Here is a 55919-nt window from a genome sequence, read left to right as displayed (position 1 = left end):
ACGACGGCCGCTTCGAGATCCCCACCTTCGAAGAGGTGCTGCGCTGGCAGGAGGAGCAGACCCGCAGGCGCGGCAAGCAGGTCTGGATCTACCCCGAGCTGAAGCACCCCACCTACTTCCGCAAGCTGGGCCTCGGCCTGGAGGAGCGGATCGCCAAGGTGCTGCGCAAGCACGGCAGGAACAAGCGGAACTCGCCGGTCATCGTCCAGTCGTTCGAGCCCACCAGCATCGAGCGCCTGAACAAGCTCGTCGACAACCCCCTCGTCGTGCTGCTCTCCGGCGCGGCCACCCGGCCGTACGACTTCGTCGAGGCCGGTGACCCGCGGACCGTCGCCGACCTGATCAAGCCGGCCGGGCTGCGCGAGATCGCCTCCTACGCCCAGGGCATCGGCCCGACCCTCGACCTGATCATCCCGAGGGACGCGGGCGGCAACCTCACCCGGCCGACCACCCTGGTCGCCGACGCGCACAAGGTGGGCCTGCTCCTGCACCCCTACACCCTGCGCAACGAGAACCCCTTCCTGCCCGCGGACTTCCGCAAGGGCACCGACGCCGACGCCTACGGCGACGTCTTCGGCGCCTACCGGACGTACTTCGCGACCGGCATCGACGGCGTCTTCACCGACCAGCCCGACACCGGTCTGCTGGCCCGCGAGGACTACGTCAACCGCTGAGGCATATGCCCCGGTTGGGGTGAGGAACGGCCGCCCGGGCAACCCGTCGCCCGGGCGGCCGCGTCGTGCCGGACATGAGCCACGACCTCCTCCGTACCCTGCGCCCCCTGCTCGCCGCGGAGGCGTCGGCCGAGGCGCACGCCTCCGGAGCCGACTCCGCCGACCTGGAACAGGCGGTCTGGCTGCGCCTGCTGGAACTCCTCGACGTCCAGGGCCCGCCGGCCGACCCCGAGCGCTGGCTCCGCTCGGCCGTCCGCAGTGAGGTCCGCCGCAGCCGCCGTACCACCCGCCTCGAACACCCCTACGGCGCCGAGCCCGCCGACGAGGCCGCCCCCGGGCCCGAGGGCCTCGCGCTCCGGGCCGCCCGGCACCGCGCCCTGCGCGACGCCGTCCGCCGGCTGCCCGGCCGCTGCCCCCGGCTGGTCGAGGCGCTGCTCTCGCCGAGAGATCTGACATACCGGGAGATCGCGGGGGAGTTGGGTATCTCACAGGGAAGTCTTGGCCCGGAACGCTCCAGATGTCTGGGTTGTCTCAGGCGATTGCTTGCGCCGGAGGTTGCGGCTTACGGAGCACGGGGATAGGAGTGAGGGACAACAGGTGATCAGGTGAGCGGGAGGCGTGCGCACATGGGCATGAGCGTGACCATCTCTGCGGCGACCGTGCAGGACGCGGAGCAGATCTTCAAGTTGCAGTACCTCTGCTTCCAGAGCGAGGCGGCCCTGTACGGCAACTACCGCATCGACCCGCTCGTCCAGACCATGGACTCAGTGCGCGAGGAGGTCGCCGGGGACTGCGTCTTCGTGGCCCGGCTCGGCGACGAGGTGGTCGGCTCGGTCCGCGGTTCGCTCACCGAGGACGGCGCCGCCGCCATCGGCAAGCTCTGCGTCCACCCCCGCCTCCAGGGCCACGGCATCGGCGCCCGACTGCTCCGGGCGGCCGAATCCGCGCTCGCCGAGGAGCGCGGCGCCACCCGGTTCCGGCTGCACACCGGCCACCGCAGCGAAGGCCCCCTGCGCCTCTACCGCAAGGTCGGCTACACCGCGGTGGGCACTTCCGAGGGCACGGACGGCGTACCGATGATCGTGCTGGAGAAGGCGGCCGGGGCGTACGCGGCTACCGCGTGACGCCACCCGCCCTGCGCAGCCAGTGGATCGCCGACAGCGGCAGCAGTACGGGGATGAACAGGTACCCCATGCCGTAGTCGGACCACACCGTCGAGTCGGGGAACGCCGAGGGCTCCACCAGGGTCCAGGTGCCGACCACCAGGACGCCCGCGAGTTCGGCGGCGCAGCACACCAGCGCCGCCCTGCGGGCCGTCTCGCCGCCCCTGACCAGCGTGTACGTGATGAAGCCGTAGACCACGCCCGCCACCGCCGACAGCGAGTAGGCGAGCGGGGCGTGGTCGAACTCCGTGGAGATCTGCACCGCCGAGCGCGACACGGCGCCGACCACCATCACGCCGTACAGCCACACCAGCAGCATGCCGGGCCCGCCGATGAGCCGCTGCGCCGGCCGCTCCGTGCTCACGTCAGCCTCCCCAGATGTCATAGAGACGCACCTCCAGCACCGCCAGCACCACGGCGCCGGACGCGACCGTGAGCGAGCCCCACTTCGTCCGCTCGGCCAGCGACATGAACCCCGCCGCCGGCACACAGGCGAACGCGCCCAGCAGATAGGCGACGAAGATCGTCGTGCCCTGCTCCGGGTCCTCCCCGCGCGCGAGCTGCACGATCCCGACGACCAGCTGGACCAGGGCCAGCAGGGTCACCACGGCCATGCCGATGAAGTGCCAGTCCTTCGTCGCCTCGTCGCGGTACGCGGCGAAGCCGCACCACGCGGCGAGCAGCAGGGCGGCGACGCCGGTCACGAGCGTCAGGGCATCAAGCATGGAGCGACCCTATTACGGGCCATATGGCCAGGTGCGGCCACCCCCGGCGGGCACCGTAGGGTCGGTGCCATGTACATCCACGCCGAGGCCCTGCTGTTCGACAACGACGGCACCCTCGTCTCCTCCCTGGCCTCCGTCGACCGCTGCTGGACCCGGTGGGCGGGCGAGTACGGCATCACCGCCGAACAGTTCGCGCGCGTCGAACTGCACGGCCGGCCGGCCGCCGAGATAGCCGCCGACCTGCTGCCCGCCGACATCGTCGCCGAGGCCGTGGCCCGCATCGAGACGCTGGAGGTGGAGGACGTACCCAACGGCGGCGTGGAACTGCTGCCCGGCACCCGGTCCTTCCTCTACTCCCTGCCCGCCGAGCGGTGGGCCGTGGTGACCTCCGCCACCCGCCGGCTCGCCGAGGCCCGCCTCGACGCCGTCGGCATCCTGCCCAAGACGCTGATCGCGGCCGACGACATCACCCGCGGCAAGCCCGACCCCGAGCCCTACCTCCTCGCCGCCCGCCGACTCGGCGTCGACCCGGCCCGCTGCGTCGTCTTCGAGGACGCCCCCGCCGGTCTCCAGGCCGGCCGCGCCGCCGGTATGACCACCGTGGCCTTGGCCACAACCCACCGGGCCGACGAGCTCGACGCCGACCTGGTGGTGAAGGACCTCTCGGCCTTGTCCGCCCTGGTCACCGACCGGGGAGTGGAGATCTCCGTCCGGGCCTGAACCACCCCCGCCGGGTGTCCACCGCTGTCCGGCATCCGGACAGCGGTTCCCGGTCCACGTAATCCGTCTGCTTTACTGATCGCATGACCACGACGAGCAGCCGCAGCTTTGCGACCGAGGCGACCATGACGCCCGGTGCTCGTTGTATGTGTCGAATGTGCGCCTTCTAGAGGGCCCCCGCACCACCCCCCGAGCCTCGCGCCCCGAAGCGAGCCGCCACGGCGCGTCCGTACGCCTCCAGCCGTACGTGACCCCGTCGCCCCGCGCACATCTTTCCTCCCGTACCAGGGCACACCCACGCCCGCGTACTCGACAGTGACGGAAACCCCAGTGATCACGACATCGGGCCTGACCAAGGTCTACCGCACCGCCGGTCGTGAGGTCACCGCCCTCGACGGCGTCGACCTGCACGTCCGCGAGGGCGAGGTGTACGGCGTCATCGGCCAGTCCGGCGCCGGCAAGTCCTCCCTCATCCGCTGCGTCAACCTCCTGGAGCGCCCCACCGCCGGCACGGTCACCGTCGCCGGCCGGGACCTCACCGCGCTGGCCGGCCGCGGCCCCCGCGCCGGCCGGGAACTGCGGCGGGCGCGCAGCACGATCGGCATGGTCTTCCAGCACTTCAACCTGCTGTCCTCGCGCACCGTGCAGGACAACGTCGAACTGCCGCTGGAGATCCTCGGCGTCTCCGGCAAGGAGCGCTCCCGCAAGGCGCTCGACCTGCTCGACCTGGTCGGACTCGCCGACAAGGCCAACGCGTACCCCGCCCAGCTCTCCGGCGGCCAGAAGCAGCGCGTCGGCATCGCCCGCGCCCTGGCCGGCGACCCCAAGGTGCTGCTCTCCGACGAGGCCACCAGCGCCCTGGACCCGGAGACCACCCGCTCCATCCTCCAGCTGCTGCGCGACCTCAACCGCCAGCTCGGCCTGACGGTGCTGCTCATCACGCACGAGATGGACGTCGTGAAGTCCATCTGCGACTCGGCCGCCCTCATGGAGCGGGGCCGCGTCGTGGAGTCCGGCACCGTCAGCGAACTGCTCGCCACCCCCGGCTCCCAGCTGGCCGCCGCACTGTTCCCGGTCGGCGGCGACGCCACCGGCGAGGACCGCACCGTCCTCGACGTCACCTTCCACGGCGAGGCCGCCACCCAGCCGGTCATCTCCCAGCTGTCGCGCACCTACAACGTCGACATCTCGATCCTCGGCGCCGCCATCGACACCGTCGGCGGCCTCCAGGTCGGCCGGATGCGCATCGAACTGCCCGGCCGCTACGAGGACAACGTCGTGCCGATCGGCTTCCTGCGCGAGCAGGGTCTCCAGATCGACGTCCTGGGCCAGGAGCCCGTTCTGCTGAAGGAAGGCGTGTCCAAGTGACCTGGTCCGAGATGCAGCCGCTGCTGGAGCAGGCGTGTTGGGACACCCTCTACATGGTCGGCTGGTCCACGCTCATCGCCGTCGTCGGCGGACTCCCGCTCGGCATCCTCCTCGTCCTCACCGACAAGGACGGACTGCTCCAGAACGTCGTCGCCAACAAGGTGATCGGGCAGGTCGTGAACGTCGCCCGCTCGATGCCGTTCATCATCCTGATGGTCGCGCTGATGGGGTTCACCCGCTCCATCACCGGCACCACCATCGGGCGCGAGGCCGCCATCGTGCCGCTCGCCATCGGAGCGATCCCGTTCTTCGCCCGCCTGGTCGAGACGGCCGTCCGCGAAGTGGACGGCGGACTCGTCGAGGCCGTGCAGTCGATGGGCGGCAACACCTGGACGATCGTGCGCAAGGTCCTCGTACCCGAGTCCCTGCCCTCGCTGATCTCCTCCACGACCACCACGATCGTCGCCCTCATCGGCTACTCCGCGATGGCCGGCACGGTCGGCGCGGGCGGCCTCGGCGACATCGCCATCCGCTACGGCTACCAGCGCTTCGAGACCGAGCTGATGTGGATCACCGTGGCGATCCTCGCCGTGGTCATCTCCCTCATCCAGTTCGCCGGCGACTACGCGGCCCGCTCCCTGCACCGCCGCGGCGGCCGCTCCGGCCCCGGGCCCCGGCTCCGGCTGCTGAAGGCATCCACGGCCACCGGCACCGCGACCTGACCCGCCCGCACCACCCCACGGACTCCCCGTCCACCCACGACGGGGCCGCACCACCCATAAGGAAAGGCACTTTTCGTGCGTAACACCGCCAAGATCACCACCGCCGTCCTCGCCGCCGGAGCCCTCACCTTCGGGCTGACCGCCTGCGGTTCCTCCGACAGCGACTCCTCCTCCACCGACACCAGCGGCCCCCTGGTCGTCGCCGCCAGCCCCGTCCCGCACGCCGAGATCCTCACCTACGTCAAGGACAACCTGGCGAAGGACGCCGGCCTGGACCTGGAGGTCAAGGAGTTCACCGACTACGTCACGCCGAACACGGCGACGGAGGACGGCTCGGTCGACGCCAACTACTTCCAGAACCAGCCGTACCTCGACGACTTCAACAAGAAGAACGGCACCCACATCGTGCCCTCCGTCACGGTCCACCTGGAGCCGCTCGGCCTGTACTCCAGCAAGGTCAAGAGCGCCGACGACCTCAAGAGCGGCGCCACCATCGCCGTCCCGAACGACAGCGTCAACGAGGCCCGCGCCCTCAAGCTCCTCGACGCCAACGGGATCATCACGCTGAAGGACGGCGTCGGCAACGAGGCGACCCCCGCGGACATCGTCGAGAACCCCAAGAAGCTGGAGTTCAAGGAGCTCGAGGCGGCCCAGACCCCGCGCTCCCTGAGCGACGTGGACGCCGCGGTGATCAACGGCAACTACGCCATCGAGGCCGACCTCAAGCCCGCCGAGGACGCCCTCGTCCTGGAGTCCGCCGACGACAACCCCTACGGCAACTTCCTCGCCGTCAAGGAGGGCAACGAGAACGACCCGCGCGTGAAGAAGCTCGAGAAGCTCCTCACCTCGCCCGAGGTGAAGAAGTTCATCGAGGACAAGTACGCCGGTTCCGTCATCGCCTCCTTCTGAACGGTCAGTTCGGCCCTCCCGGCCTTCTGAGCACCGGACCGCGCCCGCGGCCCGTCCTTCTCGAACAGGGCGGACCCCGTGGTGCGGTCCGGTGCTTTCATGCTGCATGCTGGGCAGTTCAGCAGGCTGACGTTTTCGAAGGTTACGGAGCGGCGCATGACGAGCACCTTCCCCAACATCTCCATCAGCACGGAGCGGTTGGTGCTGCGTCCCCTCGACGAGGACGACGTGCCCGCCCTGACCGAGATGATGAACGACGAGCAGGTCGCCGCCTGGACGGACGTCCCCCAACCCTTCACCGAGGCCGGCGCACGCGCCTGGATCGGCGAACACGCGCCCACCGAAAGGGAGTCGGGCCGCGGCCTCGACCTCGCCGTCACCGAGTTCCTCACCCAGCGCCTGGTCGGCGTCGTCCAGCTGACCAAGACCAACTGGCACGTCCGCGCCACCGAGTTGGCGTACATCATCGCCCCCTGGGCCCGCGGCGAGGGCTACGCCTGCGAAGCCGCCCTCGCCACCGCGCAGTGGCTCTTCGGCGACCAGAAGTTCGAGCGCATCGAACTGCGCACGGCCGCCGACAACACCGCCGGCCAGCAGGTCGCCCAGAAGATCGGCTGCATCAGCGAGGGCGTCCTGCGCAACGCCTGCATAGCGCACGTCCGCACCGACGACGGCACCTGGTCCGACCTGCGCACCGACTTCATCGTCTGGAGCCTGCTGCCGGAGGACCTGGAGGGCACCGGCGACCAGCTGGCCGACCACGGCGGTTTCTCCTCCTACTCCGACTGGAACTGACCCCGGCCGGTCGGGATACCCTCGGGCTACCCCGTCCGCCTGCGTAAACCCCTGGAGACTGACGACGATGGCCGACCGGGTCACGGTGATCGGCTGGGACGGCTCGCCCCTGACCGCCGCGGCGCTCGGCGCGCTCGGCGCCGCCACCCTGGTGGCCGGTGCCGCGCACCATCTGGAACTGCCCGAGGTGCCGTCCGGGGCGGAGCGCGTCCGACTCGGCAGCGTCGCCCTCGCCGCCCGCCGCATCGCCACCCACCGCGGCACAGCCGTGGTCCTCGCCGACGGCGACCCCGGCTTCTTCGGCGTGGTGCGCACCCTGCGCGCGCCCGAGTACGGACTGGAGGTCGAGGTCGTCCCCGGCGTCTCCTCGGTCGCCGCCGCCTTCGCCCGCGCCGGCATGCCCTGGGACGACGCCCAGGTGGTCGTCGCACACCGGCGCACCCTGCGGCGCGCGGTGAACGTGTGCCGGGCCCATCCCAAGGTCGCCGTCCTCACCTCACCCGGCGCCGGCCCCGCCGAACTCGGGCTGCTGCTGGAGGGCGTCCACCGCACCTTCGTCATCTGCGAGGAACTGGGCACCGAGCGCGAACAGGTCTCCGTCGTCACCTCCGACAAGGCCGCCGACCACACCTGGCGCGACCCCAACCTCGTCATCGTCATCGGCGGACCGTCCTCGGCCGTGGAGGGCGGCGGCTGGATCGCCGGCCGCGACCCCGCCGCCGGCCCCCGCGGCTGGACCCTGCCCGCCGAGTCCTACGGCGGACTCATGGGCGAGGGCGAGCTGGAACCGCTGCGCGCGGCCCAACTGGCCCGGCTCGGACCACGCGTCGGCGACCTCGTGTGGGACATCGGCTGCGGCAGCGGCGCCTTCGCCACCGAAGCCGCCCGCGCCGGGGCCGCCGTCATCGCCGTCGACCGCGACCCCCGCGCCTGCGAGCGCACCGAGGCCAACGGGCGCGCCCTCGGCGTCCAGCTCCAGATCGTGCGCGGCACCGCTCCGCACGTCCTGGAGAACCTCCCCGAACCCGATGTCGTCCGGGTCGCCGGCGGGGGAGCGGCGGTCGTCTCCGCGGTCGCCGACCGCCGTCCGCAGCGCATCGTCACCCACGCCTCCACCCGGGACGAGGCCGAACTCGTCGGCCGGGACCTGACCGAGCACGGCTACCGCGTCGAGTGCGCGCTGCTCCAGTCCGTCGAACTCGACACCCGGGCCTGGACGGAGACGGAGCGGAGCGTCGCGTTCCTGCTCAGCGGCGTCCTGCCGGACAGAACGCCCTGACTCCGAAGCCGTCCCCGTGATCCTGTTGTCGTACCGCGCGCGGTAGGCTGGCCGATCGTTGCACCGCACCCGGACGGCCGTCGCTTCGTAGGTCAATGTCCGGAAAACGCGACCGTTTTGGGGCGGGTGTGGTACGGCAGAACCGGAGGACGCGCAACGTGGCGCAGTCCACAGCGGGCTCGTCACCGATGAAGCTGTTGTGACGGGGGAACGGCCGCGACAATGCCAGTTAATGGCTTTGTCGTCTTTGTGGACGGGTCGTTCGTGCCGCTGGGCACACACGCTCGTTCTTCTCTACGGGGCGGTCGGTGCGCCGCTCCGGTGAGCTGGTCGTAGAAGCACTAAACCGATGGGCGAGGGGTACGCATGACCGACACCGGCCAGGTTCCGGGCGAGGGACTGCCGGAGGACACAGGCATGGTGGAGCAGCCGGGCGTCCCCGGCGCGTACACCTACCTCTCCGAGACCACCGCCGAGGACGAAGACCTGTTGCTGCTGCCCGGCGCCCAGAGCGCGTGGGGCAACGAGGTCGCCCCGCCCGCGCCGGAACCGGTCGTGGAGGCCCTGCACGAACCCGGTGCCCACGAGATCTCCGGCCGGGACAGCGGCTCGGTCGACCTCAGCGCGGTCCGCAACCCGGGTCCGTCCCCGGTGGCGCCGGCCGCGCCGCGGCGCCCGCTGCACCTCGGCCCGCCGACCCCCGACGCCTCCGCCAGCCCGGTCCGCTCCCTCGCCGACCGCGGTGCGGTGGGCGCGCCCGTACGGCAGCCGGCGCCGCCGTCCGCGGGCCCCGAGTACCTGGACGCGCTCCAGCCCCAGCCCGCCGCCCCCTGGGGCGGCCCGGTCCCGGCCCCCTCGCCGCTCGCGGCCCAGGTGGGCGCGGAGGCGCAGGCTGCCGAAACGGTTGTTCCGCATCCCGCACCGCAGTTCGCGCCGGTGGCGACGGCTCCCGGGCCGCTGGACCCGGCGCAGGCCGCCATGGCACGGCTCACGACCGAGGCGGTCGCCGTGGCGCAGCACGCGGAGGAGCACGGGCACGCGGCTCCGGAACCGCGGGAGGACGCGTCGGCCGTGGCGGAGGCTCCGGTGACCGAGGCGGCACCGGCCGAGGCGTCCGCGCCCGGCGACGCGGTCCTCGCCGAGGGCCCGGGGGACGGGCGGCCGGTGGAGGGCGTGGAGCCTGCGGAGGGTGCGGGGGGCCTGGAGCCCGCCGAGCCCGTGCAGTCCGCCGAGCCCGGCGAGCCCGGTCAGGTGCCGGCGCCCGAGGCGGAGGCCGGCCTGCCGGTGTTCCCGGTCGCCGAGTCGCCCGCCGAGCCGTCTGTCGACTCCGACGGCGTGCACCCTGCCCAGGACCTGGCCCCCGCCGCCCCGGAGGCCCCGGTGGTCCCAGAGGCCCCGGAGGCCGTGATGCCCGAGGCCGACGTGGCCCCGCAGCCGCCGGTCGCCGAGGACACGGCCGCCCCGCAGGCTCCCGAGGTCGAGGCCGTGACGTCGGCCGAAGCCGAGGCGCCGGTTGCCGCCGAGGCCGACGCGCCCCGGGCCGTCGAGGAGACCACCCCCGAGCAGGCCGCCCCGGAGGCCGTGGCCGCCGAGGCCGTGAACCCTGAGTCCGCCCCCGAGCCCGCCGCCCCCGAGCCCGTCGCGCCCGAGCCTGTCGCGCCCGAGCCCGCCGCCGAGCCGCTCACCACTCCCGAGCAGGCCGCTCCCGACCTCACCGCCGCCGACGTCCCGGTCCCCGACCCCGCCCTGGTAGTGGCCGAGGAGCCCGCCGCGGCCGAGGAGCCCGCCGCCGCAGCGGAGCCGACCGTGGCGCCGGAACCCGCCATGGCCGAGGCCACTCCGGCCCCCGAGGCCACTCCGGCCCTCGAGGCCGCCCAACCCGAGCCGCTCCTGCCGCCGCAGCCCCTCGCGCCCGCCGTACCCCCGGCTGCCGACGCGCCCACCGCGCCCCCGGTCGCCGCCGAAGCCCCCGCCACCCCCGAGGGCGCCCCCGCGACGGCGCCCGCCGAAGCCCCCGCGCCCCACGACGCCACCCCCGCCGTCCCCGCCCGACTCCCGGCCGACCCCGCCTTCGCCGCGGCCCCCGCCGACCCCGGCGCCCCCGAGCCCGCCCAGCAGCCGCACCTGGTCGAGGTGGTCGCCGCCGCCCCGGTCGCGGAGGAGCCGCAGACCGCGCCGCAGCCGTACGTCGCCGACCTCGCCGGGCCCCAGATGCAGCCCTCGCCCGCCGCCGTGGCCCCGGACCAGCCGCTGGGACAGTTCGTACCGGTGGACGGACAGGTGCCGACCACCCCGCACCTCGCGCCGACCCCGCCGCAGCCGATCGTGCTGCCCCCCGCCGAGGCGCCCGCGGTCCCCGCCCCCCGCGAGGGCGACCCCGGACTCGTCCAGCACGCCGAGGACCTGGACACCAGGGCCGCCGACCAGGAGGAGGGCCCGGCCCCGGCGGCCGAGCCGCGCCAGCCCACCGGCCCCGCCGCGCCCGCCTACGACGACGCCGAGCGCGAGGCCGTGCTCAAGGTCATGCGCGAGCGCCGGGACATCCGCAACGGCTTCCGCAGCGACCCCATCCCGCACGAGGTGCTGCTGCGCGTGCTGGAGGCCGCCCACACGGCCCCCTCCGTCGGCCACTCGCAGCCCTGGGACTTCGTCGTCATCCGCTCCGCCGAGACCCGCCGGACCATGCACGAACTGGCCGTGCGCCAGCGCGACGCCTACGCCAAGTCGCTGCCCAAGGGCCGGGCCAAGCAGTTCAAGGAACTGAAGATCGAGGCGATCCTCGACACCCCGGTGAACATCGTGGTCACCGCCGACCCCACGCGCGGCGGCCGGCACACGCTGGGCCGTCACACCCAGCCGCAGATGGCCCCGTACTCCTCCGCGCTGGCCGTGGAGAACCTCTGGCTCGCCGCCCGCGCCGAGGGCCTCGGCGTCGGCTGGGTCAGCTTCTTCGACGAGCGCGAGATGGTCCGCACGCTCGGGCTGCCCGAGCACCTGGAGGTCGTCGCCTACCTGTGCGTCGGGTACGTCGACGAGTTCCCGGACGAGCCCGAGCTGATGCAGGCCGGCTGGTCCAAGCGCCGCCCGCTGTCGTGGGTCGTGCACGAGGAGACGTACGGCCGTCGCGCCCTGCCCGGAGAGGACCCCCACGACCTGCTTGCCGAGACCGTCGCGCAGATCCGCCCGCTGGACGCCAAGGCGCTCGGCGAGGCGTGGGAGCGCCAGAAGCGGATGACCAAGCCGGCCGGTGCGCTCGGCATGCTGGAGATCATCTCCGCGCAGCTGTCCGGGCTCTCCCGCCAGTGCCCGCCGCCCATCCCGGAGCCCGCGGCCGTCGCGATCTTCGCTGGCGACCACGGAGTGCACGCCCAGGGCGTCACCCCCTGGCCGCAGGAGGTCACCGCCCAGATGGTGGCCAACTTCCTCGGCGGCGGTGCGGTCTGCAACGCCTTCGCCGGCCAGGTCGGCGCCGAGGTCTGCGTCGTCGACGTCGGTGTCGCCGCCGACCTCCCGGCCACCCCCGGACTGCTGCCCCGCAAGATCCGGGCCGGCACCTCCGACATGACCACCGGTCCCGCGATGACTCTCGACGAGGCCAAGCAGGCCATCGAGGTCGGCATCGAGACGGCCCGGGATCTGGTCGCGGCCGGCAACAAGGCCCTGCTCACCGGTGAGATGGGCATCGCCAACACCACCGCGTCCGCCGCCCTGATCTCGGTCTTCACCGGGGCCGACCCGGCCGAGGTGACCGGCCGCGGCACCGGCATCAACGACGAGACCCTCGCCCGCAAGACCGAGGTCGTCCGCCGGGCCCTGGAGGTCCACCAGCCGGACCCCGCCGACCCCATCGGCGTGCTGGCGGCGATCGGCGGCTTCGAACACGCCGCCATGGTCGGCCTGCTGCTGGGCGGCGCCTCCCTGCGCACCCCGGTCATCCTGGACGGCGTGAGCGCCGGCGCGGCGGCCCTGGTCGCCCGCGCCATCGCCCCCGAGGTCCTCGCGGCCTGCATCGCCGGCCACCGCAGCGCCGAACCGGGCCATGTCGCCGCCCTCAACAAGCTGGGCCTGCGCCCGCTGGTCGACCTCGACCTGCGGCTCGGCGAGGGCACGGGCGCCCTGCTCGCCCTGCCCCTGGTCCAGAGCACGGCACGGGCGATGCACGAGGTGGCCACGTTCGACTCGGCCGGAGTCACCGAGAAGTAGGCCCGCCCCAGGGACCCGGGAGCACCACCCCGGGTCCCCGGGAGCCTGCCGTCACCTTCCCGTCCGCCCGGCACGCCCGCTCGTACGCCCCCGGTCCGTGCCGCGTCGACCGGGAGGCGCTCCCCATGACGCCTCCGGGCCCGCCCTCGGGGCGGGCGACAGGAACGTGACGTCAGGCCCCGGGCACGCCCTGCCCAGCCACCGGACACCCCGTGCCCCCCGGCCTGCCCGCCCCGTAAAATCCGCACGTCAGGGCCTCGTACCGCCGCATCAGAGGAGCCATACCCTCATGGCCGAAAACCCCGTCTACCCCGTTGGCCTGCGCCTCACCGGCCGTCGGGTCGTCGTGCTCGGCGGCGGCCAGGTCGCCCAGCGCCGTCTGCCCGCGCTCATCGCGGCGGGCGCCGACATCACCCTCGTCTCGCCCGGGGTGACCCCGTCGGTCCAGGCCATGGCGGACGCGGGCGAGTTCACCTGGCTGCGGCGCCGCTACGAGGAGGGCGACCTCGCGGACGCCTGGTACGCCCTGATCGCCACCAGTGACGCGGAGGCGAACACCACGGCCTCCGCCGAGGGCGAGCGCAACCGCATCTTCTGCGTCCGCTCCGACGACGCCGAGGCGGCCACCGCATGGACCCCCGCCACCGGTCACAGCGAGGGCGTGACCGTCGCCGTCCTCACCACCGACAGCCGGTCCCGCGACCCCCGGCACACCGCCGCCGTCCGTGACGCGGTCGTCGAGGGCCTGCGCGACGGCAGCCTGGTCGCCCCCCACTTCCGCGCCCGCACCCCCGGCGTCGCCCTGGTCGGCGGCGGCCCCGGCGACCCGGACCTGATCACCGTCCGCGGCCGGCGCCTGCTCGCCGAGGCCGACGTCGTGATCACCGACCACCTCGGCCCACGCGACCTCCTCACCGAACTGCCCTCCAGCGTCGAGGTCATCGACGCGGCGAAGCTGCCCTACGGCCGCTTCATGGCTCAGGAGGCCATCAACAACGCCCTGATCGAACACGCCAAGCAGGGCAAGTCGGTGGTCCGTCTCAAGGGCGGCGACCCCTACGTCTACGGCCGCGGCATGGAGGAACTCCAGGCGCTCACCGAGGCCGGCATCCCCTGCACCGTCGTGCCCGGTATCTCCAGTTCCATCTCGGTCCCGGGTGCGGCCGGGATCCCGGTCACCCACCGCGGGGTGGCGCACGAGTTCACCGTCGTCAGCGGTCACGTCGCCCCCGACGACGAGCGCTCCCTGGTCGACTGGCCCTCGCTCGCCAAGCTCAGGGGCACCCTGGTGATCCTGATGGGCGTGGCCACGATCGGGAAGGTCGCCGCGACACTGATCGCGCACGGCAAGTCCCCGGACACCCCCCTCGCCCTGATCCAGGAGGGCACCACCAGCGCCCAGCGCCGGGTCGACGCCACCCTCGCCACCGTCGCCGAGGTCGTGGTCGCGCGGGAGGTCAGGCCGCCGGCCGTCGTCGTCATCGGCGAGGTCGTCCGGGTCGGTCCGGCGACCTTGCCGTAACCCGAGGTAACTCATCCCCGCCGGAGCCGTTGGCACCGCACGCACGACAAGGCAGTATCACCCTGTGGCCGATCTCATCACCGTCGAGGATCCCGACGACCCGCGCCTGCGCGACTACACGGGCCTGACCGACGTGGAACTGCGCCGCAGGCGCGAACCCGCCGAGGGCCTGTTCATCGCGGAGGGGGAGAAGGTCATCCGCCGGGCGAAGGAAGCCGGCTACGAGATGCGCTCGATGCTGCTCTCCGCCAAGTGGGTCGACGTCATGCGCGACGTCATCGACGAACTCCCGGCCCCCGTCTACGCGGTGAGCCCGGAGCTGGCCGAACGGGTCACCGGCTACCACGTGCACCGCGGCGCGCTCGCCTCCATGCAGCGCAAGCCCCTGCCCACGGCGGCCGACCTGCTGCGCACCGCCCGCCGCGTGGTGATCATGGAGTCGGTCAACGACCACACCAACATCGGCGCCATCTTCCGCTCGGCGGCGGCGCTCGGCATGGACGCGGTCCTGCTCTCGCCGGACTGCGCCGACCCGCTCTACCGGCGCAGCGTGAAGGTGTCGATGGGCGCCGTCTTCTCCGTGCCCTACGCCCGCCTGGACACCTGGCCCAAGGGCCTGGAGTCGGTCCGCGAGGCCGGCTTCAACCTGCTCGCGCTGACCCCGGACGAGAAGGCCAGCTCCCTCGACGAGGCCGCCCCGCACCGCATGGACCGGGTCGCTCTGATGCTCGGTGCCGAGGGCGACGGCCTGTCCCGTCAGGCCCTGGTCGCCGCCGACGAATGGGTCCGCATCCCGATGGCCCACGGCGTGGACTCCCTCAATGTGGGCGCGGCCGCGGCGGTCGCCTTCTACGCGGTGGCGACGGGCCGCCCCGAGGCGTAACCACCGCGAGGCGTCGACCCCTACCGCCGCGCCGTCACCGGCGGCGAGTGCTACGGCGACGGCGGGGCCGGGCGCTCCTCGCGCACGACGCTCCGCTGGTCGCCGAGGCCCCGGTCGGGGCCCTGGCAGCCCTGGGCGGCGGCGATGCCGAGCGCGACCAGCAGGGTCACCACGACGAACACGAACAGCCGCTGCCGCAGCAGCTGCGGATTGGCAGGCCGGCGCCCCGTGCCGGTGGTGCGCGGAGCGGGCCGGCCGGCGCCACTGCGCGGAGCGGGACGGCCCCCGGTCCGGCCGGTGTTCCGCGCGGCGGGCGTGGGCCGCGGCCCCGAGCGCCCCGACGAGGGGACACCGCCGCCGCGCGAGGCGCTGCCACCGCGGGAGGGCACCGAGCCGCGCGAAGAGGAGCCGGTACCGCGCGGCGGAGGCGTTCCCTGCGCCCCGGAGGACCCCTGAGTACGGCGCTGGGTGCGCTCCGGGTAGCTCTCGCTGAGCCGGCCGGTGGGCCGGTCCGCGTCCGGCGCGCGCGGCGCGGGCGGCCGCAGCTCGGCGAGCCCCTGGGCCTCGCGGGCCGCGATCTCCTTCAGCCGCAGCGACAGCTGGAGCGTGGTCGGCCGCTCCTCGGGAGCCTTCGCCAGACAGGCCCGCACCAGCGGGGCCAGCGCGTCCGGTACACCGTGCAGCTGGGGCTCCTCGTGCACCACGCGGTACAGCATCACCTCCGAACTGCCGTGCCCGAAGGGCGAGTCGCCCATCGAGGCGTACGCCAGCGTCGCCCCGAGCGAGAACACGTCCGTCGCCGGGGTCACCGCGGCGCCGCGCACCTGCTCGGGCGCGAGGAAGCCCGGCGAGCCCACCGCCGTACCGACGTGGGTGAGGGTGGAGGCGCCGGTCGCCCAGGCGATGCCGAAGTCGATGATCCGCGGCCCCTTGGGGGAGAGCAGGATGTTGGACGGCTTCAGGTCCCGGTGGACGACCCCCGCCTCGTGCACCGCGAGCAGCCCCTCGGACAGGGCCGCCCCGATCGCCGCGACCTCCGCCGCGACCAGCGAGCCCTCGTCGACGACCTTGTCGTGCAGGGAGGGCCCGGGGACGTACTGGGTGGCGAACCACGGCCGGTCGGCGTCCAGGTCCGCGGCGACCAGCCGGGCCGTGCACCCGCCCCGGATCCGGCGGGCGGCGGAGACCTCGCGCGCGAACCGCGACCGGAACTCCTGGTCCTCCGCCAGATCGGGCCGGATCACCTTCAGCGCGACCCGCTGCCCCTTCTTGTCGGAGCCCAGGTAGACCACGCCCATCCCGCCCGCGCCCAGCCGCCTGTGAAGCCTGAACGAGCCGACGACGCGCGGGTCCTCGCGCCTCAGGCGCATCATCGCCATGTTCATCCCCGCTGCCCGGTCTTGTGACGAGCCACAGCTTACGTTTCCCCGGCCGCCCGTGCGCAGAGGCCGCGCCCTCTCGGCAGGACGGATTGTCAGTGCCCGGTGCGAGAATTGAGGAGTGGTCAGGGAGCCGGTGAGCAGGCCGACTTCGGCCTGCTCGGGATGCCAACCACCCGTCACAGAAGGGGGATTGAACCCGTGAAGGGCGATCGAGTGGAGATAGTCGTGGACGCGGGGGACACGACCCGCACCTACGAGATGGTGGCGAGCAGAGCGGGCCGCCGGGTGGAGACCGCGGTACGCCGAGGTGTGGTGGAAGTGAGCGAAGTCACCCGAAGCGGAACCGTCGTCCGTACGGCGCGATTCATGGCGAACCGGGTCCTGGCGCTGGTCGAACAGCCGGTGCCGCGCGAGGACGCCTCGGAGAAAGCGGGGCACACCGGGCGCCCCCTCCGGGAAGACCCCGAGACCTAGGACGCGGTCTCCACCCAGGGGAGTACTCCGCAGGTCATGGCTCATACTCCGGGAGGCCCGGCAATCGGTACGAGGGCATGACGTCCGCGCCGGGGCGCGCCCGTAGATTTGAGGTCAAGCGGCGGGTGCAGCACTCGTCCCCCGAGGTCAGACACCCGCCGCTCCACGACAACCGAACGGTCAGGAGAGGGACCATGGCCTACCCGGCACCGCGGACCCGCACGGCGGTCCGCCCCCGCCGCGACGGCCGTCGCCACCCGCTGGTGGCGACGCTGATGGCCCTTCCCCTGGCGGCCCTGCTCCTCCTCGTCTTCGACGGGTGGGAGACGGTGGCCAGACAGGCGTCGTCCGTGGGTGTGGTGCTGGGGCGCTGAGCGGCGACCCCAGGCCCGGAAGAGCGGTCCGGGCGGGGACATCCATCCATGAAACCCCGTGGGGACGGGGGTGCGGCGGACGGCAACAATGCCGGCGCAGCTGGGGAGCTGCGCCGGCATTATTTTTCGCCCCAGCCGGAACCGACACCTCCGCCCGCCCTTCATCGTCAGCCCGGCCGAGAAGCCGCCCACCGCCCCTGCGTACCCTCACCCCCAGACCCACCCCCGCAGGGAGCCCCGTGACACCGAACCCGCTCGTGCCGGAGCTGGCCCGCGCCGCAGCGGACGCCGCCCACGCCCAGGACGCCGGATGCTCCTGCGACGCACCCCGCACGCTCGCCGACCGCCCGGACGGCACCGTGGTCCGCCACGGCACCGCGGTCGCCAAGGCGCACGCCGCGGACGCCGACCCCGCCGCGCTCGCCGTGCGCCTGGCCACGGCCGCACACCTCCCCGGAATCCTGCTGCCCCCGCTCACCGGCCCCACCCCGCTCGGCGACCGCCTCCTGACCTGCTGGCCCTACGGCACACCCGTCGACCCCGGGGACCCGGACAGCGCACCCTGGGAGGCCGCGGGCACCCTCCTCGCCCTGCTCCACAGTCGGCCCCCCCTGCCGGGCACACCCCCGATGCGCGGCCCCGAGAAGGCGGCCCGCGCCGTGGAACGTCTCAGGTCCGCCATCGCCGAGCACCCCGGCCCCGCGGCCGCCCCGGTCCTGAACGCCTGGCGCGCCCTCCCCGCCTGGGCCCGCGCCGAGACCCCGCCCCCGGACAGTGCGACGCCCGCCCTGTGCCACGGCGACTTCCACCTCGGCCAGCTGGTGCGCCACCCCGCCCCGCACGGCCCCTGGCGCCTGATAGACGTCGACGACCTCGGCACCGGCGTCCCGGCCTGGGACCTCGCCCGTCCCGCCGCCTGGTACGCCTGCGGACTCCTCCCGCCCGGGGAATGGACCCGCTTCCTGGCCGCGTACCGCGCGGCGGGCGGCCCGGCCGTGCCCGCGCACGGCGATCCGTGGGCCGCCCTCGACGTCCCGGCCCGCGCCCTGACCGTGCAGACCGCCGCCACCGCCGTCGCCAAGGCCGTACGCGCTGCCCGTCCCCTCGACGAGGTCGAGCGGTCCGTGGTCGACGCCTGCGGACGAATGGCATCACCCCCAACCGAGTTGACGTGCGAATCCGCCAAGTAGGGTGCAACCGACCGGAGCCGGACAGAGTCTGTCCTGGCGACACCCGAAGCAGGACCGACCGGCGAGGAGTTGAGCCGACGATGCAGTGTCCAAAGTGCCGTGCCGCGATGCACACCTACAACCGCAACGGCGTTCAGATCGAGCAGTGCAGCGGCTGCCGGGGGATATTCCTCGACTACGGTGAGCTGGAGGCGCTGACCCGCCTGGAGTCCCAGTGGTCCCAGCCGGCACCTCCCGCGCCGCCCGCCCCGCAGGCGTACCCGGCCGCCCCGGTCCCGCCGGCACCCGCGGCCCCCGCCTGGGGAGCCCCGCACCACGGGGGGCACTACGGCCACAAGCGTCACAAGAGCTTCGGCCACATGCTCTTCTCCAGCTGAGCCGGCCGGACGGGCCGCGCTCCGCACGACGAAGCCCCCGGCCGCTGTGGGCGGCCGGGGGCTTCGTCGAGGTGTGGACGATACTGGGATTGAACCAGTGACCTCTTCCGTGTCAGGGAAGCGCTCTCCCGCTGAGCTAATCGTCCTCGGGACAGTGATCCGAAGATCACCCGTACTGCGTGCGCGATACTGGGATTGAACCAGTGACCTCTTCCGTGTCAGGGAAGCGCTCTCCCGCTGAGCTAATCGCGCGGGACGGACCTTCGAAGATCTGCTGAAGATCCAGTGGACGATACTGGGATTGAACCAGTGACCTCTTCCGTGTCAGGGAAGCGCTCTCCCGCTGAGCTAATCGTCCTTGGAGGTGGAGACGGGATTTGAACCCGTGTAGACGGCTTTGCAGGCCGTTGCCTCGCCTCTCGGCCACTCCACCAGGAGTGCAGGGGGTCGGGTGGATCCCCTGTTCCATCGAGCGGACGACGAGGCTCGAACTCGCGACCTCAACCTTGGCAAGGTTGCGCTCTACCAACTGAGCTACGTCCGCCTGTCGTTTCGGTGCGCTTGCGCGTCCCGGCGACGTGTTGAACTCTAGCGGATTCCGGGGCCAGCACAAAAACGCGTTTGCGCAGCGTGCTGCACCGGCCCCCCTCCCCACCTGCTCGGGGACCCGCTCGGGGCCCCGCGACGACATGCCCGGGCCACCCCGGGGACACCCGCCATAGACTCGACCACGTGCACGACCTCCCACCTCTGGCCCGTTTCGGCGACCTGCTCGCCACCGGCCTCCTCGACGTCACCGATGATCCCGATGCCCTGGACTCCAGCGGCTTCTGGGCCGTCACCGCGGACTTCGAGGGCCGGCTGACCTGCGCCCGCTTCCGGGACGTACGGACCTCGCCGGTGCCCGCCCCGGTGCCCGGCGCGTGGCGCGGACCGGCGGTCGGCGACTGGACGTCCTCCCTCGACCGGGCCGCCTACACCGCGGGGGTGCGCCGAATCCGCGAGCACATCGCGGCCGGCGAGGTCTACCAGGCCAACCTCTGCCGGGTGCTCTCCGCGCCGGTCGGCCCCGACGCCGACGTGGACGCGCTCGCCGCGCTGCTCGCCCGCGGCAACCCGGCGCCGTATGCGGGAACGATTCGGCTGCCGGGGCACGGGGTGGAGATCGCCACCGCCTCCCCGGAGCTGTTCCTGCGCCGGGACGGCCGGATCGTGGAGTCCGGGCCGATCAAGGGCACCGGCCGCACCGAGGCCGACCTGCTGGAGAAGGACTACGCCGAGAACGTGATGATCGTGGACCTGGTCCGCAACGACATCGGCCGCGTCTGCAGGGCCGGCTCGGTCTCGGTGCCCGACCTGTGCGCGGTGGAGAAGCACCCGGGCCTGGTCCACCTCGTCTCCACGGTCCGCGGCGAGCTGCGCCCGGACACCGGCTGGGCCGGGCTGCTCGCCGCCGCCTTCCCGCCCGGTTCGGTGACCGGAGCGCCCAAGTCGAGCGCGCTGCGGATCATCGACGCGCTGGAGACGGCGCCCCGCGGCCCCTACTGCGGCGGCATCGGCTGGGTCGACGCGGACCGCTCCACCGCCGGTCTCGCGGTCGGCATCCGCACCTTCTGGATCGACCGCGCCGAGGGCCTGCTGCGGTTCGGCACCGGAGCCGGCATCACCTGGGGTTCGGACCCCGAGGGGGAGTGGCGGGAGACCGAGCTGAAGGCGGCCCGGCTGCTCGCGGTAGCGTCAGGAACGGCAGAGCTGAGCGGAGAGGGAACAGGCACGTGAAGATCTGGCTCGACGGCGGGCTCCAGGACATCGAGTCCGCCCGCGTATCCGTCTTCGACCACGGGCTGACCGTGGGCGACGGCATCTTCGAGACGGTGAAGGCGACCGACGGCGAGCTGTTCGCGCTCACCCGGCACCTGGACCGGCTGACCCGCTCGGCGCGCGGACTCGGTCTGCCCGACCCCGACCACGACGAGGTCCGCGCCGCCTGCGCGGCCGTCCTGCGCGCCAACCCGATGCCGCTCGGCCGGCTGCGGATCACCTACACCGGCGGCCACGGCCCGCTCGGCTCCGACCGGGGCGAGCACGGCCCGACCCTCGTCGTCGCCCTCGGCGAGACCTCCCGCCGCCCGGACTCCACGGCCGTCATCACCGTCCCCTGGACCCGCAACGAACGCGGCGCGCTCACCGGCCTGAAGACCACCTCGTACGCCGAGAACGTGGTCGCGCTCGCCCGCGCCCACCAACACGGCGGTTCCGAGGCGCTGTTCGCCAACACCGTCGGACAACTCTGCGAGGGCACCGGGTCGAACGTCTTCGTCGTCCTGGACGGCGAGATCCACACCCCGCCGGTCGCCTCCGGCTGTCTGGCCGGGATCACCCGCGAGCTGGTCGTGGAGTGGACGGGCGCCAAGGAGACCGATCTTCCGCTGGACGTGCTCCAGCGGGCCGACGAGGTGTTCCTGACCTCCACCCTGCGCGACGTACAGGCCGTGCACCGCGTCGACGGACGCGAACTGCCCGCCGCCCCCGGCCCGGTCACCGCCAAGGCCATGCGGATCTTCGACGAGCGGTCCGGCGACGACCAAGATCCGTGAACCGCGGGAAAAGGGGCTGACGCGAGCCTCCTGCGCGGGTAGAACACCCGTGATGACCACGACCCTGCGGCCGACCGAGCCGCTCCAGCGAGATGCCGACGGGGCACTGTCCCGCCATTACCAGGTGTGCGTGAACAGCAGGCCCGTCGGCGCGGTGCACCTGGCCACGGACCCCCAGTTCGGGCCGGCCGTGGCCCGCATCGAGGGCCTGCGGATCGAGGAGCCGGACCGCGGGCGCGGCCGCGGCACCGTGGCCGCGCTGGCCGCCGAGGAGGTGGCCCGCTCCTGGGGCTGCGCCCGCGTCGAGATCAGGGTGCCGGGCGACGCCGGGCCCGCCCTGCGGCTCGCCACCGCGCTCGGCTACGTCCACCGCAACCGCGGTATGGAGAAGCGACTGCCCGCGACCGCCCCCGCACTGCCCGAGGGCAGCCGGGGCCGGCCCATGACCGAGGCCGAGTACGGGCCCTGGGTGGAGCGGGGCAACGCGCAGTACGCGCGGAGCTGGATCGACCGCGGGGTCCCCGCCGAGCAGGCGTGGGCCAAGGCCCTGGGCGACACGGCCACCCTGCTGCCCGAGGGGCCGGCCACCCGGGACGTCCTGATCAGCGTCCTGGAGCACGAGGGGGACGCGGTCGGCACCCTGTGGCTCTCGCTGGCCGGGGAGAAGGCGTTCGTCTTCGACGTCGAGACGGGGGACGCCTTCCGCGGACGGGGCCACGGCCGCTCGCTGATGCTGCTGGCCGAGGCCGGGGCGGTGGCCGCCGGGAAGCGGGTCATCGGCCTCAACGTCTTCGCGGACAACACCCCGGCCGAGCGGCTGTACGCCTCCCTGGGCTATGTGCCGGTGGGCTACTCCATGTACAAGAACCTGCTCTGAACTCAGCCCTGCCCGGACCCGGCGAGCAGCCGGTCCACGATCTCCTCGATCCGCCCGCGCAGCCCCTCCTGGCTCTTGCCGCCGTCCAGCCGCTCGCCGTCGATCACGTACGTCGGCGTGCCGCTCACCCCGATCGCCTTCCCCTCGGCCTGGTCGGCGTCCACGATCAGGATGTGCCGGCCGTCGATCAGCGCGGTGTCGAACTCCTCCGCGTCCAGGCCGAGTTCCGCGGCCACCTCGACCAGCACGGGCTCCCCCTGCCGCGCCAGGTCCTCGACCCGGCCCAGCAGCGCCTCCACGTACGCCCAGCCCTGCCCCTGTTCGAGGGCCTCCTCGGCGGCCTGCGCGGCGGCGAAGGCGTGCTTGTTCTTCTCCAGCGGGAAGTGCCGCAGCCTCAGCTCCAGCCGGTCTCCGTAGCGGGCGCGCAGGGCACGCACGTCCTCGAGGGCGGTCCGGCAGTCCGGGCACTGGAGATCGCACCACACGTCGAGGACGGGGGCGGCGGGACGGATGGGGGAGGAGTCGCTCATGCGCCCAGTCTCCCAGCCCCGGCGGCCCCGGCCCGCCGGGGGAGGCCCGGCGGTGAGGAGAGCGCCCGCCCGCACCGGCACCTGCGGAGGAGCCGACCCGGAGATGTCCCTGATGTCCGCCGGGACCATGGCCCCCCGGGGCCCGGCAGGTGCAGGATGGAGGGGACGAAGGGCCCCGCGCCCGACCGAAGCCCGTCTGGAGGACCGGATGATTGCCGAGACCGTCTGTTCCGCCGTCGCCGCGGCCGGCCTGGGCATCGCGGCGGTCACGGCGTACCGCAAGCGATATCTGTCCGCCGCACGCATCGCCGCGTACGCGCTCGTCCCGCTCGGACTGGTGATGACCGGCGTGGTGGAGTGGCTGGCGGACACCGCCTTCAGTCCCACGGCGTGGGCGGGCTTCGGCGTGCTCGGCGCCGCCTGGCTCCTGCTGGCGAGCACCCGTGCCGTGGAGCGCCGCCGCGGGGTCGGCACCCGCAAGGAGCGCAAGGAGGCGGCCCGGGCCGGCCGGACGGGTCCGGTGGCCCCGGCGGCCTCGGCGCCCTCCCTGGGCTCCGGCTCCCGCCCCGCGGCCAGGCCCGCGGCCCCGCAGGACGACTTCAGCGACATCGAGGCGATCCTCAAGAAGCACGGCATCTGACCTGTCCGGCGGGTGAAACGACACAGTGGGTCGACGCCCGCCGGTAATCGATCACGACTCGTACCGGACATCGCGGATTAAGGCGAACTCCCGCTTCTTCCGGGCGTGTTGATCGCGCCGGAACGGTTCCCTGCGTCATCATCGCCCGCGAGATGCTGGACACGACACAGAGCGAGACCGCGCCGCCGCAGGACGAGCCGCGTGGATGCCTCTTCGCCCTTTCCCAGCCACCGCTGATGATCTTCCTTGCGGTGATCGGGTGTCTGCTGCTCATGGCTGCGCTGCACGACCTGCTGCTGCTCTGAGCCGTACCCGCGGCCCCCGGCGCCACCCGCCGGGGCCCGCGTCGACGCACCGGACCGGTCCGCTCAGCCCGCCGCTTCCTTGCGGCGCGCCCGGTAGGCGGCCACATGCAGCCGGTTGCCGCAGGTCCGGCTGTCGCAGTAGCGCCGCGAGCGATTGCGGGAGAGGTCGACGAAGGCGCGACGGCAGTCCGGGGCCTCGCAGCGCCGCAGCCGCTCCTGCTCGCCGGCGACCACGAAGAACGCCAGCGCCATCCCGCAGTCGGCCGCCAGGTGGTCCGCGACGGAGGCGCCCGGCGCGAAGTAGTGCACATGCCAGTCGTAGCCGTCGTGGTCGGTGAGGCGCGGGGTGGTGCCCGCGGCGGCGACCAGTTCGTTGATGAGGCCGGCGGCGCCGAGGGCGTCCGGCGCGGCGAAGATCCGGGCGAACTTGCCCCGGACCTCGCGCACCGCGGCGAGGTCCGCTTCCCCGAGCACGCCGACATCGCTGATGTCGTGGCCGCGCACGAACTCGGCGAGCGCCGCGACATCCGGCAGCGCGTCCTGGGCCGTGTCCGTCTCCGGTGCGGTGTTCACCAGATCCACGACCGCTTCGAGGGCGCACCGGGTGTCGTGGGTGATCAGCACATTTCGCTCCCTGGCCTGAGGGTCGGGCGCGGGCGCCCGCCGATGCTGGCCGATGGTAGTGGCTCCGCCCGCAAGGGTCGGCGCCACCGGACTGGTGGTAGCCGGGGGCAACCGAGTCACGGGAATAGAGGAGAGCGGGGGCGGGCGCACGGTGGCCGCACGCACACCGACGCCGCCCCCGTGAGTGACTCACGGTGACGGCGTCGGCGCATACCGTATGCAATTGTTTGACCTGGGCCCGAGCCGTCACCCCGAGTCGACGGCGCCGGGCGGCTTCATGGCGCCCCGGCTCAGCTTTCCGCCAGGATGTGTGACAGTTCCTGATCGAGATCGAAGTGCCGGTGTTCCGTGCCGGGGGGCACGGCGGCGTCCGTTCGCTTCAGGAACGACTCCAGAGCCCGCGCGGGGGCCTCCAGCAGGGCCTCGCCCTCCGGAGAGCTCAGCGCGATGCAGACGACGCCCTGACCGTGGCTGCGCGACGGCCAGACGCGGACGTCTCCGGTACCGGTGGGCCGATGCAGGCCCTCGGCGAGGAGGTCGCGGGCGAACACCCACTCGACGGTCTCCTCGGCTCCGGTGTGGAAGGTGGCGTGCACGGCATAGGGATCGGCCGTGTCGTACCGCAGGCCTGCGGGGACAGGCAGGGATGACTCGCTCGACACAACGAGGCGCAGGTGCAGCTCGCAGCTGACCGTGGTGTTCATAAGCGCCAGGGCCTTTCGCTCAGTGTGCGCTCGGGGATTCGCACGTCGGCGAAATCGACATGCCACCTACGGTGCCGTTGTAAACCCCTCTGAGTGTTTTGCGTGCCTTTACGTAACTCTTCCGGCCGACTGCCCGTTCGCGAGGTACGACCATTTCAGTGACTGGTTTCTCTCCGGTAGGGTTTGGCCGTATGAACACGGGGAGTAGTGAGCCTGGCGAGGTGGCCGTGGCGACGAACGGGACCGACGTGGACAGGGAGCGGAGCGAGCAGGGACTCGGCTCCAGAGCGCCCGAATTCGTCAAGGCGCGGCGTCTGCTGCACCTGAGCTGGCAGGTCGGTGTCTTCATCATCGGCCTGGCGGTCGTGGTCGCCGGCATCATCATGCTGCCGCTGCCGGGACCCGGCTGGGTGGTGATCTTCGGCGGTATGGCGATCTGGGCGACCGAGTTCGTCTGGGCCCAGCTGGTGCTGCGCTGGACCAAGCGCAAGGTCACCGAGGCCGCCCAGCGGGCCCTCGATCCCAAGGTGCGCCGCCGCAACATCATCCTGACGTCGATCGGGCTCGTGATCGTGGGCGTGCTGGTCGGCGTCTACCTGTGGAAGTTCGGCATCCAGATGCCCTGGAAGATCAAGGACCAGTGACTCGCGCGGAGGGCGCGGGCGGGCGTCGGTGCTGGTCACAGGCATCCCCCGGCATGGGGTAGTGTTCTTCCTGCGTCCGGGCGATTAGCTCAGTGGGAGAGCGCTTCGTTCACACCGAAGAGGTCACTGGTTCGAACCCAGTATCGCCCACCCGGGACGGCGGCCCGTCTGCTTCACTGCAGACGGGCCGCCGTCGTATCCGCAGGGACGGATGAGCGGATCGACGGGCAGGCGGGCGGTGACCCGTGGCGCATGCGGCGACGACGGGCGGGAGGGGTGGGGAATGGGACGGCGAGCGTGGCCGGGGGAGTGCCGGCCGGGCCGGGTGGTGTTGCCGTGCGCCTCGCTCCGGGTGCCGGGGTGCCGTCCCGAGGTGTCGCACGCTGTCGCGGGGGTGGATTTCGTCAGACGATTTTCGGCCCGGGCGCTGCTGTGTCCGTCGCTCCGAATGGCGTTCGGTCAGTCGAATCGCGCGGCCCCACCTGCGAAAACAGCGGTTGGAGTGACCCCTGGGGCGCCGATGCCGACAGGGCCCGTCGGGCCGGTCCGCAAGAAAATCCTGTCCGAATCATTGACGCACCCCGAGCCCCTCCGTAACTTGTGCCAGCAAGCGCTTACTTGAAACGATTCATGCAACCGGCGATGAAGCCGCGGGGAGGGCCCGATGATGGGAACCAGCAGGAATGTTGAGAGGCGAACCATCCTGAAGGTGGCCGGGGCTTCGGCGGCCACGCTCGGACTGGCCGCGACGACCGCGTGCGGGGGAGACGGCGGCTCCGGCGACGGGACCGTGACACTCCGTTACGCCTGGTGGGGTGGTGAGCCGCGGACCATCGCCATCAAGAAGTCGATCGCGCTCTTCGAGAAGAAGTACCCGAAGATCAAGATCAAGCCGGAATTCACCGACTACGCCGCGTTCTGGGAGAAGTTCCAGACGCAGGCCTCCGGCGGAAATCCCCCGGACGTTTTCCAGAATGCCGTCGGGTTCCTGCGCAAGTACGACAAGCGCGGGGTTCTGATGGACCTCAAGGCGCAGGCGGACGCGGGCAATCTGAGCCTGGAGAACTTCCGCAACGGGGTTCTGGCGAACGGTCAGGTCGAGGGCAAGCAGCTCGGCATACCCGTCGGCGCCAACACCATGGCGCTCGTCATCGACCTCAAGGCCTTCGAAAAGGCGGGCGTCGAGGCGAAGTTCGGCTGGACCTGGGGCGAGTACTTCGACGCCCTGCAGACGATCCAGGACAAGCTGAAGATCTCCGGTGACACCGGTTACTTCGGCATCATGTACCTCTACGACCTGTACCTGCGCCAGAACGGCAAGGCGTTCTTCACCGACTCCGATCTCGGCTTCACCGAGGACGATCTGACGCAGTGGTGGGAGGACGGCTACAAGCGCGTCCGGTCCGGACTCGTCGCCGACCCCAAGAAGATCGAGCAGGTCGCCCCCAAGTCCGGTCTCTCCGCGGGGCTCGCCGCCTCCGAGTTCACCTGGGACAACTTCTCCATCCGCTACGAGGGCGAGGGCGAGTCGGACTACGGGCTCGCGCCGATCCCCACCACGGACGGCAAGAACACCGGCCAGTACCTCGGTTCGCTGATGCTCAGCGCCTTCTCCGGGACCAAGCACCCCAAGGAGGTCGCCCAGTTCATCGACTTCATGGTGCACGACCCCGAGGTCGGCAAGATCATGGGCTACGACCGCGGCATCCTCGCGACCAGCGAGCAGTACGACGCGTTCACGCCCACCGACGAGAACAACAAGGGCGTCAAGGCGTACGAGGAGCAGGTCTCCGAAGCCGGGGTGCTCGGCAAGATCACCCCGCACCCGTCCGGCGCCGATGTCATCGAGGCGGCGTTCCTGCGGCTGGGCGGTGAGGTCTCGCAGGGCAAGACCAAGCCGGCCGACGCCGCCAAGGCGCTGTTCAGCGAGGCCAAGGCCGCGTTCGCGGGCTGAGGGGACGTACCACCATGACGCTCGTCAAGGAAGCGCCCGCGCGCCCGGCCGGGAAGCGGCCCGCCGCCCCCGCCGCCGGGCGGCGCGGGCGGCGCCGCGAGAACCTCGCCGGCTACCTCTTCATGTCGCCGTGGATCGCGGGGTTCCTGCTGCTCACGGCGGGGCCGATGATCGCGTCGCTCTACTACGCGTTCACCAGCTACAACCTGTTCACCCCGCCCCAGTGGGTGGGTCTGGACAACTTCACGACGATGTTCCAGGACCCGCGCTGGCAGAAGTCGGTCGAGGTCACGCTCAAGTACGTCGTCGTGGCCACCCCGCTGAAGCTGCTGCTCGCCCTCGGCGTGGCGCTGCTGCTCGCGCAGAGCCGGCGCGGCCAGGGTCTGTACCGGGCCGCGTTCTACATGCCCTCGCTCATCGGGGCCAGCGTCTCCGTGGGCTTCGTGTGGCGGGCGCTGTTCTCGGACGACGCGGTCGTGGACCGGACGCAGAAGATCTTCGGTATGGACGTGGGCGGCTGGATCGGCAACCCCGACTACGTCATCTACGCGTTGGTCGCGCTGAGCATCTGGCAGTTCGGCGCCCCGATGGTCATCTTCCTGGCCGGACTCAAGCAGGTCCCGCGTGAGCTGTACGAGGCCGCCGAGGTGGACGGGGCAGGTCCGCTTCGCCGGTTCTGGAACATCACGCTTCCGATGATTTCCCCGGTCCTGTTCTTCAACGTGCTCCTGGAGTCCATCCACGCGTTCCAGGTGTTCGGCTCCGCCTACGTCGTCTCCGACACCCGGTGCGGGCCGGCCGACGCCACGCTCGTCTACACCTGCTACCTCTACCAGAAGGGCTTCAAGGAGGCCCAGATGGGCTTCGCCTCCGCGATGGCCTGGACGCTGGTGGTGGCGGTGGGCCTGGTCACGGCGGTCCTGTTCTGGTCGCAGAAGAAGTGGGTGCACTACGAGGAGGCCGCCAAGTGAGCAGCGCCACCAACCAAGTCCTGCGCGGTGCGAGTCCGCGCAGGCGCACCGGCTCGATCGCCTGGCACGTCGGCGCGCTCGCCGTCCTCGCGGTCGTCCTGTACCCCGTGATCTGGGTGGTCGGTGCCTCGTTCAAGCCGAGCAAGGACATCATCGCCAGCCTGGACCTGCTGCCGACGAAGCCGGTGTGGGAGAACTTCTCCGGGCTCGCCGACGGCATCTCCGGGATCTCCATCAGCACCTTCTTCATGAACTCGCTGATGTACGCGGTCCTCGCGGTGGTCGGTGTCGTGGTCTCCAGCTCGCTGACCGCGTACGCCTTCGCCAAGATCGGGTTCGCCGGGCGGAACCTGCTCTTCACGCTGATGATCGGCACCCTGCTGCTGCCGTACCACGTCCTGCTCATCCCGCAGTACGTGCTCTTCCGCAACCTGGAGCTGGTCGACACGCTGGTGCCGCTGGTCGCGGGCAAGTTCCTGGCCACGGAGGCGTTCTTCGTCTTCCTGATGGTGCAGTTCATGCGCGGGCTGCCGCGCGAACTGGACGAGGCCGCCAAGCTCGACGGCTGCGGGCACCTGCGGACCTACTGGTCCATCGTGCTGCCGCTGTGCCGTCCCGCGCTCATCACCAGCGCCATCTTCACCTTCATCAACGCGTGGAACGACTTCATGGGGCCGTTGATCTACCTCAACACCCCCGACAAGTACACGGTCTCGCTGGGCCTGATGATGTTCCGCGACCAGGAGGGCATCTCCAACTACGGCAGCATGATCGCCATGTCGCTGGTGGCGCTGGTGCCGGTCATCGCCTTCTTCATGGCCTTCCAGCGCTATCTGATCGACGGTATGGCGACCTCCGGACTGAAGGGGTGAGCATGGCCGGGGCGCGTACGAAACAGCGCAGGGAGTCCGTGTTCGGCGAGCGCTTCGCGGTCTTCGCCGAGTGCCTGCTGACCGGGGTCTGGATCGCCGTGGCGTGCCTCGGCCTGGTCACCTACCCCGCGGCCTTCGCCGCCGGCGCCCGCCATCTGCGGCGGCGCGTCGGCCACGAGGCGGGCGGCTGGCGGGAGTTCGTCTCGGACTTCCGGGCGGCCGCGCGCCGCGGGTGGGCCGTCGGGCTCGCCGGCTGGGCGGCGGCCGCCGCGGTCTGGATCGACGTCCAGGCCGCGCGGGCCGGGCTGCCCGGCGGACCGCTCGTCGGGGCCGTCGGGCTGTTCGCGCTGATCGGCCTGGTCGTGGCCCTGCTGCGGGCGGCGGCCGTCTGGGCGCCCGGCCTCTCCTGGCGGGCCCTGCTCGCCGACGCCGGCCGGCGGACCGTGCTCGATCCCGCCGGATCGTTTCTCATCACCGCCGGACTGGCCGTCGTGGCCCTGTCCGGCGCGTTCCTGGCACCGCTGGCGGTTCCCGTCCTGGGAGCCGTCGCGGCGGCGGCCGTCGCCGTGGAGGCACGGTACCGGCGCCGCTGACCCGCGGTGACCCGCACACCGGGTGGGCGCCCCCGTGGCGCCTCACCCCGATCTGTCATGCCCCTGTCCATGCCCCCGCACGGAAGGAACGGTCATGTCCCCCCTCCCTCGCAGGTCCCTCCTGAAAGCCGCAGCCCTCGCCGGGGCCGCCGCGCAGTTCAGCTGGGCCCTGGGCGCCAACACGGCACAGGCGGCGCCCGCGGCCGCCGCAGGCGACGACGACCCCGTGACCCTGGACTGGCTGGAGGACGGCGCCCTCGGCGCGGCCCCCGGCTCGACCGTCGGCGTCCCCTGGCCGAAGGGCGCCTTCCAGGAGGACCAGACGTTCGCCCTGACGGACGCCGACGGCAAGGCCGTCCCCGTACAGACCTGGCCGCTCGCCTACTGGCCGGACGGCTCCCTCAAGTGGACCGCGCACGCGGTCGGTTCGGGCACCGGCAAGCTCACCCTCGCCGCCGGCACGCCCGCCGCCCCCGAGAAGAGGGTCACCGTCGACAGAAGCGGCGGCACCATCGACGTGTCGACCGGTGTGATCACCGCGAGAATCGGCAAGTCCGGCGCCACGCTGATCAAATCGGTCACCCGCGGCTCCACCGAGATCGCGAAGAACGGCCGGCTCGTCCTGATCCGCCAGCCCGAGGTCGAGGACGAGGACCAGGGCACGGTCAAGACCGAACGGTTCGACGGCGCGATCCTTGAGGTCACCGTCGAACAGGACGGCCCGGTCCGCGCGGTCGTCCGCATCGACGGCAAGCACCGCAAGGGCAGCCGCAGTTGGCTCCCCTTCTCGATCCGCCTCTACTTCTACGCGGGCGCCGACTCCTTCCGCATGGTGCACACCGTCACCTTCGACGGCACCCAGGAACCCGGCAAGGCCAGCGGCGACTTCATCCGCGGCCTCGGCGTCCGCTTCACCGTCCCGATGCGCGACCAGTCCTACGACCGCCACATCCGCATCGGCGGCGAGGGCACCGGCCTGCTCCGCGAGGCCGTCAAGGGCATCACCGGACTGCGCCGCGACCCCGGCGCGGCCGTCCAGGCCGCCCAGTTCGAGGGCACCAAGCTGCCCGACCCGGCCACCTGGGACCAGCGCGTCACCACCCGCCTGCAGTACATCCCCGAGTGGGGCGACTACACCCTCTCCCAGCTCTCCGCCGACGGCTTCACCCTGCGCAAGCGCACCAAGAAGGGCCACGGCTGGATCGGCGCCGGCGGCGGACGGCGCGCCAACGGCTTCGGCTACGTCGGCGGCGTCAGCGGCGGATTCTCCTTCGGCCTGCGCGACTTCTGGGAGAAGTTCCCCGCCCAGCTCGACATCCGCGACGCCCACACCGACGAGGCCGAGGTCACCCTCTGGCTCTGGTCGCCCGAAGCGCAGCCCATGGACCTGCGCTTCTACCACGACGGCATGGGCCAGGACACCTTCCCCGAGCAGCTCGAAGGCCTCAACATCACCTACGAGGACTACGAGCCCGGCTTCGGCACCCCCTACGGCATCGCCCGCACCTCCGAGTTCCTCTTCTGGGCCAACGAGGCCACGCCCTCCCCGGCCGCCCTGGCCGAACAGATCGACGCCGTACGGGTGCTGCCCCAGCTCGCCGCGCCGCCCAAGCAGCTCATCAAGGCCGGCGTCTTCGGCCCCGGCCTGTACTCGGAGCCCGACCGCTCCACGCCCGCCAAGGCCAAGATCGAGGACCACCTCGACTTCCTCTTCACCTATTACAAGGACCAGGTGGAGATGCGCCGTTGGTACGGCTTCTGGGACTACGGCGACATCATGCACACCTACGACACCGTCCGGCACCAGTGGCGGTACGACATCGGCGGCTACGCCTGGGACAACTCCGAACTCTCGCCCGACCTCTGGCTCTGGTTCGCCTACCTGCGCTCCGGCCGCGCCGACATCTTCCGCTTCGCCGAGGCGATGACCCGGCACACCGGCGAGGTCGACGTCTACCACCTCGGCACATGGGCGGGCCTGGGCACCCGGCACGGGGTGCAGCACTACGCCGACAGCGCCAAGCAGCAGCGCATCGCCAACACCACCTACCGGCGCTACTACTACTTCCTCACCGGCGACGAGCGGGTCGGCGACCTCATGCACGCCAACGTCGACTCCGACGAGACCTTCCTCGTCCTCGACCCCATCCGCAAGATCCGCACCGAGCCCTACACCCCCGACCGGCACGCCCTGTCGATCGGCTTCGGCACGGACTGGAGCGGCCTGGTCTCCGCCTGGCTCACCGAGTGGGAGCGCAAGGGGCCCAAGTGGGAGAAGGCCAAGGCGCGCGTCCTGTCCACGATGGAGACCATCGCCGCCCAGCCCAACGGCTTCGTGCAGGGCACCGGCCTCTACGACCTGGACACGGGTAAGTTCGCCGTCGCCGACAAGCCGGTGGTCGGGGTCTCGCACCTGTCCGCCGTGTTCGGCCTGAACGAACTGTGCGCCGAGCTCATCGACCTCGTCGACATGCCCGCCTTCAACGAGGCCTACTTCGACTACTGCCGCTACTTCAACGCCACCAAGGCCGAACAGGCGGCGCGCTACGGCTCCAACTTCGGCACGCTGCTGCTCTTCCAGGGCCACTCACGGCTCGACGCCTACACGGCCGTCAAGACCGGCGACGAGAAGCTCGCCAAGCGGGCCTGGGAGAAGTTCTACAACTCCGACGGCTACAAGGAGTCCGCGCCCTGGAAGACGGAGGAACTGAGCGGGCCGACCACCCTGGTGCCGGGCAGCGAGGCCACCTGGGTGTCCACCAACGACACCGCGCTGTACGGCCTCGCCGCCATCGAGAACCTGGCCCTGCTCGGGAACAAGATGCCCTAGCTGACGGCTAGTTCATCCGCCCCAGGGCATCCCGCACCCGTCGGACATCCCTGATCCGCTGCTCGTACGTCGCGCCCAGGAGGAGCAGCAGGAGTCCGGCGAGTGCGGGAAGCGACCAGCGGGGCAGGGCGTCGGTGACCTGGACGATGTACGGCGACAGTTCGTGCAGGGCGTCCAGGGCGAGCACCGCGCCGCCCAGCAGCAGCGGCGCCTGGAGCTGATGGCCGCCGCCCAGCAGGGTGAGCGACAGGGCCGCCAGGCCCAGCAGCAGGGGGCGCGTCCAGTGCGGGTCGGCCCAGGCCGCGACCAGGCTCGGCAGCAGGGTCGCGGCCAGGCCCGGCCCGTACGCCGTCCAGGACGAGGTCCGCGGGTCGCGGCGCCTGCGCAGGGCGCCGACGACCAGGGCCGGGACCGTCACCGGGAGCGTGTACAGCTCCGGTGCCGTGACCTCCCAGGCGGCCAGGCGGACCCACGCGGCCAGCACCAGGAGGGCCGCGGAGACGTACCCCAGCCGGCGGCGGTCCGGCCGCAGCGCCATGGCACCGGCCAGCACACCGCACAGGGCGAGCACGAGGGCGAGCATCGACGGGTCGGTGCCGGAGAGGCCCACGGCCAGCAGTGCCGCCGCCGCGCCGGTCACCTCGACCGGCACCCTCGCCGGGGCCTCGACGCGCCCGGCGAGCAGCACGGCGGCCGCCGGGACCACGAGCAGCAGCGGGGCGGTGTGCTCCGGCGCCCAGCCGGCGGCGGCGCCGATCGCGCAGGCCAGCCCGGCGGCATGGGCGAGCGCCGCCGGGGCGGCCACCAGGGCCCGGCGCCGGGCGGCCACCGCGAACAGCAGCGTCAGGGCCGTGAGCACCGCGAGTGTCGCGGAGCGCGAGGCCAGGGCGAGCAGCACCGCGTGCCCGGCCGCCACCAGAGCCAGCGGCGCCGCCGCCACACGGCCCGACACCAGCGCGAGCGCGGCAACCGCACAGGCCACCAACAGGCCCGCCGCATAAGGCAGTTCGAGGACGAGCGGGAAGACGAGCGCCGTCGCCGCCGCCGGCACCGCGGCCGCCGTGCGCGCCTCGGGGCGAGGGGTGAGGGCCAGCACCGCGGCCACCACCGCCAGCACCAGCGGCACCGTCTCCGCGTACGGCGGCCACGGCGTCCCGGCCGTCACCGCGGCCCGGGCGTCCGACGGCGCGCCCTCCCAGGCGCGGCCGATCCAGGCGAGCGGACCCACCAGCGTGGCCACGACCACCCGCGCCGCCCACAGCACCGCCAGCGCCTGCACCCCGGCCGACGCCAGGACCAGGCCCCGCCGGACCGGCTCGGGGACCCGGGGCATCCGCACCACCGCGAGCAGGGCGACAGCGCACAGCAGGTACACCGGAACCGTCCACACCGCGGGCAGCACCACCCGCGGCACCGCGGCCGCGGCGGCGACCAGCAGCACCCCGGCGGCCGGCGCCGGCACCGTCGCGGTGCGCCGGGCGGCCGCCAGGGCGACCAGCGCCGCCAGGAGGAGGAGCGCCGCCGCACGGGCGGCGGCGCTCGGACCGGTGGCCGTCCAGGACAGACCCCCGGCCGTCAACGCGCCCCCGGCGCCCATGCCGTACGCGCCGACCGCCGCGACGACACGCACGGAGCGGGCCGGCGCCCGCAGCGCCACGCCCGTGTCGAGCGCGGCCGTCGCCAGCGCGGCCGCGGCGTGCCAGTACGGGCCCGCTCCGGCGGCGAACGCCCACAGCGTCAGCGGCAGTTGGGCCACGACCAGAGCGGCGGGCAGCGGCAGCCGCAGCGCCGCCGTGCGCGGCAGCAGGCCGTACCCCGTCCACAGCCCGGCGAGCACCGCCGTCGCGGCCGCCGCGTAACCGACGCCGTCCACCTCGTCCAGCGCGACCCGGTGCAGCGCGTACGCGTCCAGCACCGTCAGCGCGAGACCGAGGCCCGCCACCGCCTCCGCCGTGGAGCGCAGTCCCCGCCCCAGCAGCGGCAGCGGCGCGGCCAGCGCCGCCACCGTCACCGCGGCCAGCACCGCGGACCGGCCCACGATGCCCAGCTGGCCCCAGCCCACCAGCGTGAACGCCATCGCGGCGACGGTGAGCAGCACGCCACCGAGCACCAGCAGCACGTTCTGCACCCGCGGCGGGGACGCCTCGGGGCGCGGAGCGGCGGCCGGGACCGGCCGGGGCACCTGAAGGGCGGCGATCAGCCAGCCGCGGCGGGCCAGCAACTGCGAGCGGCGGGCGTCCAGTTGCCGAAGCTCCGCATCGAGGAGCCGCAACTCCTCGGCCGGGGACGGGATGTGCGTCATACCGAGGAGTGTGGCCCGCGTCACCCGGCACGGCATGAGTGCGCGTACTCAGAGAACGTACTCAGATGCGCCGTCCGCCGCCGACGAGCGGGCAGACTCCCGCCATGGACTGGTCCCACTACCGATTCCACAGCCGCTGGACCCTGCCCGCACCGCCCGCCGCCGTCTTCGGCGCCCTGGAGCGGGCCGAGGACTACCCCCGCTGGTGGCCCCAGGTGCGCGAGGTGCGCCGCCTCGACGACACCTCCGGCGAGATCCACGTCCGTTCCGCCCTGCCGTACGGCCTGACCTTCACCGCGCGCGAGGTGCGCCGCGACCCGGCCGCAGGGGTCCTGGAGATCGCCCTCTTCGGCGACCTCGAAGGCTGGGCGCGCTGGACCGTCACCCCGCACGGCACCGGCAGCCTGGCCCGCTACGAGCAGGTCGTCGACGTGCGCAAGCCGCTGCTGCGCAGACTCGCCGTACCCGGGCGGCCCGCCTTCCGCGCCAACCACTGGCTGATGATGCGGGCCGGACGGCGCGGACTGCGCGCCCACCTGGAAGCGGTTTGAAGGAAGGCCTCCCGGACCTGTATGGTTCAGTCCGTTCCCGGGCGATTAGCTCAGTGGGAGAGCGCTTCGTTCACACCGAAGAGGTCACTGGTTCGAACCCAGTATCGCCCACCGGGAAAGGCCGGTCCGTACTCGTACGGACCGGCCTTCTTCATGCCGCCGCCGGCAGATCCGGGCGCAGCGGCCACGCCGGGTCCACCGCCTCCGGCGAACCGCTGCGCGCGAACCACGCCTGCAGCCCGCGCGCCTGCGCCGCGTGCCACACCGCCTGGAGCGTGTGCAGTTCGGCGGGCGACAGCCGTTCGAGCCGCGCCGCAAAACGGCGCCCCACCGCCCGGACCACCTCCAGCGAGGCCAGCGCGTCCGCGCCCGCGTCGTGCGCGCCCTCCAGCGTGACCCCGTAGTGCGCGCACAGATCGGTCAGGGTGCGCCGCCCCTTGCGGTACCGGTCGAGATGTTTGTCCAGCACCCGCGGATCGAGCACCAGCAGCGGTGCCGACTCGAACCAGTGGTCCAGGGACGACGCCCGATGGCGGCGCAGCTCCCGGTCCAGCATCGTCAGGTCGAACGGCGCGTTCATCACCACCAACGGCCGCCCCGCGGCGGCCTGTTCGCCCAGCTCCTCGGCTATCTCGTGCATCACCGGCGCCGGCCAGCGGCCGTTGCGCTGGAGATGCTCCTCCGTCAGTCCGTGCACCGCCGTCGCCGCCTCCGGCACCGGCACGCCCGGATTCACCAGCCACCGCGTCACCCGAGGCCGGCAACCCGGGGCGTCCTGGACCACGATCGCCGCCGAAACGATTCGGTCGGTCTCGACGTCCACACCCGTGGTCTCCGTGTCGAATGCCGCCAGCGGGCCCTCATACCAGCTCGCCATACCTACACAACCCCTCGCTCAGCCACGGCAGCTGACGCACCGTCTTCTGCCCGTTTGGTGATACCCGGGCTGTTTGCGCCGTACGCCGGAAGGAGACAACACAGGTACGGGTCTTTGCAGTTCAGCGGCCCGAAGCGGGAATCACCGACGCCCCGGAGCGGGCAATTCATCTGGCTGGGAAGGCTGTTCGTCATGGCGATAGCGCAGCCCGAGCGGGGCGGGCTGCTGCCCGAACGTACGGGCCCCCGTCGCGGCACACTCGCCACCACCGCCTGCATGGAGACACTGCAGGTGGGCTACCTCCACGCCGTCGCGGCCGCGGCCGGCTGCTCACTGGCGCAGCCCTTCCCCGACAACGGCATCGACTGGCACGTCAGCCACAGCGCCCCCGGCCACACGGTCGACGACGAGGTCACCATCAAGGTGCAGCTCAAAGCCACCTACCAGATCCCGCCCAACCCCCCGGGCCGCACCTTCTCCTTCACCCTCGACAACGACCACCTGCGCAAGCTCGCCCGCACCCCCGTCTCGGTGCACAAGATCCTCGTCGTGATGCTCGTCCCGCGCTCCCAGGACGACTGGCTGCGCGCCAGCCACGACCGGCTCGACCTCAGACACTGCTGCTACTGGGTCAACCTCGCCGGCCACCCCGTCACCGGACGCACCCGCACCACCGTCCGCATTCCGACCGCACGCGTCTTCGACGACCGCGCGCTCTGCGAGATCATGACCCGGGTCGGGACGGGAGGCAGACCATGACCCACCGCCCGCTCGAAGGACCCCTCCGGCCCGTCCGCCCCCACCCCGTCGACCCCGCCTGGCACCGGACCCCCGAGCCCGGCCAGGTCGACCCCGCCGTACTCGCCGCCCTGCTGCGCCGGCACGGCTGGCAGCGCCGCGGCGGCGCCGCCGGACGCTACGGCCGCTGGACCCCGCCCGGACCCGGCGCGGGCACCACCAGCCTGCTCGTCCCCGAGAACCACGCCTTCCCCGACAGCGAGGACCTCCTCGGCGAGGCCCTCCTCGCCCTCTCCCGCAGCGGCACGCCCTCCGCCCGCGAGGTCCTGGTCTCCCTCGCCGTGCCCAGCGACGAGATCCGCTGGTGGCGCGAGGTGCCCACCTCCACCACCGGCACCGCGTCCTGGCCGGTGGAGGAACACCTGCGCGCCGCCGCCCGCCAGACCCTGCTCGCCGCCGCCCTCGCCACCCGCGCCCTGGCCGGCTACCACGGCGCCCGGCACCGCCGCCCCGCCGCCGCCCTGCTGGAGAAGATCCTGGTGGGCTCCCCGGCCGACGGCCGCGGCCTCACCGCCTTCGTGCCCGCCGCCACCGGCCGCCCCCTCGCCGTACGCCTGCACCAGGCGCTGTACGCCGTCCGCGAGGCCATCGACTACCGCCGCGCCACCGGCGGCATGGACGCCTTCGACGGCGCCGTCGGGGCCGGCGTCAGCCGGGAGCTCACCGAGGCCCTGGTCGCCCTGGTCCGCGGCACCGAGGGAGCCCGCGTCGCCGTCGCCTGGGCGCCCGCGGCCGGGGTCCCGGACGGATGCTCGGCCGGCACCGAGGCCGTGGAGTTCTCCCCGGGCGACCTGCCCGCGCTGCGCGAGGCGGGCGCCCGCTACCTGCGCGCCGAGCCCTCCGTGCCGGCGCGCGTCACCGGCGCCGTCGTCCGCATGCGCAGGTCGGGGCCGCGCGGCGAGGGCACCGTACGGCTGCGGGTGCTGGCCGGCGCCGACATCCCCTACGTCCGGCTCACCCTGGACGAGGACGCCTACCGGGTCGCGGGCCACGCGCACCTCGTCGGGCTGCCGGTGGAGGTGCACGGGCAACTGGAGAGCCGCGGCGGGTTCCGCAAGCTCACCGGGGTGCACGGCGTCGTACCCGTGCAGGTCGACGAGGCGGAGCGGGACCGCCTGATGAAGTCGCTCCAGGAGACCGCCGAGCTCACGGCCTTCTTCGAGGAGAGCGCCGGAGGGGAATGATTTCGCCTCCGGCGGGTGGGGGTCGGTACGATCCCTTAATGCGCGCGCTCCCGGTAGGGCGCCGCACCCCACCTGCAGTCAGGAGAGACCGGTGTCAGACGTCCGTGTGATCATCCAACGCGATTCCGAGCGGGAAGAGCGCGTGGTGACGACGGGGACTACGGCCGCCGAGCTCTTCGCAGGCGAGCGTTCGATCATCGCCGCGCGCGTGGGCGGCGAGCTCAAGGACCTGTCGTACGTCCCCGCCGACGGTGAGGAGGTCGAGGGTGTCGAGATCTCCTCCGAGGACGGCCTCAACATCCTGCGCCACTCCACCGCGCACGTGATGGCGCAGGCCGTGCAGGAGCTCTTCCCCGAGGCCAAGCTGGGCATCGGCCCGCCGGTCAAGGACGGCTTCTACTACGACTTCGACGTCGAGAAGCCGTTCACGCCCGAGGATCTCAAGGCCGTCGAGAAGAAGATGCAGGAGATCCAGAAGCGCGGGCAGAAGTTCGCCCGCCGCGTCGTCACCGACGAGGCCGCCCGCGAGGAGCTCGCGGACGAGCCGTACAAGCTGGAGCTGATCGGCCTCAAGGGCTCCGCCTCCAGCGACGACGGCGCGGACGTCGAGGTCGGCGCCGGCGAGCTGACGATCTACGACAACCTGGACGCCAAGACCGGCGACCTGTGCTGGAAGGACCTCTGCCGCGGTCCGCACCTGCCCTCCACCCGCCTCATCCCGGCGTTCAAGCTGATGCGCAACGCGGCCGCCTACTGGCGCGGCAGCGAGAAGAACCCGATGCTCCAGCGCATCTACGGCACCGCCTGGCCGTCCAAGGAGGAGCTGAAGGCGTACCTCGACTTCCTCGCCGAGGCCGAGAAGCGCGACCACCGCAAGCTGGGCAACGAGCTGGACCTGTTCTCCATCCCGGAGCAGATCGGCTCCGGCCTCGCCGTTTTCCACCCCAAGGGCGGCATCGTCCGCAGGGTCATGGAGGACTACTCGCGGACGAGGCACGAGGAAGAGGGCTACGAGTTCGTCTACACCCCGCACGCCACGAAGGGGAAGCTCTTCGAGACCTCGGGGCACCTGGACTGGTACGCCGACGGCATGTACCCGCCCATGCAGCTCGACGAGGGCGTGGACTACTACCTCAAGCCCATGAACTGCCCGATGCACAACCTGATCTTCGACGCGCGCGGCCGGTCCTACCGTGAACTGCCGCTGCGGCTCTTCGAGTTCGGCACCGTGTACCGGTACGAGAAGTCGGGCGTCGTGCACGGCCTGACCCGTGCGCGCGGCTTCACCCAGGACGACGCGCACATCTACTGCACCCGTGAGCAGATGTCGGAGGAGCTCGACAAGACGCTCACCTTCGTCCTCGGGCTGCTGCGCGACTACGGTCTGACCGACTTCTACCTGGAGCTGTCCACCAAGGACCCGGAGAAGTTCGTCGGCTCCGACGAGGTCTGGGAGGAGGCGACCGAGACCCTGCGCGAGGTCGCCGAGAAGCAGGGCCTGCCCCTGGTCCCGGACCCGGGCGGCGCCGCCTTCTACGGGCCGAAGATCTCCGTGCAGGCCAAGGACGCCATCGGGCGGACCTGGCAGATGTCGACGATCCAGCTCGACTTCAACCTGCCCGAGCGGTTCGACCTGGAGTACACCTCCGCCGACGGCACCAAGCAGCGTCCGGTCATGATCCACCGCGCGCTGTTCGGCTCCATCGAGCGGTTCTTCGCGGTCCTGCTGGAGCACTACGCGGGCGCCTTCCCGGCGTGGCTGGCGCCGGTGCAGGCGATCGGCATCCCGATCGGCGACGCGCATGTGGAGTACCTCCAGCAGTTCGCCGCCGACGCGAAGAAGAAGGGCCTGCGGGTCGAGGTGGACTCCTCCTCCGACCGGATGCAGAAGAAGATCAGGAACGCGCAGAAGCAGAAGACGCCGTTCATGATCATCGTCGGTGACGAGGACATGAACGCGGGCACGGTGTCGTTCCGCTACCGCGACGGCTCGCAGGAGAACGGCATCCCTCGTGACGAGGCGCTGGCGAAGCTCGTCGACGTGGTGGAGCGTCGCGTCCAGGTGTGATCCTCGCCCCGCGCGAGCGGTGAGTCAGGCCCCCGGGGGTGACCCCGGGGGCCTTTTGTCGCTCTCGCGGGAGAAGATCTGCAGCAGCCACGACGAGAACGACCCCGTCACCGCGCCGAGCAGCGCCAGTCCGCCCGCCATCATCCCCATCGCGATCGCCCGCCCGCCCGCGGTCACCGGCACGATGTCGCCGTAGCCGACCGTGCTGAGCGTCGCGGCGGCCCACCACAGCGCGTCGCCGAACGACGTCATGTCCGCCCCGGGCGCCCCGCGCTCCTGCTGGAACACCGCGAGGGCTCCGGCGAAGCCGAGGAGGACCGTCGACAGACTGGCGTACGAGATCACGCGGGCGTGCAGGGAGAGCCGGGGCTCCCCCTGCCGGCGCTGGATGACGTCGTAGAGCGGCACGATCCGCAGCGGTCTCAGCAGCGGCAGGAGGACCACGACCGTGTGCAGGAAGTGGGTCCTGACGAAGTGCGGGAAGTGCTGTCCGCTCAGCCGCCAGCGCACCACGTAGTCCACGCCGAACAGCAGCCACAGCGCGAGCATCGTGTAGGCGCACACGTCCTTCCAGAAGACGGGCATGCTCACGGCGAGGACCCGGGCGGCATAGGAGGCCAGGAAGAGCAGCGAGGCCAGGAACAGCGGGATCTCGCTGCGCTGCTCCCAGCGGATATAGGGGCTGTCGTCGTCCACCGGCCCAGCTTGGCCCGGAACGTCCCACGACGGGCCCCGGCGACACGCCGCGAACAGGCGACGCCATATGCTGCATGGCATGACGAGTGAGCCGGAGCAGCAGTGGGGAGTGGGGACGCAGGACGCGTTCCAGCGTCTGTGGACACCCCATCGGATGGCCTACATCCAGGGCGAGAACAAGCCGACCGGCCCAGGTGCCGACGACGGCTGTCCCTTCTGCTCGATCCCGGCCAAATCCGACGAGGACGGCCTGGTCGTCAGGCGCGGTGAGCAGGTGTACGCCGTGCTGAACCTGTACCCGTACAACGGCGGTCATCTGATGGTCGTGCCCTACCGGCATGTGGCGGACTACACCGATCTCACCGAGCCCGAGACCGCCGAGCTGGCGGCGCTGACCAAGCAGGCGGTGAAGGCGCTGCGGACGGCGTCCGGGGCGCACGGCTTCAACATCGGTATGAACCAGGGCACGGTCGCGGGGGCGGGTATCGCGGCCCATCTGCACCAGCACATCGTTCCGCGCTGGGGCGGGGACACGAACTTCATGCCGGTCGTGGGCCACACGAAGGTGCTGCCCCAGCTGCTGGCCGACACCCGGAAGATGCTGGCGGAGGCCTGGCCGGCGAACGGCTGAGACCGGTCCGCACACGAGGGTCCGGCCGGGGCGCTGCCCGGCCGGACCCTCGGTGTTCTACGCGTCGTAGACGTCGGCCTTGCGCGGTGAGGGGTCCTGGATCGCGGTGCTGAGGAACGCGGAGCGGGCACCGAACTTCTCGGTGTTCACGCCGTTCTCGTCGAGCACCTTGATCGCGGCGGCGTGCACCACGCGCAGGACGGGGGTGGCCGCGCGCAGGGCGTCGTCGGCCATGAACCGGTGCCGCCACGGCTTGTCCGCCCAGGCGTGCCGCAGTCCGAAGGGCTCGGGCAGGCTGAGGGTGCCGCCGAGCCAGTTCAGCAGGGGCGGGTACCAGCCCAGCGGGGCGCGGGCGGCGAGCCGGACCACCTCGTCGGCGCCGACCAGCGGGAGCTTGATCGTGCGGCTCTCCCAGGGCTTGAGGGACTTCTGGACCTCCCTGGTCGGCGCCTCGGACTTCGAGGTGAACAAGGAGTGCACGGGTCCGAGCGCGTGCCCGGTGACCTCGATGCGCAGGGTCTCGTGGAGGACGGTGACCGTGATCAGCATGGTGATCACGAGCTGGCCCTCCCAGAGGGTCCACTGCACGCCCAGGTAGTGCCGGTTGCCCGCGCCGAACTGCTGCTTGTTGCAGATGTCCTGTATGGCGTGCTGCTTGAACCGGTACGCCTCGATGTCGGTGCCCTCGGGGCGGGCGACGCCCTTGGCGTTCTCGCCGACGGGGGTGACGATCCAGTGCTGGATGGAGGGGGTCGGGAAGCCGCCGGTGTTCAGCGGTCCGCGGGCCAGCATCTTCAGCTGGTCGTGGATGGAGCGTATGACGTCCCAGCTGCGGAACGGGTGGATCTCCCGCTGCGGGTCGGCGGGGGAGAGGTCCTCGGCGAGCTGCCAGCTGCCCCAGCGGGTGCCCATGCCCAGGATGCCCTTGGGTCCGGCGTAGAAGACGGAGTTGGACTGCTGCTCGGCGCTGAGCCGGGCGAGGGACTGGCGCAGCTGCTCGGCGGCGTTCTCCCCGGGGGCGCTCGGTACGGCCTCGGGGACCTTGGCGCCGACGCTGCTGCCGGCGAGCAGGCTGTCCCAGCGTTCGCGCAGGTCCAGGGCGGTGCGCTCGCAGACCTGCTTGGCGAGGTACCAGCCGACGACGGGGAGGACGACGGCAGCGCGCGCGTACCAGGCCCAGAAGCCGGTGAACGGCATCTTGACGAGGAAGAGCACGGCCAGGGCGCCGACCGCGACGAGGAGGGTGGTGGCGAGCGCGCCGGCCCGCTTGTCCTCCAGCTTGGCCGTGGTGGTGCGCAGTTGGAAGACGAGCAGCCAGATCAGCAGTCCGGGCAGGAAGAGCACCCCGCACAGGACCATGATCATGGTCAGCTTGTTGTCGCGGGCCTTGCGGATGTTGTTGGCCGCCAGGCAGTGCTCGACGACGGCCTGCGGCTCCGCCCCGAAGGACTGGATGAGCGGCTTGCGCCCGGGGCCGACCATGCGGTCGACGACCGCGCGGGAGAAGGCCTCGCCGAGGTTGGGCCGGAACAGTTTGACCTTGCCCGCCTTGACGGACGACTCGTGCCACTCGTTGTTGGCGTCGAGGATCTTCTCCACCTCGTTGTCGCGATAGGCGGCCGAGGCCAGCGCGAACGTCGCCGTCTGCCCCTCGTCGCCCGTGCGCGGCACCTGGGGTCCGAAGATGTCCCCGTAACCGCTGTCAACGGCCATTCCCGCCCCCGATCGCCGCCCACTGTCGTACTGCGGCCTTCCCGACTTCCTTGCCCGGCACACCTGTTGATCAGGTGATCAGCGTATCCGCAGCCACCGGCGGTTCGTCGGCGGACGGCCGAAAGCCGCCCGCCGACGGGAGGGGAGCGCCCGTGAAGGGCCCTGCTGGCGGGGCCCGTTCGGCCCCGCCCGGGTCAACTAGGCCGAGGCCCGCGTCTGTTCACGCAGGCGTTCGGCGACCTGTTGCGGCATCGGTTCGTGCCGTGCGTAGGAGCGGTTGAAGCGGGCCGTGCCGTGGGACAGGGAGCGCAGGTCCACGGCGTACCGTCCGATCTCGATCTCGGGCACCTCGGCGCGGATCAACGTCCTTCCGCCCGTGGTCTGTTCGGTGCCGAGCACCCGGCCGCGCCGGCCGGACAGGTCGCTCATCACCGAGCCCACGTACTCGTCGCCCACCAGGACGCTCACCTCGGCCACCGGCTCCAGGAGGTGGATCTTCGCGTCGGCGGCGGCCTCCCGCAGTGCCAGCGCCCCCGCCGTCTGGAAGGCGGCGTCGGAGGAGTCCACCGAGTGGGCCTTGCCGTCCAGCAGCGTGATCCGTACGTCGATGAGGGGATGGCCGGCCGCGACCCCGCGGGCCGCCTGGGCGCGTACGCCCTTCTCCACGGACGGGATGAACTGCCGCGGCACCGCACCGCCGACCACCTTGTCGACGAACTCGATGCCCGAGCCGCCCGGCAGCGGTTCCACCTCGATCTCGCAGATGGCGTACTGGCCGTGGCCGCCGGACTGCTTCACATGCCGGCCGCGCCCGCCGGACCGGTCGGCGAAGGTCTCCCGCAGCGGGACCCGGTGCGGGACGACGTCGACCTGGACGCCGTAGCGGCTGCGCAGCCGCTCCAGGGCGACGTCCGCGTGGGCCTCGCCGAGGCACCACAGGACGACCTGGTGGGTGTCCTGGTTCTGTTCGAGGCGCATCGTGGGGTCCTCGGCGACCAGCCGGGACAGCCCCTGGGAGAGCTTGTCCTCGTCGGCCTTGCTGTGGGCCTGGATGGCCAGCGGCAGCAGCGGGTCGGGCATCTCCCACGGCTCCATCAGCAGCGGGTCGTCCTTGGCGGAGAGGGTGTCGCCGGTCTCCGCGCGGCTCAGCTTCGCCACGCACGCCAGATCGCCCGCGATGCAGTGCGTGAGCGCCCGCTGCTGCTTGCCGAACGGCCCCGACAGGGCGCCGATCCGCTCGTCGACGTCGTGGTCCTCGTGCCCCCGGTCGGCGAGCCCGTGGCCCGAGACGTGGACCGTCGCGTCGGGGCGCAGGGTGCCGGAGAAGACCCGCACCAGGGAGACCCGGCCGACGTAGGGGTCGGACGCGGTCTTCACGACCTCCGCGACCAGGGGTCCGTCGGGGTCGCACGGCTTCAGCTCGCGCGGCTCCCCGGTGACGGTGGTGACCCGGGGTGCCTCGCGCTCCAGCGGGGTCGGGAAGCCGCCGGTGACCAGCTCCAGCAGTTCGACCGTGCCGAGCCCCTGCCGGGCGCCCTCCGCGGCGGGGGCGGCGGCCAGCACGGGGAAGAAGACCCCGCGCGCGACGGCCCGCTCCAGGTCCTCGACGAGCGTCTTGACGTCGACCTGCTCGCCGCCGAGGTAGCGGTCCATCAGGGTCTCGTCCTCGCTCTCGGCGATGATCCCCTCGATCAGCCGGTTGCGGGCCTCCTCGATCCCCGGCAGCCGGTCCTCCCCGGGGTCGGACTCCACCCGCTGCCCGGAGGAGTAGTCGAAGAGCTTGCGCGACAGCAGCCCGACCAGGCCGGTCACGGGCGCGTGCCCGTCCGGTGCCTGCGGGCCGTGCAACGGCAGGTACAGCGGCAGCACCGCGTCGGGGTCGTCGGCGCCGAACGCCTCGGCGCAGATCCCGGTCATGTCCTCGTAGCTGGCGCGCGCGGACTCCAGGTGCGTGACGACGATGGCGCGCGGCATGCCGACCGCGGCGCACTCCTCCCACACCATGCGGGTGGAGCCGTCCACGCCGTCCGAGGCGGAGACCACGAAAAGGGCCGCGTCCGCGGCGCGCAGACCGGCCCTGAGTTCCCCGACGAAGTCGGCGTATCCGGGGGTGTCCAGAAGGTTGATCTTGATGCCGTCCCATTCGACCGGCACCAGCGAGAGTTGTACCGACCGTTGCTGCCGGTGCTCGATGTCGTCGTAGTCCGAGACGGTGCCGCCGTCCTCCACACGGCCCGCCCGGTTCACCGCCCCCGCCGTCAGCGCGAGAGCTTCCACCAATGTCGTCTTGCCCGAACCGCTGTGGCCGACCAGCACCACATTCCGTACGGACGCGGGGTGGTCGGCCGCTGTAGCCCTGCCGGCGGCCCCGGGGTGTGCGTTCGCCTTGTCGCCCATGGCCTTGCCTCCCGTGCACGGTGAGGTCTTCAGTGGGCGCGGGCTCACATGTCCTGGCGCACCGCGGCAAGGAGGTGTCCCGGCGACGGCGGCTGCGGTGACGCCCGCGGTCCTTCGAGCTTTCCACTCCGGTCACGGTGCGTCCATACGACGGACGTGATCGCGACGGCCGCGGCCGCGCGTGGCGTGATCCGACGCCCGGCCGCCGCCCACGGGCGCGCGTGGCTACGATGGGCCAGCCGGTGGCCAGCAGGGCCGCGCGGCGACATCAACCTCGGGAAGGCCATGCTGAACAAGTACGCGCGTGCATTCTTCACGCGTGTCCTCACCCCGTTCGCCGCGTTTCTGATCCGGCGGGGCGTCAGCCCCGACACGGTCACGCTGATCGGTACGGCCGGCGTGATGGCGGGCGCGCTGGTGTTCTACCCGCAGGGCGAGCTCTTCTGGGGCACGGTCGTGATCACGCTCTTCGTGTTCTCCGACCTCGTCGACGGCAACATGGCACGCCAGCTGGGCCGCTCCAGCCGCTGGGGCGCCTTCCTGGACTCCACGCTCGACCGGGTCGCCGACGGCGCGATCTTCGGCGGCTTCGCCCTGTGGTACGCCGGGGGCGGCGACGACCTGGTCCTGTGCGCCGTCTCCATCTTCTGCCTGGCCAGCGGCCAGGTGGTGTCGTACACCAAGGCCCGGGGCGAGTCGATCGGGCTGCCGGTCGCCGTCAACGGCCTGGTCGAGCGCGCCGAGCGCCTGGTGATCTCCCTGGTCGCGGCCGGCCTCTCCGGTCTGCACGACTTCGGCGTGCCCGGCATCCAGTACCTGCTGCCGGTCGCCCTGTGGGTCGTCGCCGTCGGCAGCCTGGTCACGCTCATCCAGCGGGTCGTCACGGTGCGCCGGGAGTCCGCGGAGGCGGACGCGGCGACCGCCGCCGAAGCGACCGCGGCCGAGGCCGCCGCGCAGGCCGGCGTGGCCGGCCCGCAGGGGAACGGCCCGCAGGGCAACGGAACCGCTCCGCGGGGGAGCGAGGCCGCGAAATGAGCGCCCGGGAGCGGCTGACCGACGCGCTGTACGGGCTGGGCTGGAGCACCGTCAAGAGGCTTCCCGAGCCGGTCGCTGTGCGCCTCGGCCGGTTCATCGCCGACCTCGCCTGGAAGCGGCGCGGCAAGGGCGTGCTGCGGCTGGAGAGCAACTACGCGCGCGTGGTGCCGGGAGCGAGCCCGGAGCGCCTCGCGGAACTCTCCCGCGCGGGCATGCGCTCGTACCTGCGCTACTGGATGGAGTCCTTCCGGCTGCCGGCGTGGAGCGCCGACCGGGTCAGGAGCGGCTTCGAGGGCAAGGACGTCCACCACCTGACCGACGGCCTGGCGAGCGGCAAGGGCGTCATCCTGGCGCTGCCGCACCTGGGCAACTGGGACCTGGCCGGCGCCTGGGTCACCACCAAGCTGGAGACGCCGTTCACCACGGTCGCCGAGCGCCTGAAGCCGGAGAGGCTGTACGACCGGTTCGTCGCCTACCGCGAGGGCCTCGGCATGGAGGTGCTGCCGCACAGCGGCGGCTCGGCCTTCGGCACGCTGGCCCGGCGGCTGCGCGACGGCGGACTGGTCTGCCTGGTCGCCGACCGCGACCTGTCCGCCTCCGGCGTCGAGGTCGAGTTCTTCGGCGAGACCGCCCGGATGCCGGCCGGGCCGGCCCTGCTCGCCCAGCAGACCGGCGCCCTGCTGCTGCCCGTCACGCTCTGGTACGACGACTCGCCCGTCATGCGCGGCCGGGTCCATCCCCCCGTCGAGGTGCCCGTGTCAGGCACCCGGGCCGAGATGACGTCCGTGATGACACAGGCGCTGGCCGACGCCTTCGCCACGGGGATCGCCGAACATCCGGAGGACTGGCACATGCTTCAGCGACTGTGGGTCGCCGACCTGGAACCGGGGAAGGGCCCGTCGTGAGGATCGGCATCGTCTGCCCGTACTCCTGGGACGTGCCGGGCGGCGTCCAGTTCCACATCCGTGACCTGGCCGAGTACTTCATCCGCCTCGGCCACGAGGTCTCGGTGCTCGCCCCCGCCGACGACGACACCCCGCTGCCGCCCTACGTCGTCTCGGCCGGCCGGGCCGTCCCGGTGCCCTACAACGGCTCGGTGGCCCGGCTGAACTTCGGGTTCCTCTCGGCCGCGCGGGTACGGCGCTGGCTGCACGACGGCGCCTTCGACGTCGTGCACATCCACGAGCCGTCCTCGCCGTCGCTCGGCCTGCTGGCCTGCTGGGCCGCACAGGGCCCGCTGGTCGCCACCTTCCACACCTCCAACCCGCGCTCCAAGGCGATGATCGCCGCGTACTCGATCCTCCAGGCCGCCCTGGAGAAGATCAGCGCGCGGATCGCGGTCAGCGAGTACGCCCGGCGGACCCTGGTGGAACACCTGGGCGGCGACGCGGTGGTCATCCCCAACGGCGTCGACGTCGACTTCTTCGCCAAGGCGGAGCCCAAGCCCCAGTGGCAGGGCGACACGATCGGCTTCATCGGCCGGATCGACGAACCCCGCAAGGGTCTGCCGGTGCTGATGAAGGCGCTGCCGAAGATCCTCGCCGCCCGTCCGCAGACCCGGCTGCTGGTCGCCGGGCGCGGGGACGAGGAGGAGGCGGTCGAGAACCTGCCCGCCGAACTGCGCTCGCGCGTGGAGTTCCTCGGCATGGTCAGCGACGAGGACAAGGCCCGCTTCCTGCGCAGTGTCGACCTGTACGTCGCCCCCAACACCGGCGGCGAGAGCTTCGGGATCATCCTGGTCGAGGCGATGTCGGCGGGGGCGCCGGTGCTCGCCTCGGACCTGGACGCCTTCGCACAGGTGCTGGACCAGGGCTCGGCGGGCGAACTCTTCGCCAACGAGGACGCCGGAGCGCTCGCCGAGGCGGCGGTACGGCTGCTGGAGGACCCGGCGCGGCGCGCGGAACTGCGGGAGCGGGGCAGCGCCCATGTCCGGCGGTTCGACTGGTCGACGGTCGGTGCGGACATCCTGTCGGTGTACGAGACGGTCACCGACGGCACGACGGCGGTGGCGGCCGACGAACGCACGACGGGCCTTCGGGCCCGCCTGGGCCTGGCCCGGGACTGACCGCCCGCGGGGCGCACCCCGAGGGCGGGCGGGACGCGAGGGCCTTTCCGGCGGGGCCGGTGCTGGGCTTCCGGTCGGCTGAAGCGGGGGGCTGCGGACCTCCCTGGTCGGGTGGGAGACGGGCCTCTCTCGTCGGTGCCGGTGCTCCGGGACGGCTGTGCCGGGTCTGCGGATCTCCCTGGTCGGGTGGGACGCGGGGGCCTTTCCGGCCGGGCCGGGGCCGTGCTTCCGGTCGGCTGAGCCGGGCCGCGTGCCCTCCTCGGCCGCTGTGCCCGAGCCGCTGGTCCCTCGACCGCCCGGTCGCGCACCGAGTTGTCGGCGCCGAAGCAGCAGACCCTGCGCTTCGTCCCGCCGGAGAGCGCCCGTTCTGGTCGGCGGCGCGGCCGACGGGTGACGGTTGGCCCCCGCGGGCGCACGCACGCGGCCGGGGGCTGGGTAACCTTGCCGCCCGTGACCGCAACCCTGATCTGGATCCTCGTCGCCCTGGTCGCCATCGGCCTGTACCTGAGCTGGACGGCCGGCCGGCTGGACCGGCTGCACGCCCGGATCGACGCCACCCGCGCCGGACTGGACGCGCAACTCCTGCGGCGGGCCTCGGTGGCGCAGGAACTCGCGACCTCCCACGTGCTCGACCCGGCCGCCTCGATCGTCCTGTACGAGGCGGCCCACGCCGCCCGGCAGGCCGAGGAGGAGCACCGGGAGGTCGCCGAGAGCGAGCTGAGCCAGGCGCTCCGGGCGGTGTTCGCCGAGGCCCAGCAGGTCGAGGAGGTCCGCCGGGCACCCGGCGGAGAGGCCGCCGCCAAGGAGCTGACCGAGGCGGTGCGCCGGGTCCCGATGGCCCGGCGCTTCCACAACGACGCGGTCCGGGCCGCCCGCGCGCTGCGCCGGCACCGCAAGGTGCGCTGGTTCCGGCTGGCCGGACACGCGCCGTTCCCGATGGCCTTCGAGATGGACGACGAGGCCCCGACGGCACTGACGGACCGGGCGGCGGCGTAGCGGGCGCGCGGCGAACGGGGAGGGGCCGCGGCGAACGGGGAGAGGCCCGAAGGGGAGAGGCCGCGGCGGAACGGGAGAGGGGCCCGGAGGGAAAGGGCCCGGCGTAACGGGAGAGGGGCCCGGAGGGAAGGGGCCCGGCGGGGGAAAACGATCCACCGCCTCCCCATTGGCCCTTGCTGTGGACTGGTCCCTTCACGTTTCCTCGGTCCTGCAGAAACCCTCTTTTCACGTCAGTGAGGTCAATCCGTGTCCACCACCGAGAACCAGGCCCCCGCAACCGGTACCGCCCGAGTCAAGCGCGGCATGGCCGAGCAGCTCAAGGGCGGCGTGATCATGGACGTCGTCACGCCGGAGCAGGCGAAGATCGCCGAGGACGCGGGCGCCGTCGCCGTCATGGCGCTGGAGCGGGTCCCGGCCGACATCCGCAAGGACGGCGGCGTGGCCCGGATGTCCGACCCGGACATGATCGAGGGCATCATCGAGGCGGTCTCCATCCCGGTGATGGCCAAGTCCCGCATCGGCCACTTCGTCGAGGCCCAGGTCCTGCAGTCGCTCGGCGTGGACTACATCGACGAGTCCGAGGTCCTCACCCCGGCCGACGAGGTCAACCACAGCGACAAGTTCGCCTTCACCACCCCCTTCGTTTGCGGCGCCACCAACCTCGGTGAGGCCCTGCGCCGTATCGCCGAGGGCGCCGCGATGATCCGTTCCAAGGGCGAGGCCGGCACCGGCAACGTCGTCGAGGCCGTCCGCCACCTGCGCCAGATCAAGAACGAGATCGCCAAGCTGCGCGGCTTCGACAACAACGAGCTGTACGCCGCCGCCAAGGAGCTGCGCGCCCCGTACGAGCTGGTCAAGGAGGTCTCCGAGCTGGGCAAGCTGCCGGTGGTCCTCTTCTCCGCCGGTGGCGTCGCGACCCCGGCCGACGCCGCCCTGATGCGCCAGCTCGGCGCCGAGGGCGTCTTCGTCGGCTCCGGCATCTTCAAGTCCGGCGACCCGGCCAAGCGCGCCGCCGCCATCGTGAAGGCCACCACCTTCTACGACGACCCGAAGATCATCGCGGACGCGTCCCGCAACCTGGGCGAGGCCATGGTCGGCATCAACTGCGACACCCTCCCCGAGGCCGAGCGCTACGCCAACCGGGGTTGGTGATGACCGCTCCCGTGGTCGGAGTGCTCGCACTCCAGGGCGACGTACGGGAGCACCTCATCGCCCTGGCCGCGGCGGACGCCGTGGCCAGGCCGGTGCGGCACCCCGAGGAGCTCGCCGGGGTGGACGGCCTGGTCATCCCCGGCGGCGAGTCCACCACCATCTCCAAACTGGCCGTCATGTTCGGCGTGATGGAGCCGCTGCGCGCCCGCGTGGCGGCCGGGATGCCGGTCTACGGCACCTGCGCCGGCATGATCATGCTCGCCGACAAGATCCTCGACCCGCGCTCGGGCCAGGAGACCGTCGGCGGCATCGACATGATCGTGCGCCGCAACGCCTTCGGCCGCCAGAACGAGTCCTTCGAGGCCGCGCTCGACGTGCGGGGCATCACGGGCGACCCGGTGGAGGGCGTCTTCATCCGCGCCCCCTGGGTGGAGTCGGTCGGCGCCGAGACCGAGGTCCTCGCCGAGCACGACGGCCACATCGTCGCCGTCCGCCAGGGCAACGCGCTCGCCACGTCGTTCCACCCGGAACTGACCGGCGACCACCGGGTGCACGGCCTCTTCGTCGACATGGTGCGCGCCTACCGGACGGCCGAGTCCTTGTAGGATCTCTGGCGTTCGTTGTTTGGATGGGTTACGCGAAGGAGACAGGCAGATGTCCGGCCACTCTAAATGGGCTACGACGAAGCACAAGAAGGCCGTGATCGACGCCAAGCGCGGCAAGCTCTTCGCGAAGCTGATCAAGAACATCGAGGTCGCGGCCCGGATGGGCGGCGTCGACATCGAGGGCAACCCGACCCTCTACGACGCCATCCAGAAGGCCAAGAAGCAGTCGGTTCCCAACAAGAACATCGACTCCGCCGTCAAGCGCGGCGGCGGCCTCGAGGCCGGCGGTGCCGACTACGAGACGATCATGTACGAGGGCTACGGACCGAACGGTGTCGCGGTGCTCATCGAGTGCCTCACCGACAACCGCAACCGTGCCGCCTCCGACGTCCGCGTCGCCATGACCCGCAACGGCGGCAACATGGCCGACCCGGGCTCGGTGTCGTACATGTTCAGCCGCAAGGGCGTGATCATCGTCCCCAAGGGCGAGCTGGGCGAGGACGACGTCCTCACCGCCGTCCTGGACGCCGGCGCCGAGGAGGTCAACGACCTCGGTGAGACCTTCGAGGTCATCAGCGAGGCCACCGACCTGGTCGCGGTCCGCACCGCCCTGCAGGAGGCCGGCATCGACTACGACTCCGCGGACTCGAGCTTCGTGCCGTCCGTGCAGGTCGAGCTGGACGAGGAGGGCGCCAGGAAGATCTTCAAGCTGATCGACGCCCTGGAGGACAGCGACGACGTGCAGAACGTCTTCGCCAACTTCGACGTGAGCGACGAGGTCATGGAGAAGGTCGACGCGTAGCGCCGCCACGCGTGGAGCGGACTTCGGCGGGCCGGTGGGACACACCCACCGGCCCGCCGCCGTTGTCGGTGGGGGCCGATAGCCTGCACGAACAGGCAGTCGACAGGGAGGGGGCGCGGTGCGCGTACTGGGGGTGGACCCCGGACTGACCCGGTGCGGGGTCGGTGTCGTCGAAGGGGTCGCGGGCCGCCCGCTGACGATGCTCGGCGTCGGTGTCGTCCGCACGCCCGCCGACGCGGAGCTGGGACAGCGCCTGGTCGCCGTCGAACAGGGCATCGAGCAGTGGCTGGACGAGTACCGGCCCGAGTTCGTCGCCGTGGAACGCGTCTTCAGCCAGCACAACGTCCGCACCGTGATGGGCACCGCCCAGGCCAGCGCCGTCGCCATGCTCTGCGCGGCCCGCCGCGGCATCCCCGTCGCCCTGCACACCCCCAGCGAGGTCAAGGCGGCCGTCACCGGCAGCGGCCGCGCAGACAAGGCGCAGGTCGGCGCCATGGTGACCCGCCTGCTCCGGCTCGCCGCACCGCCCAGGCCCGCGGACGCCGCCGACGCCCTCGCGCTCGCCATCTGCCACATCTGGCGCGCCCCCGCGCAGAACCGACTCCAGCAGGCCGTGGCCCTGCACACCACCCGAGCCCCGAAAGGCCGCACCGCATGATCGCCTTCGTGAGCGGCACGGTCGCCGCACTCGCCCCGGACTCCGCCGTCATCGAGGTCGGCGGCGTCGGCATGGCCGTGCAGTGCGCGCCGAACACCCTCTCCGCCCTCCGTGTCGGCAGCCCCGCCAAACTGGCCACCTCCCTGGTCGTGCGCGAGGACTCGCTGACCCTGTACGGCTTCGCCGACGACGACGAGCGCCAGGTCTTCGTCCTGCTCCAGACGGCGAGCGGGGTCGGACCGCGCCTCGCCCAGGCGATGCTCGCCGTGCACACCCCGGACGCCCTGCGCCGAGCCGTGGCCACCGGCGACGAGAAGGCCCTCATGGCGGTCCCCGGCATCGGCAAGAAGGGCGCGCAGAAGCTGCTGCTGGAGCTGAAGGACCGCCTCGGCGAACCGCTCGGCGCCCCCGCGGTCGGCGCCCCGGTCAGCCAGGGCTGGCGCGACCAGCTGCACGCGGCCCTGATCGGCCTCGGCTACGCGACCCGCGAGGCCGACGAGGCCGTCACCGCCGTGGCACCCCAGGCGGAGGCCGCCGGGGGCACCCCGCAGGTGGGGCAGCTGCTGAAGGCCGCCCTGCAGACCCTGAACCGAGCCCGCTGACCCCCGAGAGCCCGAGGCACACCACATGAACTGGGACGACACGACCGACACCCCCGCCGACGAGCGGCTGGTGGGTTCTGTCGCCGACGGTGAGGACCAGGCCGTCGAGGCGGCGCTGCGCCCCAAGGACTTGGGCGAGTTCATCGGACAGGAGAAGGTCCGCGAACAGCTCGACCTGGTCCTGCGGGCCGCCCGCGCGCGGGGTGCCACCGCCGACCACGTCCTGCTCTCCGGCGCCCCCGGCCTCGGCAAGACCACCCTGTCGATGATCATCGCCGCGGAGATGGGCGCCCCCATCCGCATCACCTCCGGCCCCGCCATCCAGCACGCCGGCGACCTCGCCGCGATCCTCTCCTCCCTCCAGGAGGGCGAGGTCCTCTTCCTCGACGAGATCCACCGCATGTCCCGGCCCGCCGAGGAGATGCTCTACATGGCCATGGAGGACTTCCGGGTCGACGTCATCGTCGGCAAGGGCCCCGGCGCCACCGCGATCCCGCTGGAGCTGCCGCCCTTCACCCTGGTCGGCGCCACCACCCGGGCCGGGCTGCTGCCGCCCCCGCTGCGCGACCGCTTCGGCTTCACCGCGCACATGGAGTTCTACGAGCCCGCCGAGCTGGAGCGCGTCGTGCACCGCTCCGCGCACCTCCTCGACGTCGAGATCGACACGGCGGGCGCCGCCGAGATCGCCGGCCGCTCCCGCGGCACGCCCCGCATCGCCAACCGCCTGCTGCGCCGGGTCCGCGACTACGCGCAGGTCAAGGCGGACGGCCGGATCACCGAGGAGATCTCCGCCGCCGCCCTCGCGGTCTACGAGGTCGACGCCCGCGGTCTGGACCGGCTGGACCGGGCCGTGCTGCAGGCGCTGCTCAAGCTCTTCGGCGGCGGGCCGGTCGGCCTGTCCACCCTCGCCGTCGCGGTGGGGGAGGAGCGCGAGACCGTGGAGGAGGTCGCCGAACCCTTCCTGGTCAGGGAGGGACTGCTGGCCCGCACCCCGCGCGGCCGGGTCGCCACACCGGCGGCCTGGGCGCACCTCGGACTCACCCCGCCCCGCTCGCAGAACACGGGAAACGGACAAGGGGACCTGTTCGGGACGTGAGCACGCCGGGTCGGCCGCGGGACGGCGCGGGCATTGGCCGGGTCAGGAACCTCGGTGCCATGCTGAGCGTTGTTCCTTGCACGCGGACTCGCTTAGACTCCGCCGATGCCGCCGTTGTCGACGGCATGCACACCCCCAACCATCAGGCCGCTCACCGCCGCGGTCGTGTGAAGGAAGTTCCGACCCGTGAGTCTCGTGACCCTCCTCCCGTTCATCGTGCTCATCGGGGCCATGTTCCTGATGACCCGGTCGGCCAAGAAGAAGCAGCAGCAGGCCGTCGACATGCGGAACCAGATGCAGCCCGGTTCCGGCGTACGCACCATCGGGGGCATGTATGCCACGGTCAAGGAGGTCAACGAGGACACCGTTCTCGTCGACGCCGGCCCGGGTGTGGATCTGCTCTTCGCCAAGAACGCCATCGGTGCCGTCCTCTCCGACGACGAGTACAACCGCATCGTCCACGGCATCGAGCACGACCTGAAGGCCGACGCCGACGTCGTCCCCGACGACGCCTCCTCCCTCACCGAGTCCGACGACGCCGACACCGCCTCCGACGAGAAGCCGGTCGACCTCGGCAAGAAGGACGAGGAGCCCGCCGACGACGTCGCGGCCGCCGAGGCGAAGGCCGACAGCGAGCCGAAGAAGACCGACGGCGACACGGACGCGAAGTAGCCGCCTCCCCGGGGCGGGGGGGGGGGGGGGGGGGGGCCCCCCCCGGGGGCGGGGGGGGGGCGGGGGGCCCCCCCAGGCGAGGGGGGGGGGCGGGCCCCCCCGCCCCGCCGCCCCGCGC

The 55919-nt window shown here is 72.2% G+C and carries 54 protein-coding genes and 7 tRNA genes (1 of these 61 running past the window's edge); 45 read left to right on the top strand and 16 right to left on the bottom strand.

The window, feature by feature from the left end:
- From ABT296_RS22330 to ABT296_RS22320, 3 genes are all read left to right on the top strand, one after another.
- On the top strand, positions 1-674 hold the 3' portion of the coding sequence (locus ABT296_RS22330) for a glycerophosphodiester phosphodiesterase (RefSeq protein WP_351929964.1). It extends 499 nt beyond the left edge of the window; 674 of the gene's 1173 nt are visible here — the last part of the coding sequence; the start codon falls outside the window, past its left edge; it ends in the stop codon at positions 672-674.
- A gap of 74 nt (positions 675-748) precedes the next feature.
- Positions 749-1255 (top strand): sigma-70 family RNA polymerase sigma factor, encoded by a 507-nt coding sequence (locus ABT296_RS22325; RefSeq protein ID WP_351929963.1) that lies wholly within the window; start codon positions 749-751, stop codon positions 1253-1255.
- A 45-nt stretch (positions 1256-1300) separates the two neighbouring features.
- Complete coding sequence (locus tag ABT296_RS22320) at positions 1301-1798, top strand: GNAT family N-acetyltransferase (protein WP_351930129.1); 498 nt, start codon at positions 1301-1303, stop codon at positions 1796-1798.
- On the opposite strand, the gene ABT296_RS22315 is transcribed toward ABT296_RS22320, so the two are convergent.
- Together ABT296_RS22315 and ABT296_RS22310 are read right to left on the bottom strand one after the other, a co-directional pair.
- Positions 1788-2222: a hypothetical protein gene (locus ABT296_RS22315; RefSeq protein ID WP_351929961.1), complete on the bottom strand. Its 435-nt coding sequence runs from the start codon at positions 2220-2222 to the stop codon at positions 1788-1790. The genes ABT296_RS22320 and ABT296_RS22315 overlap by 11 nt on opposite strands.
- The gene (locus tag ABT296_RS22310) at positions 2203-2562 is read right to left on the bottom strand and encodes a hypothetical protein (protein WP_351929959.1); all 360 of its coding nucleotides are present in this window, start codon (positions 2560-2562) and stop codon (positions 2203-2205) included. The genes ABT296_RS22315 and ABT296_RS22310 overlap by 20 nt, the downstream gene beginning before the upstream one ends.
- A gap of 69 nt (positions 2563-2631) precedes the next feature.
- On the opposite strand from ABT296_RS22310, the gene ABT296_RS22305 reads away from it, so the two are divergent.
- The 9 genes from ABT296_RS22305 to ABT296_RS22265 all read left to right on the top strand — a co-directional run bounded on the left by ABT296_RS22305 (position 2632) and on the right by ABT296_RS22265 (position 14963).
- Positions 2632-3282, top strand: a complete 651-nt coding sequence (locus tag ABT296_RS22305; RefSeq protein ID WP_351929957.1) for an HAD family hydrolase — start codon at positions 2632-2634, stop codon at positions 3280-3282.
- Between the two features lie 330 nt (positions 3283-3612).
- The gene (locus ABT296_RS22300) at positions 3613-4650 is read left to right on the top strand and encodes a methionine ABC transporter ATP-binding protein (RefSeq protein ID WP_351929955.1); all 1038 of its coding nucleotides are present in this window, start codon (positions 3613-3615) and stop codon (positions 4648-4650) included.
- A complete protein-coding gene (locus ABT296_RS22295) occupies positions 4647-5372 on the top strand; it encodes a methionine ABC transporter permease (protein WP_351929953.1) in 726 nt (241 codons plus the stop codon). Before ABT296_RS22300 ends, ABT296_RS22295 begins: the two co-directional genes overlap by 4 nt.
- Positions 5373-5447: 75 nt before the next feature.
- The gene (locus tag ABT296_RS22290) at positions 5448-6281 is read left to right on the top strand and encodes a MetQ/NlpA family ABC transporter substrate-binding protein (protein WP_351929952.1); all 834 of its coding nucleotides are present in this window, start codon (positions 5448-5450) and stop codon (positions 6279-6281) included.
- A 156-nt stretch (positions 6282-6437) separates the two neighbouring features.
- On the top strand, positions 6438-7076 hold the full coding sequence (locus ABT296_RS22285) for a GNAT family N-acetyltransferase (RefSeq protein ID WP_351929950.1): 639 nt from the start codon (positions 6438-6440) through the stop codon (positions 7074-7076).
- Positions 7077-7143: 67 nt separating this feature from the next.
- The gene (cbiE, locus tag ABT296_RS22280) at positions 7144-8355 is read left to right on the top strand and encodes a precorrin-6y C5,15-methyltransferase (decarboxylating) subunit CbiE (protein WP_351929948.1); all 1212 of its coding nucleotides are present in this window, start codon (positions 7144-7146) and stop codon (positions 8353-8355) included.
- A gap of 366 nt (positions 8356-8721) precedes the next feature.
- Entirely contained in the window at positions 8722-12558 is a 3837-nt protein-coding gene (gene cobT / locus ABT296_RS22275; RefSeq protein ID WP_351929946.1) for a nicotinate-nucleotide--dimethylbenzimidazole phosphoribosyltransferase, read from the top strand.
- A gap of 289 nt (positions 12559-12847) precedes the next feature.
- The gene (gene cobA, locus ABT296_RS22270) at positions 12848-14080 is read left to right on the top strand and encodes a uroporphyrinogen-III C-methyltransferase (protein WP_351929944.1); all 1233 of its coding nucleotides are present in this window, start codon (positions 12848-12850) and stop codon (positions 14078-14080) included.
- A 64-nt stretch (positions 14081-14144) separates the two neighbouring features.
- Positions 14145-14963 (top strand): TrmH family RNA methyltransferase, encoded by an 819-nt coding sequence (locus tag ABT296_RS22265; protein WP_351929942.1) that lies wholly within the window; start codon positions 14145-14147, stop codon positions 14961-14963.
- 50 nt (positions 14964-15013) lie between these two features.
- Here the strand turns inward: ABT296_RS22265 and ABT296_RS22260 are convergent, their stop codons facing one another.
- Positions 15014-16348, bottom strand: a complete 1335-nt coding sequence (locus ABT296_RS22260) for a serine/threonine-protein kinase (RefSeq protein WP_351929940.1) — start codon at positions 16346-16348, stop codon at positions 15014-15016.
- Between the two features lie 195 nt (positions 16349-16543).
- Between ABT296_RS22260 and ABT296_RS22255 the strand changes: the two genes are divergently transcribed.
- From ABT296_RS22255 to ABT296_RS22240, 4 genes are all read left to right on the top strand, one after another.
- Positions 16544-16819 (top strand): DUF8836 family protein, encoded by a 276-nt coding sequence (locus ABT296_RS22255; protein ID WP_351929938.1) that lies wholly within the window; start codon positions 16544-16546, stop codon positions 16817-16819.
- A 194-nt stretch (positions 16820-17013) separates the two neighbouring features.
- On the top strand, positions 17014-17193 hold the full coding sequence (locus tag ABT296_RS22250) for a hypothetical protein (RefSeq protein WP_351929936.1): 180 nt from the start codon (positions 17014-17016) through the stop codon (positions 17191-17193).
- A gap of 239 nt (positions 17194-17432) precedes the next feature.
- Positions 17433-18383, top strand: coding sequence for a phosphotransferase family protein (locus ABT296_RS22245; protein WP_351929935.1), 951 nt, complete (start codon positions 17433-17435; stop codon positions 18381-18383).
- An 80-nt stretch (positions 18384-18463) separates the two neighbouring features.
- The gene (locus tag ABT296_RS22240) at positions 18464-18760 is read left to right on the top strand and encodes a TFIIB-type zinc ribbon-containing protein (protein ID WP_351929933.1); all 297 of its coding nucleotides are present in this window, start codon (positions 18464-18466) and stop codon (positions 18758-18760) included.
- A gap of 74 nt (positions 18761-18834) precedes the next feature.
- On the opposite strand, the gene ABT296_RS22235 is transcribed toward ABT296_RS22240, so the two are convergent.
- From ABT296_RS22235 to ABT296_RS22215, 5 genes are all read right to left on the bottom strand, one after another.
- Positions 18835-18906: transfer RNA gene (locus ABT296_RS22235), tRNA-Val, on the bottom strand.
- 34 nt (positions 18907-18940) lie between these two features.
- Positions 18941-19012, bottom strand: a tRNA-Val gene (locus tag ABT296_RS22230).
- Positions 19013-19046: 34 nt separating this feature from the next.
- A tRNA-Val gene (locus ABT296_RS22225) sits at positions 19047-19118 on the bottom strand.
- 1 nt (position 19119) lies between these two features.
- Positions 19120-19193 (bottom strand) — tRNA-Cys (locus tag ABT296_RS22220).
- Between the two features lie 38 nt (positions 19194-19231).
- Positions 19232-19304 (bottom strand) — tRNA-Gly (locus ABT296_RS22215).
- Positions 19305-19492: 188 nt separating this feature from the next.
- Between ABT296_RS22215 and ABT296_RS22210 the strand changes: the two genes are divergently transcribed.
- From ABT296_RS22210 to ABT296_RS22200, 3 genes are read left to right on the top strand one after another with little or no spacing between them, the layout of a single operon-like run.
- On the top strand, positions 19493-20539 hold the full coding sequence (locus ABT296_RS22210) for a chorismate-binding protein (RefSeq protein ID WP_351929931.1): 1047 nt from the start codon (positions 19493-19495) through the stop codon (positions 20537-20539).
- Positions 20536-21357 carry an aminotransferase class IV gene (locus ABT296_RS22205; protein WP_351929929.1) on the top strand — a complete coding sequence of 274 codons (822 nt, stop codon included), beginning with the start codon at positions 20536-20538 and terminating at the stop codon, positions 21355-21357. The genes ABT296_RS22210 and ABT296_RS22205 overlap by 4 nt, the downstream gene beginning before the upstream one ends.
- A gap of 52 nt (positions 21358-21409) precedes the next feature.
- Positions 21410-22234, top strand: a complete 825-nt coding sequence (locus tag ABT296_RS22200; protein WP_351929927.1) for a GNAT family N-acetyltransferase — start codon at positions 21410-21412, stop codon at positions 22232-22234.
- A 2-nt stretch (positions 22235-22236) separates the two neighbouring features.
- Here the strand turns inward: ABT296_RS22200 and ABT296_RS22195 are convergent, their stop codons facing one another.
- Complete coding sequence (locus tag ABT296_RS22195) at positions 22237-22764, bottom strand: DsbA family protein (protein ID WP_351929925.1); 528 nt, start codon at positions 22762-22764, stop codon at positions 22237-22239.
- A 208-nt stretch (positions 22765-22972) separates the two neighbouring features.
- Here ABT296_RS22195 and ABT296_RS22190 point away from each other — a divergent pair, with 208 nt between their 5' ends.
- Complete coding sequence (locus ABT296_RS22190; RefSeq protein WP_351929923.1) at positions 22973-23404, top strand: hypothetical protein; 432 nt, start codon at positions 22973-22975, stop codon at positions 23402-23404.
- 152 nt (positions 23405-23556) lie between these two features.
- Positions 23557-23709, top strand: coding sequence for a hypothetical protein (locus ABT296_RS22185; protein WP_176711650.1), 153 nt, complete (start codon positions 23557-23559; stop codon positions 23707-23709).
- Positions 23710-23772: 63 nt separating this feature from the next.
- On the opposite strand, the gene ABT296_RS22180 is transcribed toward ABT296_RS22185, so the two are convergent.
- Both ABT296_RS22180 and ABT296_RS22175 read right to left on the bottom strand, forming a co-directional pair.
- Entirely contained in the window at positions 23773-24333 is a 561-nt protein-coding gene (locus tag ABT296_RS22180) for a CGNR zinc finger domain-containing protein (RefSeq protein WP_351929921.1), read from the bottom strand.
- 290 nt (positions 24334-24623) lie between these two features.
- Positions 24624-25037, bottom strand: a complete 414-nt coding sequence (locus ABT296_RS22175; protein ID WP_004002642.1) for an SsgA family sporulation/cell division regulator — start codon at positions 25035-25037, stop codon at positions 24624-24626.
- 191 nt (positions 25038-25228) lie between these two features.
- On the opposite strand from ABT296_RS22175, the gene ABT296_RS22170 reads away from it, so the two are divergent.
- From ABT296_RS22170 to ABT296_RS22140, 7 genes are all read left to right on the top strand, one after another.
- The gene (locus ABT296_RS22170) at positions 25229-25681 is read left to right on the top strand and encodes a TIGR02611 family protein (protein ID WP_351929919.1); all 453 of its coding nucleotides are present in this window, start codon (positions 25229-25231) and stop codon (positions 25679-25681) included.
- A 78-nt stretch (positions 25682-25759) separates the two neighbouring features.
- Positions 25760-25831, top strand: a tRNA-Val gene (locus ABT296_RS22165).
- Between the two features lie 517 nt (positions 25832-26348).
- Positions 26349-27635 (top strand): ABC transporter substrate-binding protein, encoded by a 1287-nt coding sequence (locus ABT296_RS22160; RefSeq protein WP_351930127.1) that lies wholly within the window; start codon positions 26349-26351, stop codon positions 27633-27635.
- A 14-nt stretch (positions 27636-27649) separates the two neighbouring features.
- Positions 27650-28606 (top strand): carbohydrate ABC transporter permease, encoded by a 957-nt coding sequence (locus tag ABT296_RS22155; RefSeq protein WP_351929917.1) that lies wholly within the window; start codon positions 27650-27652, stop codon positions 28604-28606.
- Positions 28603-29478, top strand: a complete 876-nt coding sequence (locus ABT296_RS22150; RefSeq protein ID WP_351929916.1) for a carbohydrate ABC transporter permease — start codon at positions 28603-28605, stop codon at positions 29476-29478. Before ABT296_RS22155 ends, ABT296_RS22150 begins: the two co-directional genes overlap by 4 nt.
- A 2-nt stretch (positions 29479-29480) precedes the next feature.
- Positions 29481-30071, top strand: coding sequence for a hypothetical protein (locus tag ABT296_RS22145; RefSeq protein WP_351929914.1), 591 nt, complete (start codon positions 29481-29483; stop codon positions 30069-30071).
- A gap of 94 nt (positions 30072-30165) precedes the next feature.
- Positions 30166-32901 carry an exo-rhamnogalacturonan lyase family protein gene (locus ABT296_RS22140; RefSeq protein WP_351929912.1) on the top strand — a complete coding sequence of 912 codons (2736 nt, stop codon included), beginning with the start codon at positions 30166-30168 and terminating at the stop codon, positions 32899-32901.
- Between the two features lie 7 nt (positions 32902-32908).
- On the opposite strand, the gene ABT296_RS22135 is transcribed toward ABT296_RS22140, so the two are convergent.
- The gene (locus tag ABT296_RS22135; protein WP_351929910.1) at positions 32909-35203 is read right to left on the bottom strand and encodes an SCO7613 C-terminal domain-containing membrane protein; all 2295 of its coding nucleotides are present in this window, start codon (positions 35201-35203) and stop codon (positions 32909-32911) included.
- A 104-nt stretch (positions 35204-35307) separates the two neighbouring features.
- Between ABT296_RS22135 and ABT296_RS22130 the strand changes: the two genes are divergently transcribed.
- Both ABT296_RS22130 and ABT296_RS22125 read left to right on the top strand, forming a co-directional pair.
- Positions 35308-35754, top strand: a complete 447-nt coding sequence (locus ABT296_RS22130) for an SRPBCC family protein (protein WP_351929909.1) — start codon at positions 35308-35310, stop codon at positions 35752-35754.
- A gap of 39 nt (positions 35755-35793) precedes the next feature.
- Positions 35794-35865: transfer RNA gene (locus ABT296_RS22125), tRNA-Val, on the top strand.
- Between the two features lie 40 nt (positions 35866-35905).
- Here ABT296_RS22125 and ABT296_RS22120 read toward each other — a convergent pair.
- Positions 35906-36631: a 3'-5' exonuclease gene (locus ABT296_RS22120; protein WP_351929907.1), complete on the bottom strand. Its 726-nt coding sequence runs from the start codon at positions 36629-36631 to the stop codon at positions 35906-35908.
- A gap of 192 nt (positions 36632-36823) precedes the next feature.
- Here ABT296_RS22120 and ABT296_RS22115 point away from each other — a divergent pair, with 192 nt between their 5' ends.
- The 3 genes from ABT296_RS22115 to thrS all read left to right on the top strand — a co-directional run bounded on the left by ABT296_RS22115 (position 36824) and on the right by thrS (position 40681).
- Positions 36824-37390: a DUF4365 domain-containing protein gene (locus tag ABT296_RS22115; RefSeq protein WP_351929905.1), complete on the top strand. Its 567-nt coding sequence runs from the start codon at positions 36824-36826 to the stop codon at positions 37388-37390.
- Positions 37387-38613 carry a hypothetical protein gene (locus ABT296_RS22110; protein ID WP_351929903.1) on the top strand — a complete coding sequence of 409 codons (1227 nt, stop codon included), beginning with the start codon at positions 37387-37389 and terminating at the stop codon, positions 38611-38613. The genes ABT296_RS22115 and ABT296_RS22110 overlap by 4 nt, the downstream gene beginning before the upstream one ends.
- 91 nt (positions 38614-38704) lie before the next feature.
- Entirely contained in the window at positions 38705-40681 is a 1977-nt protein-coding gene (thrS, locus tag ABT296_RS22105) for a threonine--tRNA ligase (protein ID WP_351929901.1), read from the top strand.
- Between the two features lie 24 nt (positions 40682-40705).
- On the opposite strand, the gene ABT296_RS22100 is transcribed toward thrS, so the two are convergent.
- The gene (locus tag ABT296_RS22100; RefSeq protein WP_351929899.1) at positions 40706-41377 is read right to left on the bottom strand and encodes a potassium channel family protein; all 672 of its coding nucleotides are present in this window, start codon (positions 41375-41377) and stop codon (positions 40706-40708) included.
- Between the two features lie 67 nt (positions 41378-41444).
- Here ABT296_RS22100 and ABT296_RS22095 point away from each other — a divergent pair, with 67 nt between their 5' ends.
- Positions 41445-42008: an HIT family protein gene (locus tag ABT296_RS22095; protein WP_351929897.1), complete on the top strand. Its 564-nt coding sequence runs from the start codon at positions 41445-41447 to the stop codon at positions 42006-42008.
- A 57-nt stretch (positions 42009-42065) separates the two neighbouring features.
- Here the strand turns inward: ABT296_RS22095 and ABT296_RS22090 are convergent, their stop codons facing one another.
- Positions 42066-43721 (bottom strand): AbeC-like domain-containing protein, encoded by a 1656-nt coding sequence (locus ABT296_RS22090; RefSeq protein ID WP_351929895.1) that lies wholly within the window; start codon positions 43719-43721, stop codon positions 42066-42068.
- Between the two features lie 198 nt (positions 43722-43919).
- A complete protein-coding gene (locus ABT296_RS22085) occupies positions 43920-46118 on the bottom strand; it encodes an elongation factor G-like protein EF-G2 (protein WP_351929893.1) in 2199 nt (732 codons plus the stop codon).
- A 285-nt stretch (positions 46119-46403) separates the two neighbouring features.
- Here ABT296_RS22085 and pgsA point away from each other — a divergent pair, with 285 nt between their 5' ends.
- From pgsA to yajC, 11 genes are all read left to right on the top strand, one after another.
- Entirely contained in the window at positions 46404-47153 is a 750-nt protein-coding gene (gene pgsA, locus ABT296_RS22080) for a phosphatidylinositol phosphate synthase (protein ID WP_351929891.1), read from the top strand.
- A complete protein-coding gene (locus tag ABT296_RS22075; RefSeq protein WP_351929889.1) occupies positions 47150-48058 on the top strand; it encodes a phosphatidylinositol mannoside acyltransferase in 909 nt (302 codons plus the stop codon). The genes pgsA and ABT296_RS22075 overlap by 4 nt, the downstream gene beginning before the upstream one ends.
- Positions 48055-49218: a glycosyltransferase family 4 protein gene (locus ABT296_RS22070; protein WP_351929887.1), complete on the top strand. Its 1164-nt coding sequence runs from the start codon at positions 48055-48057 to the stop codon at positions 49216-49218. The genes ABT296_RS22075 and ABT296_RS22070 overlap by 4 nt, the downstream gene beginning before the upstream one ends.
- Before the next feature lie 450 nt (positions 49219-49668).
- Positions 49669-50214, top strand: a complete 546-nt coding sequence (locus ABT296_RS22065) for a LemA family protein (protein ID WP_351929885.1) — start codon at positions 49669-49671, stop codon at positions 50212-50214.
- A 246-nt stretch (positions 50215-50460) separates the two neighbouring features.
- Positions 50461-51366 carry a pyridoxal 5'-phosphate synthase lyase subunit PdxS gene (gene pdxS, locus ABT296_RS22060; RefSeq protein ID WP_351929883.1) on the top strand — a complete coding sequence of 302 codons (906 nt, stop codon included), beginning with the start codon at positions 50461-50463 and terminating at the stop codon, positions 51364-51366.
- On the top strand, positions 51366-51971 hold the full coding sequence (gene pdxT, locus ABT296_RS22055; RefSeq protein WP_351929882.1) for a pyridoxal 5'-phosphate synthase glutaminase subunit PdxT: 606 nt from the start codon (positions 51366-51368) through the stop codon (positions 51969-51971). Before pdxS ends, pdxT begins: the two co-directional genes overlap by 1 nt.
- Before the next feature lie 49 nt (positions 51972-52020).
- Positions 52021-52773, top strand: a complete 753-nt coding sequence (locus tag ABT296_RS22050; RefSeq protein WP_351929880.1) for a YebC/PmpR family DNA-binding transcriptional regulator — start codon at positions 52021-52023, stop codon at positions 52771-52773.
- Between the two features lie 118 nt (positions 52774-52891).
- Positions 52892-53431: a crossover junction endodeoxyribonuclease RuvC gene (gene ruvC / locus ABT296_RS22045; protein ID WP_351929878.1), complete on the top strand. Its 540-nt coding sequence runs from the start codon at positions 52892-52894 to the stop codon at positions 53429-53431.
- The gene (gene ruvA / locus ABT296_RS22040; protein ID WP_351929876.1) at positions 53428-54033 is read left to right on the top strand and encodes a Holliday junction branch migration protein RuvA; all 606 of its coding nucleotides are present in this window, start codon (positions 53428-53430) and stop codon (positions 54031-54033) included. Before ruvC ends, ruvA begins: the two co-directional genes overlap by 4 nt.
- A 25-nt stretch (positions 54034-54058) precedes the next feature.
- Entirely contained in the window at positions 54059-55129 is a 1071-nt protein-coding gene (ruvB, locus tag ABT296_RS22035; RefSeq protein WP_351929874.1) for a Holliday junction branch migration DNA helicase RuvB, read from the top strand.
- A 186-nt stretch (positions 55130-55315) separates the two neighbouring features.
- A complete protein-coding gene (gene yajC / locus ABT296_RS22030) occupies positions 55316-55801 on the top strand; it encodes a preprotein translocase subunit YajC (RefSeq protein WP_351929872.1) in 486 nt (161 codons plus the stop codon).
- Positions 55802-55919: the final 118 nt, after the last annotated feature.

Source organism: Streptomyces sp. NPDC000983, from assembly GCF_040299205.1.
Lineage (GTDB): Bacteria > Actinomycetota > Actinomycetes > Streptomycetales > Streptomycetaceae > Streptomyces.
This window is presented reverse-complemented; position numbering and strand designations above follow the sequence as displayed.

What these genes read in the sequence shown, in the direction of transcription:
- ABT296_RS22120 (WP_351929907.1), bottom strand. Translation starts at nt 36,631, where the DNA reads ATGGCGAGCTGGTATGAGGGCCCGCTGGCGGCATTCGACACGGAGACC.
- ABT296_RS22160 (WP_351930127.1), top strand. Translation starts at nt 26,349, where the DNA reads ATGGGAACCAGCAGGAATGTTGAGAGGCGAACCATCCTGAAGGTGGCC.
- ABT296_RS22130 (WP_351929909.1), top strand. Translation starts at nt 35,308, where the DNA reads ATGGACTGGTCCCACTACCGATTCCACAGCCGCTGGACCCTGCCCGCA.
- ABT296_RS22315 (WP_351929961.1), bottom strand. Translation starts at nt 2,222, where the DNA reads ATGACATCTGGGGAGGCTGACGTGAGCACGGAGCGGCCGGCGCAGCGG.
- ruvB (WP_351929874.1), top strand. Translation starts at nt 54,059, where the DNA reads ATGAACTGGGACGACACGACCGACACCCCCGCCGACGAGCGGCTGGTG.
- ABT296_RS22185 (WP_176711650.1), top strand. Translation starts at nt 23,557, where the DNA reads ATGCTGGACACGACACAGAGCGAGACCGCGCCGCCGCAGGACGAGCCG.
- ABT296_RS22240 (WP_351929933.1), top strand. Translation starts at nt 18,464, where the DNA reads ATGCAGTGTCCAAAGTGCCGTGCCGCGATGCACACCTACAACCGCAAC.
- ABT296_RS22195 (WP_351929925.1), bottom strand. Translation starts at nt 22,764, where the DNA reads ATGAGCGACTCCTCCCCCATCCGTCCCGCCGCCCCCGTCCTCGACGTG.
- ABT296_RS22085 (WP_351929893.1), bottom strand. Translation starts at nt 46,118, where the DNA reads ATGGGCGACAAGGCGAACGCACACCCCGGGGCCGCCGGCAGGGCTACA.
- ABT296_RS22095 (WP_351929897.1), top strand. Translation starts at nt 41,445, where the DNA reads ATGCTGCATGGCATGACGAGTGAGCCGGAGCAGCAGTGGGGAGTGGGG.
- ABT296_RS22325 (WP_351929963.1), top strand. Translation starts at nt 749, where the DNA reads ATGAGCCACGACCTCCTCCGTACCCTGCGCCCCCTGCTCGCCGCGGAG.
- ABT296_RS22110 (WP_351929903.1), top strand. Translation starts at nt 37,387, where the DNA reads ATGACCCACCGCCCGCTCGAAGGACCCCTCCGGCCCGTCCGCCCCCAC.
- ABT296_RS22190 (WP_351929923.1), top strand. Translation starts at nt 22,973, where the DNA reads ATGATTGCCGAGACCGTCTGTTCCGCCGTCGCCGCGGCCGGCCTGGGC.
- ABT296_RS22305 (WP_351929957.1), top strand. Translation starts at nt 2,632, where the DNA reads ATGTACATCCACGCCGAGGCCCTGCTGTTCGACAACGACGGCACCCTC.
- ABT296_RS22170 (WP_351929919.1), top strand. Translation starts at nt 25,229, where the DNA reads ATGAACACGGGGAGTAGTGAGCCTGGCGAGGTGGCCGTGGCGACGAAC.
- ABT296_RS22050 (WP_351929880.1), top strand. Translation starts at nt 52,021, where the DNA reads ATGTCCGGCCACTCTAAATGGGCTACGACGAAGCACAAGAAGGCCGTG.
- ABT296_RS22175 (WP_004002642.1), bottom strand. Translation starts at nt 25,037, where the DNA reads ATGAACACCACGGTCAGCTGCGAGCTGCACCTGCGCCTCGTTGTGTCG.
- ABT296_RS22250 (WP_351929936.1), top strand. Translation starts at nt 17,014, where the DNA reads ATGGCCTACCCGGCACCGCGGACCCGCACGGCGGTCCGCCCCCGCCGC.
- ABT296_RS22200 (WP_351929927.1), top strand. Translation starts at nt 21,410, where the DNA reads ATGACCACGACCCTGCGGCCGACCGAGCCGCTCCAGCGAGATGCCGAC.
- pgsA (WP_351929891.1), top strand. Translation starts at nt 46,404, where the DNA reads ATGCTGAACAAGTACGCGCGTGCATTCTTCACGCGTGTCCTCACCCCG.
- ABT296_RS22310 (WP_351929959.1), bottom strand. Translation starts at nt 2,562, where the DNA reads ATGCTTGATGCCCTGACGCTCGTGACCGGCGTCGCCGCCCTGCTGCTC.
- ABT296_RS22155 (WP_351929917.1), top strand. Translation starts at nt 27,650, where the DNA reads ATGACGCTCGTCAAGGAAGCGCCCGCGCGCCCGGCCGGGAAGCGGCCC.
- ABT296_RS22140 (WP_351929912.1), top strand. Translation starts at nt 30,166, where the DNA reads ATGTCCCCCCTCCCTCGCAGGTCCCTCCTGAAAGCCGCAGCCCTCGCC.
- ABT296_RS22320 (WP_351930129.1), top strand. Translation starts at nt 1,301, where the DNA reads ATGGGCATGAGCGTGACCATCTCTGCGGCGACCGTGCAGGACGCGGAG.
- cobT (WP_351929946.1), top strand. Translation starts at nt 8,722, where the DNA reads ATGACCGACACCGGCCAGGTTCCGGGCGAGGGACTGCCGGAGGACACA.
- ABT296_RS22090 (WP_351929895.1), bottom strand. Translation starts at nt 43,721, where the DNA reads ATGGCCGTTGACAGCGGTTACGGGGACATCTTCGGACCCCAGGTGCCG.
- pdxT (WP_351929882.1), top strand. Translation starts at nt 51,366, where the DNA reads ATGACCGCTCCCGTGGTCGGAGTGCTCGCACTCCAGGGCGACGTACGG.
- ABT296_RS22145 (WP_351929914.1), top strand. Translation starts at nt 29,481, where the DNA reads ATGGCCGGGGCGCGTACGAAACAGCGCAGGGAGTCCGTGTTCGGCGAG.
- ruvA (WP_351929876.1), top strand. Translation starts at nt 53,428, where the DNA reads ATGATCGCCTTCGTGAGCGGCACGGTCGCCGCACTCGCCCCGGACTCC.
- ABT296_RS22115 (WP_351929905.1), top strand. Translation starts at nt 36,824, where the DNA reads ATGGCGATAGCGCAGCCCGAGCGGGGCGGGCTGCTGCCCGAACGTACG.
- ABT296_RS22075 (WP_351929889.1), top strand. Translation starts at nt 47,150, where the DNA reads ATGAGCGCCCGGGAGCGGCTGACCGACGCGCTGTACGGGCTGGGCTGG.
- ABT296_RS22260 (WP_351929940.1), bottom strand. Translation starts at nt 16,348, where the DNA reads ATGAACATGGCGATGATGCGCCTGAGGCGCGAGGACCCGCGCGTCGTC.
- ABT296_RS22135 (WP_351929910.1), bottom strand. Translation starts at nt 35,203, where the DNA reads ATGACGCACATCCCGTCCCCGGCCGAGGAGTTGCGGCTCCTCGATGCG.
- cbiE (WP_351929948.1), top strand. Translation starts at nt 7,144, where the DNA reads ATGGCCGACCGGGTCACGGTGATCGGCTGGGACGGCTCGCCCCTGACC.
- ABT296_RS22285 (WP_351929950.1), top strand. Translation starts at nt 6,438, where the DNA reads ATGACGAGCACCTTCCCCAACATCTCCATCAGCACGGAGCGGTTGGTG.
- cobA (WP_351929944.1), top strand. Translation starts at nt 12,848, where the DNA reads ATGGCCGAAAACCCCGTCTACCCCGTTGGCCTGCGCCTCACCGGCCGT.